At 40.3% G+C, this 57,671-nt stretch carries 48 protein-coding genes and 1 riboswitch (1 of these 49 running past the window's edge); of the genes, 30 read left to right on the top strand and 18 right to left on the bottom strand.

The features are described from left to right. The 15 genes from Q0O89_RS03825 to Q0O89_RS03755 form a co-directional block, all read left to right on the top strand. Nucleotides 1-282, top strand: the final stretch of a protein-coding gene (locus tag Q0O89_RS03825) for a VENN motif pre-toxin domain-containing protein (protein WP_293730389.1). It extends 1,635 nt beyond the left edge of the window; the window shows 282 of its 1,917 coding nt (coding positions 1,636-1,917); the start codon falls outside the window, past its left edge; the stop codon is at nt 280-282. Nucleotide 283: 1 nt separating this feature from the next. Then, nucleotides 284-712 carry a hypothetical protein gene (locus Q0O89_RS03820; protein WP_135711127.1) on the top strand — a complete coding sequence of 143 codons (429 nt, stop codon included), beginning with the start codon at nt 284-286 and terminating at the stop codon, nt 710-712. A gap of 296 nt (nt 713-1,008) precedes the next feature. Then, on the top strand, nt 1,009-1,323 hold the full coding sequence (locus tag Q0O89_RS03815; protein ID WP_135711126.1) for a DUF6572 domain-containing protein: 315 nt from the start codon (nt 1,009-1,011) through the stop codon (nt 1,321-1,323). Nucleotides 1,324-1,462: 139 nt separating this feature from the next. Beyond that, complete coding sequence (locus Q0O89_RS03810) at nt 1,463-6,826, top strand: hemagglutinin repeat-containing protein (RefSeq protein WP_293730388.1); 5,364 nt, start codon at nt 1,463-1,465, stop codon at nt 6,824-6,826. 2 nt (nt 6,827-6,828) lie between these two features. Then, nucleotides 6,829-7,185 (top strand): hypothetical protein, encoded by a 357-nt coding sequence (locus Q0O89_RS03805; RefSeq protein ID WP_293730387.1) that lies wholly within the window; start codon nt 6,829-6,831, stop codon nt 7,183-7,185. Nucleotides 7,186-7,227: 42 nt separating this feature from the next. Next, the gene (locus tag Q0O89_RS03800) at nt 7,228-9,255 is read left to right on the top strand and encodes an EndoU domain-containing protein (RefSeq protein ID WP_293730386.1); all 2,028 of its coding nucleotides are present in this window, start codon (nt 7,228-7,230) and stop codon (nt 9,253-9,255) included. Nucleotides 9,256-9,272: 17 nt separating this feature from the next. Next, the gene (locus Q0O89_RS03795) at nt 9,273-9,671 is read left to right on the top strand and encodes a hypothetical protein (protein WP_293730385.1); all 399 of its coding nucleotides are present in this window, start codon (nt 9,273-9,275) and stop codon (nt 9,669-9,671) included. 250 nt (nt 9,672-9,921) lie between these two features. Further along, nucleotides 9,922-10,113 carry a hypothetical protein gene (locus tag Q0O89_RS03790; RefSeq protein ID WP_293730384.1) on the top strand — a complete coding sequence of 64 codons (192 nt, stop codon included), beginning with the start codon at nt 9,922-9,924 and terminating at the stop codon, nt 10,111-10,113. Nucleotides 10,114-10,159: 46 nt separating this feature from the next. Next, nucleotides 10,160-10,528 carry a hypothetical protein gene (locus Q0O89_RS03785; protein ID WP_293730383.1) on the top strand — a complete coding sequence of 123 codons (369 nt, stop codon included), beginning with the start codon at nt 10,160-10,162 and terminating at the stop codon, nt 10,526-10,528. Nucleotide 10,529: 1 nt separating this feature from the next. Then, nucleotides 10,530-11,174 (top strand): hypothetical protein, encoded by a 645-nt coding sequence (locus Q0O89_RS03780; protein ID WP_293730382.1) that lies wholly within the window; start codon nt 10,530-10,532, stop codon nt 11,172-11,174. Between the two features lie 145 nt (nt 11,175-11,319). Beyond that, nucleotides 11,320-13,317: a VENN motif pre-toxin domain-containing protein gene (locus Q0O89_RS03775; RefSeq protein ID WP_293730381.1), complete on the top strand. Its 1,998-nt coding sequence runs from the start codon at nt 11,320-11,322 to the stop codon at nt 13,315-13,317. Further along, on the top strand, nt 13,289-13,894 hold the full coding sequence (locus tag Q0O89_RS03770) for a hypothetical protein (protein WP_293730380.1): 606 nt from the start codon (nt 13,289-13,291) through the stop codon (nt 13,892-13,894). Before Q0O89_RS03775 ends, Q0O89_RS03770 begins: the two co-directional genes overlap by 29 nt. A 137-nt stretch (nt 13,895-14,031) precedes the next feature. After that, nucleotides 14,032-16,401, top strand: a complete 2,370-nt coding sequence (locus tag Q0O89_RS03765; RefSeq protein WP_293730379.1) for a VENN motif pre-toxin domain-containing protein — start codon at nt 14,032-14,034, stop codon at nt 16,399-16,401. Then, on the top strand, nt 16,392-16,673 hold the full coding sequence (locus Q0O89_RS03760; protein ID WP_293730378.1) for a barstar family protein: 282 nt from the start codon (nt 16,392-16,394) through the stop codon (nt 16,671-16,673). Before Q0O89_RS03765 ends, Q0O89_RS03760 begins: the two co-directional genes overlap by 10 nt. Nucleotides 16,674-16,715: 42 nt before the next feature. Beyond that, nucleotides 16,716-16,850: a hypothetical protein gene (locus Q0O89_RS03755; protein WP_293730377.1), complete on the top strand. Its 135-nt coding sequence runs from the start codon at nt 16,716-16,718 to the stop codon at nt 16,848-16,850. A gap of 121 nt (nt 16,851-16,971) precedes the next feature. Here the strand turns inward: Q0O89_RS03755 and Q0O89_RS03750 are convergent, their stop codons facing one another. From Q0O89_RS03750 to hemC, 7 genes are all read right to left on the bottom strand, one after another. Then, on the bottom strand, nt 16,972-18,723 hold the full coding sequence (locus Q0O89_RS03750; RefSeq protein ID WP_293730376.1) for a ShlB/FhaC/HecB family hemolysin secretion/activation protein: 1,752 nt from the start codon (nt 18,721-18,723) through the stop codon (nt 16,972-16,974). 159 nt (nt 18,724-18,882) lie between these two features. Continuing rightward, a complete protein-coding gene (locus tag Q0O89_RS03745; protein ID WP_293730375.1) occupies nt 18,883-19,602 on the bottom strand; it encodes a tRNA1(Val) (adenine(37)-N6)-methyltransferase in 720 nt (239 codons plus the stop codon). A 76-nt stretch (nt 19,603-19,678) separates the two neighbouring features. Further along, entirely contained in the window at nt 19,679-21,028 is a 1,350-nt protein-coding gene (gene gdhA / locus Q0O89_RS03740) for an NADP-specific glutamate dehydrogenase (RefSeq protein ID WP_293730374.1), read from the bottom strand. 287 nt (nt 21,029-21,315) lie between these two features. Further along, on the bottom strand, nt 21,316-22,560 hold the full coding sequence (locus Q0O89_RS03735; RefSeq protein ID WP_293730373.1) for a heme biosynthesis protein HemY: 1,245 nt from the start codon (nt 22,558-22,560) through the stop codon (nt 21,316-21,318). Nucleotides 22,561-22,570: 10 nt separating this feature from the next. Beyond that, entirely contained in the window at nt 22,571-23,896 is a 1,326-nt protein-coding gene (locus Q0O89_RS03730) for a uroporphyrinogen-III C-methyltransferase (protein ID WP_293730372.1), read from the bottom strand. Between the two features lie 14 nt (nt 23,897-23,910). Next, nucleotides 23,911-24,666, bottom strand: coding sequence for a uroporphyrinogen-III synthase (locus tag Q0O89_RS03725; protein ID WP_293730371.1), 756 nt, complete (start codon nt 24,664-24,666; stop codon nt 23,911-23,913). Between the two features lie 3 nt (nt 24,667-24,669). Next, nucleotides 24,670-25,596, bottom strand: a complete 927-nt coding sequence (gene hemC, locus Q0O89_RS03720; protein ID WP_293730370.1) for a hydroxymethylbilane synthase — start codon at nt 25,594-25,596, stop codon at nt 24,670-24,672. A gap of 159 nt (nt 25,597-25,755) precedes the next feature. Here hemC and Q0O89_RS03715 point away from each other — a divergent pair, with 159 nt between their 5' ends. The 7 genes from Q0O89_RS03715 (at nt 25,756) to Q0O89_RS03685 (ending at nt 37,819) form a co-directional block, all read left to right on the top strand. Then, nucleotides 25,756-28,302, top strand: a complete 2,547-nt coding sequence (locus Q0O89_RS03715) for a class I adenylate cyclase (protein ID WP_293730369.1) — start codon at nt 25,756-25,758, stop codon at nt 28,300-28,302. 16 nt (nt 28,303-28,318) lie between these two features. Then, nucleotides 28,319-28,948, top strand: a complete 630-nt coding sequence (locus Q0O89_RS03710; RefSeq protein ID WP_293730368.1) for a response regulator — start codon at nt 28,319-28,321, stop codon at nt 28,946-28,948. 73 nt (nt 28,949-29,021) lie between these two features. Next, nucleotides 29,022-30,986, top strand: coding sequence for a BamA/TamA family outer membrane protein (locus Q0O89_RS03705; RefSeq protein WP_293730367.1), 1,965 nt, complete (start codon nt 29,022-29,024; stop codon nt 30,984-30,986). 9 nt (nt 30,987-30,995) lie between these two features. Beyond that, complete coding sequence (locus Q0O89_RS03700; protein WP_293730366.1) at nt 30,996-34,859, top strand: translocation/assembly module TamB domain-containing protein; 3,864 nt, start codon at nt 30,996-30,998, stop codon at nt 34,857-34,859. A gap of 13 nt (nt 34,860-34,872) precedes the next feature. After that, nucleotides 34,873-36,414, top strand: a complete 1,542-nt coding sequence (gene ppx / locus Q0O89_RS03695) for an exopolyphosphatase (protein WP_293730365.1) — start codon at nt 34,873-34,875, stop codon at nt 36,412-36,414. 211 nt (nt 36,415-36,625) lie between these two features. Continuing rightward, complete coding sequence (locus Q0O89_RS03690) at nt 36,626-37,090, top strand: hypothetical protein (protein WP_293730364.1); 465 nt, start codon at nt 36,626-36,628, stop codon at nt 37,088-37,090. A 72-nt stretch (nt 37,091-37,162) separates the two neighbouring features. Continuing rightward, nucleotides 37,163-37,819, top strand: a complete 657-nt coding sequence (locus tag Q0O89_RS03685; protein WP_293730363.1) for a hypothetical protein — start codon at nt 37,163-37,165, stop codon at nt 37,817-37,819. A 125-nt stretch (nt 37,820-37,944) separates the two neighbouring features. Here the strand turns inward: Q0O89_RS03685 and polA are convergent, their stop codons facing one another. Beyond that, on the bottom strand, nt 37,945-40,809 hold the full coding sequence (gene polA, locus Q0O89_RS03680) for a DNA polymerase I (protein WP_293730362.1): 2,865 nt from the start codon (nt 40,807-40,809) through the stop codon (nt 37,945-37,947). A 162-nt stretch (nt 40,810-40,971) separates the two neighbouring features. Then, nucleotides 40,972-41,064, top strand: a riboswitch (TPP riboswitch). Between the two features lie 162 nt (nt 41,065-41,226). On the opposite strand from polA, the gene thiM reads away from it, so the two are divergent. Genes thiM through thiE form a run of 3 tightly spaced genes read left to right on the top strand, consistent with a single transcriptional unit; the run spans nt 41,227 to nt 43,528 of the window. Then, entirely contained in the window at nt 41,227-42,036 is an 810-nt protein-coding gene (thiM, locus tag Q0O89_RS03675; protein ID WP_293730361.1) for a hydroxyethylthiazole kinase, read from the top strand. 10 nt (nt 42,037-42,046) lie between these two features. Then, entirely contained in the window at nt 42,047-42,850 is an 804-nt protein-coding gene (gene thiD, locus Q0O89_RS03670) for a bifunctional hydroxymethylpyrimidine kinase/phosphomethylpyrimidine kinase (RefSeq protein ID WP_293730360.1), read from the top strand. A 9-nt stretch (nt 42,851-42,859) separates the two neighbouring features. After that, complete coding sequence (gene thiE, locus Q0O89_RS03665; protein WP_293730359.1) at nt 42,860-43,528, top strand: thiamine phosphate synthase; 669 nt, start codon at nt 42,860-42,862, stop codon at nt 43,526-43,528. A 108-nt stretch (nt 43,529-43,636) separates the two neighbouring features. On the opposite strand, the gene Q0O89_RS03660 is transcribed toward thiE, so the two are convergent. Further along, nucleotides 43,637-45,427: an ABC transporter ATP-binding protein/permease gene (locus Q0O89_RS03660; protein ID WP_293730358.1), complete on the bottom strand. Its 1,791-nt coding sequence runs from the start codon at nt 45,425-45,427 to the stop codon at nt 43,637-43,639. Nucleotides 45,428-45,592: 165 nt separating this feature from the next. Between Q0O89_RS03660 and Q0O89_RS03655 the strand changes: the two genes are divergently transcribed. Both Q0O89_RS03655 and srmB read left to right on the top strand, forming a co-directional pair. Next, nucleotides 45,593-47,257, top strand: a complete 1,665-nt coding sequence (locus Q0O89_RS03655) for a putative transporter (protein ID WP_293730357.1) — start codon at nt 45,593-45,595, stop codon at nt 47,255-47,257. A 260-nt stretch (nt 47,258-47,517) separates the two neighbouring features. After that, nucleotides 47,518-48,843 (top strand): ATP-dependent RNA helicase SrmB, encoded by a 1,326-nt coding sequence (srmB, locus tag Q0O89_RS03650; protein ID WP_293730393.1) that lies wholly within the window; start codon nt 47,518-47,520, stop codon nt 48,841-48,843. A 56-nt stretch (nt 48,844-48,899) separates the two neighbouring features. Here the strand turns inward: srmB and Q0O89_RS03645 are convergent, their stop codons facing one another. Next, nucleotides 48,900-49,175 carry a hypothetical protein gene (locus Q0O89_RS03645; RefSeq protein WP_293730356.1) on the bottom strand — a complete coding sequence of 92 codons (276 nt, stop codon included), beginning with the start codon at nt 49,173-49,175 and terminating at the stop codon, nt 48,900-48,902. Nucleotides 49,176-49,265: 90 nt separating this feature from the next. Here Q0O89_RS03645 and Q0O89_RS03640 point away from each other — a divergent pair, with 90 nt between their 5' ends. Continuing rightward, the gene (locus tag Q0O89_RS03640) at nt 49,266-49,514 is read left to right on the top strand and encodes a helix-turn-helix transcriptional regulator (protein WP_293730355.1); all 249 of its coding nucleotides are present in this window, start codon (nt 49,266-49,268) and stop codon (nt 49,512-49,514) included. A 35-nt stretch (nt 49,515-49,549) separates the two neighbouring features. Here Q0O89_RS03640 and purB read toward each other — a convergent pair whose 3' ends face one another. The 3 genes from purB to tsaA form a co-directional block, all read right to left on the bottom strand. Then, nucleotides 49,550-50,917: an adenylosuccinate lyase gene (gene purB / locus Q0O89_RS03635; protein ID WP_273402538.1), complete on the bottom strand. Its 1,368-nt coding sequence runs from the start codon at nt 50,915-50,917 to the stop codon at nt 49,550-49,552. Nucleotides 50,918-50,932: 15 nt separating this feature from the next. Continuing rightward, on the bottom strand, nt 50,933-51,547 hold the full coding sequence (hflD, locus tag Q0O89_RS03630; protein WP_135709074.1) for a high frequency lysogenization protein HflD: 615 nt from the start codon (nt 51,545-51,547) through the stop codon (nt 50,933-50,935). Nucleotides 51,548-51,608: 61 nt separating this feature from the next. Beyond that, nucleotides 51,609-52,319 carry a tRNA (N6-threonylcarbamoyladenosine(37)-N6)-methyltransferase TrmO gene (tsaA, locus tag Q0O89_RS03625; RefSeq protein ID WP_293730354.1) on the bottom strand — a complete coding sequence of 237 codons (711 nt, stop codon included), beginning with the start codon at nt 52,317-52,319 and terminating at the stop codon, nt 51,609-51,611. 80 nt (nt 52,320-52,399) lie between these two features. Between tsaA and Q0O89_RS03620 the strand changes: the two genes are divergently transcribed. After that, entirely contained in the window at nt 52,400-53,305 is a 906-nt protein-coding gene (locus Q0O89_RS03620; protein ID WP_273318261.1) for a 1,4-dihydroxy-2-naphthoate polyprenyltransferase, read from the top strand. Between the two features lie 132 nt (nt 53,306-53,437). Beyond that, on the top strand, nt 53,438-53,938 hold the full coding sequence (rraA, locus tag Q0O89_RS03615; protein WP_293730353.1) for a ribonuclease E activity regulator RraA: 501 nt from the start codon (nt 53,438-53,440) through the stop codon (nt 53,936-53,938). 74 nt (nt 53,939-54,012) lie between these two features. On the opposite strand, the gene Q0O89_RS03610 is transcribed toward rraA, so the two are convergent. The 5 genes from Q0O89_RS03610 to rpsP all read right to left on the bottom strand — a co-directional run. Next, on the bottom strand, nt 54,013-55,389 hold the full coding sequence (locus Q0O89_RS03610; protein WP_293730352.1) for a GntP family permease: 1,377 nt from the start codon (nt 55,387-55,389) through the stop codon (nt 54,013-54,015). A gap of 305 nt (nt 55,390-55,694) precedes the next feature. Continuing rightward, the gene (gene rplS, locus Q0O89_RS03605; RefSeq protein ID WP_115637077.1) at nt 55,695-56,045 is read right to left on the bottom strand and encodes a 50S ribosomal protein L19; all 351 of its coding nucleotides are present in this window, start codon (nt 56,043-56,045) and stop codon (nt 55,695-55,697) included. 36 nt (nt 56,046-56,081) lie between these two features. Next, nucleotides 56,082-56,819: a tRNA (guanosine(37)-N1)-methyltransferase TrmD gene (gene trmD / locus Q0O89_RS03600; protein ID WP_273316525.1), complete on the bottom strand. Its 738-nt coding sequence runs from the start codon at nt 56,817-56,819 to the stop codon at nt 56,082-56,084. 49 nt (nt 56,820-56,868) lie between these two features. Continuing rightward, the gene (gene rimM, locus Q0O89_RS03595; RefSeq protein WP_273316519.1) at nt 56,869-57,396 is read right to left on the bottom strand and encodes a ribosome maturation factor RimM; all 528 of its coding nucleotides are present in this window, start codon (nt 57,394-57,396) and stop codon (nt 56,869-56,871) included. Nucleotides 57,397-57,429: 33 nt separating this feature from the next. After that, nucleotides 57,430-57,671, bottom strand: a 242-nt coding sequence (rpsP, locus tag Q0O89_RS03590; protein ID WP_293730351.1) for a 30S ribosomal protein S16, incomplete at its 5' end; no start/stop codon positions are given.

Genomic DNA, 57,671 nt, shown 5'->3' with positions numbered 1-57,671 from the left:
TTATCTGATTCTGCAAATAGTTATTTTAAAGGCGCAAATAAATCAACCGGTAAGCAACCAGATTTAAGTTGGTCAGGAACAAAAGTTTGGTCTGATTTAACCACTCCTAATCAGTGGGGAGCACATATAAGAAAATATGAGCAACATTATGGTTATGGTATTCCTATATTATATAAGCCTAATGTTGGCGTAATCAATACTCAAAAATTACCAGTGGGAGCGGGCTCTTTAAATGGAGGGGCAGAACTTTATAAAATAGCTACAGATAAGCAGGAGCAATAATATGGGCTATCATGTATCTATTGTAAATAACTCAGATAAACCTAGCTCTGATAAGATATTATCTGATTTTGAACAAGTTGCAAACAAAATGACAAGTTTAGGATTCTCCGTAGATTATGAAAAAAGAATTTTTTATAAAGATAAGTATGAATTCTTTATATCTTATGATGATAATAGCTTATGGCTCTCTAATCCTGATGAAATTTCATTAAAAGTTTTAATAGAAATTGCTGAATTATTTAACGATGAAAGTATAGTTATGGGAGATAATGGTGAAATATATAGACATTTATCTGATATATATGTAAGTAAACTTATACATCAAGAACAAACTGAATCAATAATAAAAAGATTTATCCTTTTTTTATATTATAGAATTTGGTTTGTTATACCTATATTGCTAGCTATTATAAAAGTGTTATTTTTATAGCCCGAAATGAAAAATAAATTATATGTTTTTATTTTTGTTTTTTTATTATTTTTTCTTTGTTTAAGCATTGTATTTACTATGTTTATAGTTAGCTTGAATTTGTTTTTTTACTATTTTGGCAACTTACCAATGGAATAAATACCCAGGGGCTGATCTTTATCTTAGATCTGCCGTTGCCTCATTGATAATATCGATTTATTATTTTTGGTTTATTTCAAAATATAAATAATTTGGAGGTGTTCCACAAAGTATACTGTTTATAATTTGATCTTGTTAGAAACTAGAGAGAAAATAAAATGAGTATTTTAGATAAAAACAGCATTGACATTATAAACATCGAGGGTAACCAGTGTTTTTTAATTATTACTGACCATTTAGAATGGAATGATGAACATCTCTATTTTCTCAAAGATAAACTAAATCTATATCTTTATTATTTGGAAAGTGGAGAAGTGTATTTAAATACTTCAGAAGCAAAAGAGAAAGAGATGGTAATAAAACTAATATGTAAATTCAAACCAAGAAAGTATGATATGATTATCTTGAATAATATTAAAGATGCTCTAAAAAACCAAAATGTGGATTTTATATATGAGATAGCGATTAAGTAGGAAGTGTTCCATAATGTATGCTGCTTATAATTTTACCTTGTTAGAAGCCTTGAAAATACAAGCTAATACAGGCCTTTTCATCATAACAATTGTTCACAGCATACAATGTAGAACACAGGTGTAATACAAGCGGTTATTTATGATTAAAATTTTGCAAATTCTAACGGTAAATTTACCGCTTGTATTCGATACAAGCGGCGTTTCGCTTGCTCGCCCACTGATACGCATTGCGCTGAACGAACAACAAGAAGTGCGCAGTATTCAGCCGAATTTAGCGATTCTGCAGAATGTGTGGTATCGGGTCAATGCAAATCCAACCAACCGTGTACTTGTTGAAACCGACCCTGCTTTTACCAACCAAAAACGTTGGCTCAGCTCCGATTATATGTACAACGCCCTACGCCATGACCACGAAAACGTGCATAAACGTTTAGGTGATGGCTATTATGAACAGCGTTTGGTGCGAGAGCAAATCAACCGCTTAACGGGCAGAAACTTTGTGGGCGACTACACGGATTTTGACAGCCAATATCGTGGCTTGATGGATGCCGGTATCACCTTTGCACAAAAATTTAATTTACGCCCCGGCGTTTCTCTGTCACCAAGTCAAGTGGCAAGCCTAACTTCTGATATTGTTTGGCTGGAAGAAGAAACCGTGACCCTAGAAGATGGTAGCCAACAAAAGGTGCTGGTGCCCAAAGTGTATGCAGTCATCAAAGAGGGGGATTTACAGGCTAACGGTGCGTTGATTTCGGCTCAAAACCTTGACTTAAAAACCCAAGAACTCATCAACCAAGGCACGATTGCCGGACGTGATGTGGCGTTGTTTAATGCCAACCGTCTTTCCAACAGTGGCAATCTTTCCGCCAAAATATTCAGCGCCAACATCAACGGCGATATGAACAACACCGGCAACATTACCGCCGAAAATGCCCTATTGCTCAATGTCACAGGCAATTTGACCCACCAAAGCACCTTACGCACCGATGACGTCAATCTTAATGGGTATGCTTACAAAGACACCCATCTTGACCGCAAAGGCTTGCTACATGTCAAAGGTGAAAATGGCACGTTACAAATTGCCGCCGGGAATCTCACCATTGCCGGTGCAGACATCATCAATGATGGCTCAGGCGTCACTTACTTGAATGCCCAAAATGCTTTAAATTTAACCGCACTTTCTACGGCACACAGTGAAAACCTAGGCAGTGGCGACCATTATCGCCACGAAAGCCAACAAGGCATCGAAATCAGCCGCGTACAAGGCAAAGGCGATGTGGTGCTAAGTGGTCAAAACATTTACAGCGAAGCGGCGCAGTTGGAAGCGAAGCAACGTTTAGCTTTGTTAGCGGAAAATGATGTGGTATTGGGGACGGCGAGTACGTTGAGAGATTTTGAAGAATATCATAAGACGAAAAGCGGTCATAAAGTCACAGGTAAGAAAACCAAAATTTCTTACACACATGCCTCTGAAAATATACAACAAGGCTCGGCATTAGCGGCTGAAAATATTCTTGTTCAATCCTCGCAAGGTAATGTGACTCTGGAAGGCAGCCAGCTATTAGCGGAGAAAAATATTCAGGTATCAGGTGAAAATGTATCGATAACAACGGCGCAAAATACTTATCATCGCAGTGATTTTGAGGAGACCCAAAAATCTGGTTTTACAGCATCACTGACAGACACAACAGCCAGTGTGGGTTATGAAAAGAGCAAGATAAAAAATACAACAGAGACGACAAACACCCAAGTATTGAGCAGTGCGTTGATAGCTTTAAATGGCAATGTTTCACTGATTGCGCAAGACCGTCTTCACCTTGAAGCCGCTCAACTTTCTTCGGGGCAAGATATGAGCTTACAGGGTAAATCGGTAGATATTTTAGCGGCAACAGAAAGTGCAGATATTCATCAAGAAAGTTATGCCAAATCGTCCGGGTTGGGGATGAAAACCTTGTATAACCCATTTAAAGAGGCGAAAAATAATTACAAAGCCAATGCACAAAAAGAGATTAGCTTCAAATCTTGGGTCAATAATAGTGGGCAATCCGGGCAAGCATCAAGTAATGCGATTATTCGTTTTACACAAGGTATCGCTACCTATGCGCACTCGACCAAAACCCAGGCGAAATCTCACTCGCATACGGAAACAGCGGTTAGCAGCGAACTGCGTGCCGGTGGTAATTTAACCCTCCTTGCCACAGATAACGATATTACCACACAAGGCGCATTACTGACGGCAGAAGGAAACGCTACGCTGCTCGCGAAAGAAAATATTCGCCTTGGCGTTGCCATACACACCCAAGCACAAAGTGCGGCGAAAAAAACTCAAGGTTTGCAATGGGATGGTACGCAGACAATTGATAATAAAGTCGGCGTTCACCACAACCGCGAAAACGGCCAAAACAGCCTGATTCAAGACCAAGGCACGACGTTATCGATAGGCGGTTCAACACAGCTTGCGACCCAATCCGGCGATATTGCGTTAAAAGGCACGACTTTAGCCGGTCAAGGGGATGTGCAAATTAACGCCGCCAGAAACCTTACGATTTCGACTGCGAATACATTAATGAGTCAATCGGAAAACAGCAAACTGCAATCTGTTGGTGGGATTGATATTTCGCCAACGGAGAAGTTTTACGGTTATCATCGTGAGTTACGTGATTTTTACGGCAATCAGAAAACCCACCAAGGCAGCCAAGTAACGAGCCTTGAGGGTAATGTAACGCTGACCGCCGGTAAAGATTTTCATCAGACCAGCAGCGAGATTTTATCCACCCAGAACACCTCGATTCAAGCACAAGAGGTGCTGATTGATGCGGCGCAAGACACGATGTCTAGCCGTGAACATAATAGCGATTTAAAAGTGGGAACCTTTGCCCGAGTGAAATCGCCATTGTTGGATTTGTTGAACTTGGTGGACACCGCTGTCAATACAGCCGATAACGCCAGTGACCGTACGAAGGCAGCCAATATGCTAGGGCTGGCAGCGAAAGGCTATACGGTGGGAAGCACGATTTACAATGCCACAAAAGGCCATATTGACGGCACCTTGCTTCGTGCGGAAGCCGGTTTTGGTGTGGCACACAGCCGTAGCAACAACCTTATCAAAGAAGCCCAAAGCCAAGGCAATACGATTAATGGCAAAAACGTAACCATTGAAGCGACCGCCGGTAATCTTACGGCAATCAATACAAGCATCACCGGTAACGATAAAAATGCTGAACGACTTGCAGGCAGCAAAATCAATCTACAAGCAAAAAATAACCTCAACTTGCTTGCAGGTGAAAGCACACAGTACCAACAAGGCAAACAAACTAATGCCGGCGTGGAAGTTGGCACAGCATTTAGTATCGGTGCCAAAACCGGTTGGTCAATTTATGCGAATGTAGGCTATGGCAACAGCAAGCAAAAGGTCGATAACCTCACACACAATAATACCTACATCGACAGCGAAACCGTTAATCTCCAAAGCGGTAAAGAGACGAACCTAATAGGTGCCGGTGTAACAGCGAAGACCATTAACCTCCATAGTGGCGGTAATCTTTATATTGAAAGCCTACAAGACCGCGAATACCAAAAACAAAGTAGTCAAAGCGCCGGCTTACAGCTTGAGTTGGGTTTAGGCAGCGCGTGGAGCTTTAGTCTGAGTGGCTCAAGTGCCAAAGGTACTGCACGCAGAAACCAAGTGAATGAACAGTCTGGGCTTTACGCCGAAGACGGCGGTTATCATATTAACGCCGACAATATACATTTAAAAGGCGGTGTGATTGCTTCAACTAGCGCAGAAAACAGCGAATTAAGCACAAATCGCTTCACTTTTGAAGATATTCAAAACGACAGTCATAGCCAAGCGACAAGCTTGTCAGGCTCTGTAGGAATGAGCCGTAGTAGCGATACGCTTTATGACAAAAACGGTAAGGTAATCAGCAATCCAACCCGTGCGCAATATGCGGACAAAACGCTTAAGCGTGAAAAAGGCGAAACCGGCCTAACCGGCGGCATTGGCATTCCGCTGCATGAAAGCCAATCGGACAGCAGCCTCACTAAAGCCACGCTCACGGAAGGGAAAATCACCTTAAACAAAGACAGCCAACCGACCCAAACCACGGCGAAAGCGTTGGGGATTAATACCGAAATTAAAAACGCGAATGAACAGGTTGAAAACACCTTAAATCTTGACCGCACTTTACAAGAGCAAACCGCGGTGCAAACGGCGGTGGCAAACCTACAAGAAGCGGCGAAAACCTACGTTGACAACAAACGTCAAGAGGCGCAGGCAGAATTTGACAAAGTTAAACAGCAACATAACAAAGACAGCGAGACGTACAAAACCGCTGAAGCGGCTGTCAAAGCCTGGGAAATTGGTGGCAAAAATAAACAAAATATTGATACCGTTACCGCCGTTGTCAGCACGGTACTTGCCGGTTCGCCTGCTGAACAAATTGCCGTTGCCGCGCTTTCGCCAACGTTGAACAACCAAATTCATGCACTCACGAAAGACGACAACAGCAAAGTGACCAACATTTTAGCGCACGCGGTACTCGGTGCCATTGAAGCCAAAGCGGCCGGTGTGAATGGAGCAAGTGGCGCGGTTGCGGCAGCCGGTGCCGAAATCATCGCCCACACCCTGGCGGAACAGCTTTACGGCGTAGATGGCAAAACCAAGACAATAGACGGCCTAACCCAGGAGGAAAAACAAAATATCCTCACATTAAGCCAACTCGGCAGTGCTATTGCTGGAGGAATGACCGCAGATAGCGGTTACGCGGCTGGAGTGAGTGGTGAGATTGGGAAACGGGCGGTGGAGAATAATAAAGTCAGTCAAACTCAAGCTGGTACAATAGAGGGCTTTGTTAATTCTTTTAATATGACCCGTACACGAATGGGGTTGCTCACAGGTAAAGATGCTGAAAATGCATTATTTAGACTAAATGATCTTGATTTAGATTTAATGCCAGCAACAACAGGACCTTTAAATCATTTAAAAGATAGATATATTTATACTGAAAATGGTGGGTGGATTGATATGGTGCATTTCTTGTTTTATGCTGGGGAAGCATATTCACAAAAAGTACAGTTGAAAAATAAGATTGAATATTATAAATCTAACCCTGCTTTAACTAGCCCAATTTATGGATATAACCCCATATTAAATTACTTAAATGCTGATGAAAATGAAATAAATATATATGCAATTAATAATGCGATTCAAAAAGGGTATATTCAAGAGAGATTTGATAGCTTAATTGCTAAACACTCTGCATACTCATATGAAGATTTACCATCTGATCGATTTGGAGCTGAGTTTGGTGTTAGATATTTCAATCCTAGTTCAATGAAAACATTTGGGGAGCAGTTAAAAGGCTATTTTGTAAATGAACTAAAAGCCACAAATCCACAGATTGCACCTAATTATTCACAATTACCCAAAAATGATGATGGTACTCATTCAGGTATCTATAATAAAACAACACAACCAATATTTATTAATAAAGGTAAATAATTATGAAAAAACTTATTTTTATTACCTTGCTTGTTTTACTAAGTTGTTTTTTTTATTTATTAGATGGAGTGTGTATAAAAAATAGAGTTAATGACATTCATAATAATATTGATCTATTTGTTATTAAAAATAATTTCATCCCAAAAAGATTAGATGAGGTTAGTGATATTTTCAAGAGTTCCACGCCAAATAATCCTGAGTCATACTGTGAATTTTTTGACTCTAAAATAAAAGGATATGGATATTGTTTTTATTCCTCAATAAATAAAGAGTACATTGTTTTAATAAGAGGTTTTTTTCGCTCCGTTACTTACGATAGTAAAAATAGGAAAATAGTAAATGACAGTGGCTTAAATTAATTTATATAGTCTAGATTGAATGTTGGAGGTGTTGCACAAAATATGCTGTTTAATGTGCATTTAAAAGGCGGCGTGATTGCTTCAACCAATGCACAAAACAGCGAATTAGCCACAAACACATTCACTTTTGAAGATATTCAAAACGACAGTCATAGCCAAGCGACAAGCTTGTCAGGCTCTGTAGGAATGAGCCGTAGTAGCGATACGCTTTATGACAAAAACGGTAAGGTAATCAGCAATCCAACCCGTGCGCAATATGCGGACAAAACGCTTAAGCGTGAAAAAGGCGAAACCGGCCTAACCGGCGGCATTGGCATTCCGCTGCATGAAAGCCAATCGGACAGCAGCCTCACTAAAGCCACGCTCACGGAAGGGAAAATCACCTTAAACAAAGACAGCCAACCGACCCAAACCACGGCGAAAGCGTTGGGGATTAATACCGAAATTAAAAACGCGAATGAACAGGTTGAAAACACCTTAAATCTTGACCGCACTTTACAAGAGCAAACCGCGGTGCAAACGGCGGTGGCAAACCTACAAGAAGCGGCGAAAACCTACGTTGACAACAAACGTCAAGAGGCGCAGGCAGAATTTGACAAAGTTAAACAGCAACATAACAAAGACAGCGAGACGTACAAAACCGCTGAAGCGGCTGTCAAAGCCTGGGAAATTGGTGGCAAAAATAAACAAAATATTGATACCGTTACCGCCGTTGTCAGCACGGTACTTGCCGGTTCGCCTGCTGAACAAATTGCCGTTGCCGCGCTTTCGCCAACGTTGAACAACCAAATTCATGCACTCACGAAAGACGACAACAGCAAAGTGACCAACATTTTAGCGCACGCGGTACTCGGTGCCATTGAAGCCAAAGCGGCCGGTGTGAATGGAGCAAGTGGCGCGGTTGCGGCAGCCGGTGCCGAAATCATCGCCCACACCCTGGCGGAACAGCTTTACGGCGTAGACGGCAAAACCAAGACAATAGACGACCTAACCCAGGAGGAAAAACAAAATATTCTCACATTAAGCCAAATTGGCAGTGCTATCGCCGGCGGAATGACCGCAGATAGCGGTTACGCGGCCGGAGTGAGCGGCGAGATTGGGAAACGGGCGGTGGAACATAATGACTTTTATGATGTTCCAATGGGCGCAATGACTGACTTCGAAATGGTTGAGAACATCGCCAAAATCTATTTTGATGGCGATGAAGAAAAAGCGACGAAATTCTTGATGGCATTTAGAAAAGCTGAAGGGGAGGGCGTCATTGATAATGTTATCGGTTCAGTTGAAAGTCTCATTCATATTGATGAAACGGTAAAAAGCATTGGTTATGTTATAGCGCATCCAAACGAAACCATTGAAAACATTAAGCTCTCAGCAGAAGAATGGGGTAATTTGCTGAGTTATGCGATGGAAAATGATCCAACTCTCGCCGGCGAAATGTTGGGGTATATAAAAGGCTCTGCCACAGCTATACCCGGTACAGATCTTGTTTTAGGCGGTACCATTGCCAAAACGGCTCAAAAAGTGATTAAACTTGCGAAACAATCGGGAGCAGCCTTTACATCTAAAATAGATGATGTGGGTAATTTAGGCGTAAATAACCCGAAATATGATAAAGCGTTAAATGAAACGATTAATAATAGGGCTAATGAGCATTATATTAATGAACAGGCAAGTAAAAGAGTTTCTAGTGTAACGGCTCCTATTGATTTTGATGGGCATATATTGAATGTTGAAATTAATAAGAGAGGGCAACTAACTGGTGGACATAGTATTGCAGATGGTAATGTAACCGTGATATCTAAAGGAGAGCAAAATGCTTTAGGCGTTTACCAAGCAAAAATCAGTGCTGTAGATCCTCAAACAGGGAAAATATTAACTAAGAATTCGACAATGTTCCCAGATACTTGGAGTGCTAGTAGAATTAAAGTTGAAGTAGATGCAGCATATAAAAATAAAGTTATTGTCACAAGAAATGGAAAGCATATGTGGGAAGGAAAAACACCTAGTGGTGTAAAAGTAACTGGGTATTTAGAGCCTAATACTACGGTGTATCCATTAATGAAATAATAAATTGGAGAATTTATATGAAACTAATATTTTCTTGGTATATATCAGATGAGTTTAATGATGATATTTTTAGACCTGATTGTAATATTTCTGAACCTTATAGTTCTTTGGGGGCATTCCTGAATGATGATGGTGGATTAGGGATTGAATATCTAAAAAAATGGCTATCAGATGGTATTACTGAAATTGATTGTATTAAGAGAGGTATCAAAGATAGGTTTGATATGTGGGGGCAATATTGGGGTGCAGATATAACAAAAAGGGTAGTTACTATTTATTGGGGATATGATGATAATGAATTAGAAACTATAGTAGATTTCTTAACATTCGATCTAATTATAAGAAAATGGTATGAGTTTATTTGTCAATATCCTCAAAATGGAGATGTTCCAAAATTTACACTACTTATAGATTAGAATATAAAGTTAAAAATTGAGTTTTAACAGCTGAATAATGGATAATAAACTGAAAGTTAGATTTTTTGGCATAAAGACTTTAAAGAACCGTGGTGTTCTCTTTATAGAGGAGATGAACAGATAAGATCTAATTTACCAGGATTTCTTGGTAATGATGAAGGTTTAGGAATTGAGCATCTAAAAAAAGTGGCTCCAAAATGGTTTAGCTAAAATTGAAAGAATAAAATCTGGAGAAATCTCGGATTTCGATATGTGGGGGCAATCTATGGGGGCTGAAATTTCCTTGGAGAAAGTCATTGTATATTATGGAGATGACTATTTTCCTGAAGAAAGAATAGGATTTAATGCTTTTTGTGATATTTTGACTAAGTGGCTAGATTTTATTTCGTTACCTGAAGATTTAAGTAACGATGTAACCTTTTATGTAGATATGGATATTTAAGATGTTTGTTTTATAAGGTGTACTGATTCGGAGGGCTAGCCAAAATGTGTTAGATCGTTATGCAACGGTTTATAACATTATGGTTGATGATCACCATATCGGTGAGCTTGGGGTTTGGGTGCATAATGATAAGTGTTGTGAATTAAACCCAAATGTAACAGATATAAAATCATCTGTTACAAATAATGGGCGAATCCATATGGATGGAAATTCCCTAAAACAAAAGGTAAATTCTATTGGTTACAATAAAGAGGAGCTTTTAGAAGTAAAAACTATTCTAGAAAATAGCATCAAGGTAAGAAAGGCAGAGAAAACTAAATTTAGAGGAGGGTTGGATTCTGGTCACAAAGAAAGGATTAGAATTGAACAAGATTCTCTTGATAAAGTGAATAGAATGTTAAAGGAGCTAGAATAGAATGATAAATTATAAACAAATAGTAGAGCAAATATTAGATGATACACTAGAGTATAATTCTGAAGATTGGGGAATAGCTGTTAATGATCTATTAGGTATTGAAAATTTAGATGATAAATGTGCTATAGAAATATTAACATCATTATCTGATTCTGATAAATATTCAGCAATAATATCAACAGCATTTTTAATTGGTAATATTTCCTCTAAATTTATATTAAGGAATAGGATAAAAATAAAGAATATAATAAAAAGAAACCTTTTAAAAAAATGCATTAGAGCAAATCTTGATTTTATTCCAGTGTTTGCATTATTGTTAAATGAATATGATGATTATATGCTTTATTACTCTCTAATTAAATCATCGGATGAATCAGAAAGTTCAGTAGCAATTAGTAATTTGTTATATATGTCAAATGATAAGTTGTTATTTTTCAACCAGATTTCTGAATTTGACTTTAATCTCTTTATAGAAGCTAGAAAAGTTAGTAAAGATATTTATGCTTTATCAACTTATGGGAAACCTAATTTCTATAAAAAATTATTTATAACTAGTCTTTATAAATGGGAAAGAGATAAAAGGTATTTATTTTCCATAACAGATGGAGAGTATGAATTATTTGAGTACATATACATATATATGTAAGTTCAATAAAAATGAGTAGGTGTTCAATAAAGAGTGCTGTTTATAATTTGACCTCATTTCAAACCTTGAAAATACAGCTTTCTTCATCATAAAAATTATTCACAGCATACAATGTAGAACACAGGGGTAATGCAAGCGGTTGTTTATGATTAAATTTTTGCAAATTCTAGCGGTAAATTTACCGCTTGTATTAGATACAAGTGGTGTTTTGCTTAGCCGCGACCACTGCAGTGATTTAAATTTAGGCAGCGCGTGGAGCTTTAGTCTGAGTGGCTCAAGTGCCAAAGGTACTGCACGCAGAAACCAAGTGAATGAACAGTCTGGGCTTTACGCCGAAGACGGCGGTTATCATATTAACGCCGACAATATACATTTAAAAGGCGGTGTGATTGCTTCAACTAGCGCAGAAAACAGCGAATTAAGCACAAATCGCTTCACTTTTGAAGATATTCAAAACGACAGTCATAGCCAAGCGACAAGCTTGTCAGGCTCTGTAGGAATGAGCCGTAGTAGCGATACGCTTTATGACAAAAACGGTAAGGTAATCAGCAATCCAACCCGTGCGCAATATGCGGACAAAACGCTTAAGCGTGAAAAAGGCGAAACCGGCCTAACCGGCGGCATTGGCATTCCGCTGCATGAAAGCCAATCGGACAGCAGCCTCACTAAAGCCACGCTCACGGAAGGGAAAATCACCTTAAACAAAGACAGCCAACCGACCCAAACCACGGCGAAAGCGTTGGGGATTAATACCGAAATTAAAAACGCGAATGAACAGGTTGAAAACACCTTAAATCTTGACCGCACTTTACAAGAGCAAACCGCGGTGCAAACGGCGGTGGCAAACCTACAAGAAGCGGCGAAAACCTACGTTGACAACAAACGTCAAGAGGCGCAGGCAGAATTTGACAAAGTTAAACAGCAACATAACAAAGACAGCGAGACGTACAAAACCGCTGAAGCGGCTGTCAAAGCCTGGGAAATTGGTGGCAAAAATAAACAAAATATTGATACCGTTACCGCCGTTGTCAGCACGGTACTTGCCGGTTCGCCTGCTGAACAAATTGCCGTTGCCGCGCTTTCGCCAACGTTGAACAACCAAATTCATGCACTCACGAAAGACGACAACAGCAAAGTGACCAACATTTTAGCGCACGCGGTACTCGGTGCCATTGAAGCCAAAGCGGCCGGTGTGAATGGAGCAAGTGGCGCGGTTGCGGCAGCCGGTGCCGAAATCATCGCCCACACCCTGGCGGAACAGCTTTACGGCGTAGACGGCAAAACCAAGACAATAGACGACCTAACCCAGGAGGAAAAACAAAATATTCTCACATTAAGCCAAATTGGCAGTGCTATCGCCGGCGGAATGACCGCAGATAGCGGTTACGCGGCCGGAGTGAGTGGCGAGATTGGGAAACGGGCGGTGGAGAATAATACCCTGGCTCTTGTAGCTAGGGGGTGTTATATGCTGCCTAGTTGTCGTAAAGCTATAGCTAAAGAAGTTGTAGAATTAGCCCTTAAAACAGGCGTATCGTCAATAGTTGCTGCACACATAGTAGAGAATCTTTCTAGTGATGAGTTAGAACATCTTATTACACTTATGTTGATGGGGAATGATGTTGTTACAGAGAAATTCATCACTCAATTAAGTCAAAAATATGCTTCTAGTATAGCGATAGATCCAGACGATATACCTAAATTAGAAGGAGCACCGATAAAACCTAATGAGCCATTAATATTGCCATACCCAGTAGAAGAAAATAAAGATTCGACTATTGTTGATGTCAAACCAGATGTTGTAGATACAAGCGTGATATCTGGTAGTGAAATCAATGTTGGTAATTGGGAAGATAATGTTGTTACTAGAGAATCTGTTGATTACTCTGATAAACCAAAGAAAAAGGTTAATAATTCTGAGATTGGAGATATAGTTCGAACGCCAGATTCACATCCTGAAGATTTTATTTCAAAGGGGAAAAATAAAATTAATAAAAACACAGGGGAAATTTGGCAAAAGAGCGATTCAGAACATACAGATAAATTTGGTGAATGGAAAGTTGGTTTAAATGGACATTCGCCAACACCAACACGAAAAATAACGATAGGACGTAGTGATGGAAAAATTATCAAAATCGATAAATAATAGCATTATGCTAGATAAAATAAATTTCAAAGGATTTAGAAGTAGTCAGTTTTGGGTCGGATACTTTTCTGCCCGAAAAATCAAAATTCCAGAGAGTATAGATGTCGCAATAGAGCTTTTTGAGCAATATTTTAAGAGGTCATTAGATGATTTCTTTTCTATTAACTGTATGGCTTATGATGATGATGCTTATTCAGATCCAGAAGCGCTAATATATATTGATGAATATAATTTTGCTAAAAAAACTGGCTTTTTAAAACCATATAATGGAAAACTTAAAAAATATCTTGATAATGATGATAAATACGAATACATACCAGCAAATTTTTTATCTATAAATTTTGATTCAGAAAATTTTTTGCTTTACAGTAAAATTATAATGGCTTTTACCTTTGGAAAGGTAGTTGGACAAGTATGTTTCTTTATAAATCCAAAGTTAAATATGGCGGTATACCCACATGATGATAGTGGTTTTGGTGTAATTTCTTTATCTGAAGATAAATCAGAAGCAATTAAGTTTCTGAATTTTTGTTCTTTAAGAAAAGATATTAATGTTTACATTGATTCAGATGTATAGCTTAGAGGAGGTGTTCCACAAAGTATGCTATTTATAATTTTGATCTTGTTAGAAACCTTGAGAATACAGGTTTCTTCATCATAAGAATTTTTCACAGCATACAATGCAGAATACAGGGAGAATACAAGCGGTTATTTATGATTAAGGTTTTGCAAATTCTAGCGGTAAATTTACTGCTTGTATTCGATACAAGTGGCGTTTCGCTTATTCAAAGTGGCAAGGATACTAACCTCATCGGTGCCGGTGTAACGGCGAAGACCATTAACCTCCATAGTGGCGGTAATCTTTATATTGAAAGCCTACAAGACCGCGAATACCAAAAACAAAGTAGTCAAAGCGCCGGCTTACAGCTTGAGTTGGGTTTAGGCAGCGCGTGGAGCTTTAGTCTGAGTGGCTCAAGTGCCAAAGGTACTGCACGCAGAAACCAAGTGAATGAACAGTCTGGGCTTTACGCCGAAGACGGCGGTTATCATATTAACGCCGACAATATACATTTAAAAGGCGGTGTGATTGCTTCAACTAGCGCAGAAAACAGCGAATTAAGCACAAATCGCTTCACTTTTGAAGATATTCAAAACGACAGTCATAGCCAAGCGACAAGCTTGTCAGGCTCTGTAGGAATGAGCCGTAGTAGCGATACGCTTTATGACAAAAACGGTAAGGTAATCAGCAATCCAACCCGTGCGCAATATGCGGACAAAACGCTTAAGCGTGAAAAAGGCGAAACCGGCCTAACCGGCGGCATTGGCATTCCGCTGCATGAAAGCCAATCGGACAGCAGCCTCACTAAAGCCACGCTCACGGAAGGGAAAATCACCTTAAACAAAGACAGCCAACCGACCCAAACCACGGCGAAAGCGTTGGGGATTAATACCGAAATTAAAAACGCGAATGAACAGGTTGAAAACACCTTAAATCTTGACCGCACTTTACAAGAGCAAACCGCGGTGCAAACGGCGGTGGCAAACCTACAAGAAGCGGCGAAAACCTACGTTGACAACAAACGTCAAGAGGCGCAGGCAGAATTTGACAAAGTTAAACAGCAACATAACAAAGACAGCGAGACGTACAAAACCGCTGAAGCGGCTGTCAAAGCCTGGGAAATTGGTGGCAAAAATAAACAAAATATTGATACCGTTACCGCCGTTGTCAGCACGGTACTTGCCGGTTCGCCTGCTGAACAAATTGCCGTTGCCGCGCTTTCGCCAACGTTGAACAACCAAATTCATGCACTCACGAAAGACGACAACAGCAAAGTGACCAACATTTTAGCGCACGCGGTACTCGGTGCCATTGAAGCCAAAGCGGCCGGTGTGAATGGGGCTACTGGGGCGGTTGCAGGTTCTGTCAGTGAATTAACTGCACAAATTATTGCCGAAAAATATTACGGTAAAAAAGGCGATGAATTAACCGAAAATGAACGCCAAACACTTTCCCAATTAAGTCAAATTGCAGCAGGAATTGCAGGTGGATTAGCCGGAGATTCCACAATAAATACAGCTATAGGAAGTGAAATCGGAAAAAGAGTCGTAGAAAATAACTACCTCTATCGTCAAGAAGCGGAGGAACTTCTCAAACTACGCTTAGCATTACAGCTAACAACAGATACTGAAGAAAAAGAGAAAATTCAAACTCGAATCAATGAGTTAGAAAAACTCGACCGAGATCGCCAAGAGCATATTAAAACGGTTTGCCCTGATTTTGGTAAATCTTCATCCGCTTGTTCCGCTGCGATCGCCGATGCCGAAAAAGCCAAAGCGAGTTATAACGGCTGGACAGATCAATATCAACCGGTTAGCTACAATAGCAAAGACAATCGCCCATATTCTGTGGTCTTTACGCGAGATTATGGTCGGGTAAATGAGGCTTTGGTGGGGAAAGATGAACTCACACGCCAAAAAGAAGAGTTAGCCTTAGATTTAGCTAAGTCAGGACAAATGTCCAAAGAGGACGCTTACCGTATTCTTGATAACAGCATGACCCTAAGTGATACGCTGATGGCATTAGGTGGAATCAAAACGGTTTCAAATGAGAAGCCATTGGCATTTTTAACAGGCAAATATAAGTTGCCTGTTATGGGGAAAACGCAGGGGTATGAGTACGGTGATGTTAGGATTTCTAGTGGGGCAGAGAATGTTGCGTTGTATCCTAAATTAAAATTAGATTTACAAGCAGAACAAAATGCTGCTCTAGTCATTGATAGTTTGAAAAAAACTGGAAAATTACCTGATGAGTATGTAACTAAGGATATAGCTAAAGAATTATATAATTGGTCAAGTGGCAAACCTTTCAAACAAGGGCAAATTGGTGGGGATATTTTTAGAAACGAAAGTAACTTATTACCTAGTAAAGATGGAAGAGTTTGGTATGAGGCTGATATTGGTATTAGTAACAATATAGGTAGAAATAAACAACCAGGAACGAGATTATTATATTCAAGTGACGGTTTATTATTTATTACTACAGATCATTATAAAACATTTAAAGAGGTTGGAAGATGGAAATAATAATTGAAGGAAAGGAAATTTTTTCTCCAGATGATTTTTATAAGCAATTATCCAAGCAAGTTCCAGAGTTAGGAGAATATTTTGGAAATAACTTGGATGCCCTTTGGGATTATATAGATATTTTTGATGGTAAAACTATTATATGGAAAGATTTTTTGATGTCTGAAAAAAATATCGGATCATATGTTTATAAAATAATAAATATATACGAAGCAAGAAATGAAGAGTTAAAAAAAAGAAATATGGGTAAAATAAATGTAATGCTATTGTGATTTACTGGATATACAAATCCAATCAATAGGAGTAAAAGAATAATGGATAGAGTATCTTATAAAGAATTAAAACAATGGTTTTTTGATGATGCATATTTATGGTGTCAAAGGAAATTTAAAAATGGGAAAATAGATAAATGGATTGGAAATGAAACTGAGTGGGGAGGAGCATTATAAACGTTTGGGTAATGGGTATTATGAGCAATGTTAGGGGCATGAGCCAATTAGGCTAAAGCCCCCTCTGATTAAGGTGCCGATTTTTTTACAACTTTGGGTTTATTAGGAAAATAAGATTTATTTAAAACGAATATCCCACATTAAATGCCGTATAAAGGTTAGACGTTCTAAATCCATCGGGTTTGCTGATTGGTTTGGATAATGAAACATCGTAGTACAAACCTTTTAATCCACCACGTATACCTAATACACTACCCACAAGAGTATTGCCTAATTGTTCGTGGATAGTGCGGCCTGAGACACGACCGGCGTCAATGCCTGCATAAATCCATTGATTTGAGCCAAAAATATTCCAGCTTAACTCATTACGTGTTAACCAACCTCGTTCGCCTGTTAAAGTTAACTCACCGTCAAAACCACGTACTGTATAACGTCCGCCAAGGCTAAAACGGTCTTGCATAATCAATGGCGTTTTGTTCCATTGCGCCGACCATTCCGTAGAAAAACGAAATGCTTGTTTACCGACAGAGAATGGTTGTAAATAACTTAATGTTGCGGTCATAATCACAGGGCGCGATGTCCCCTCGTGCCAGAGTTCTTCTGGTGCAGGTATTGCTCCACGTGCGCCTGTGCCGTGTTTATAATTAAACCCTAAGTTTATAATCGCTCGATTGATATATTCTCTGTGATTGATACCCGCTTCCCAGCCTGCCATTCGGCGGCGTTGTACTTCAATTTCCGCTTCATCAATATAGTTTTCCGATTGGCGTGACCACAGCGAGCCATAAATTGAGGTTTTGCGCGAACTATCACGATAGAGCATGTAAGATAAGGTTAATTTATCTGTGGTACTTTCACCTGAGTAAATATAATTGGTGAACGCACCTGCCAACTCTTGGTGATAATGATTTTGGCTGTGGCTAAAACGTAAATCCCAATAGCCAAAAGGAATGCTGTAATAAAGATTCCAGTTTTTACTAGCACGTTGCCCTTTGTCATCAGTGTGGCGTTTAATGCTATGCGTAAAGCCGGCGTAAAATAAATCGTTTGCAGAAAAAAGGTTATCCCAAGAAAGGGTTGCAGAGCCTTGTAATTTTCCAGTAGATTTGGAGCCACTGTTATCTAACCCTAGAGTTAAACGAAAAGGAAAATTCTGCGCATAGGTGACCAATAAATCACTATCACCTAGCTCTGCATCTTTGGCTTGGCTCGGTTGGATTTCAATATTAGCGTCTGCAGTGGGAGAGCGTTTAAGATTTTCTAAGCTTTGTTCAATATCACGCAAATTTAATAATTCGCCAGAATCAAAAGTCAATCCTGTCCAACTGTGTAAACGTGTGAAACGTGGCGTATTGCCCACGTCAGAGACAATAATATTTTTAATTTTGCCTGGGATCACCATTAAGACCAGTTCGCCTTGGCTAAGATTTTGCTCAGGTACAATAACACGTGTGGTGACATAGCCTTTTTCTACAATTCGATTTTGTACTTGCGAAACAAGCGCATTAATGCCTTTTGCCCCAATACAACGAGGGAGTCGTAGATCTAACGATCGTGCAGTTTTAGTCAGTTCAAGTTGAAATTGAGAGGGGGAATATTGGTTGTCTGCAGAATAATCGAGAAGAGAAATTTTATAAATATCAAAGCAAGTTTTTTCATCGCTAGGTAACTTTTCTTTGCTGTCTTGTGCTACCTCTAAACGTACATCAGGCTTGGATTGTAATTGAGCCGCACGTTGTGCATTTTGCTGTTGTTGGCGTTGTTGTTGCTGAGCGTCAATTTGGTTTAAGTTAGGAGCAGCAACACCATAATTAGAAAGCATAATACCTAAAATACTTGAAAATAGATAACGATAGGTTAACTTTGCTTTCATTTTGCTTCCTTTGTTTTCTCAGATAATGGACTGAATTATACATAATCTTTACTGAATGGACTAGGGTCTGTTTATCTTTCAATAAAAAGCTGCGTTTTACGCCTAGCCGATGGCTTTTTTAGGCGACAACGCAGCTTTTTATTGAAAGATAAACAGACCCTAAAAATTAAGATAAAAATCCTTCGTCAACGCTTTAAATTCGGCGGTATATTGATTTTTCTCGTCATAAATGGTCAAAATTGAATGTGCGCACTTTTGTGGTTTTGCTTGAAAGGTCAATAAGATACGTTGTGGTTGTTTTCCGATCTTCGTCACAATATCACAACGTTTGACGCAATAAAGTGCGGTGGATTTAATAAGCACTTCGCCGGCAACAAAAGGTAATACAAAATGAATTTGTCCATTTTCAGTGAGACATTGTTTGGCAATATTCAACCAATCTAAATGGCTTTGCGATATGATATAACGAGCGGTATTGCGTTGTTCCGTTCGGCAATTTATGCTGGGTTCAAAATAAGGTGGGTTTGCCACAATCACATCAAAACGCCATGAATTTTCACCGCACTTTTGGGCAAAATTGACAATATCTTGTTGCACAATCTGTACACGTGTCGCCCAGGGAGAGCAGGCGACATTTTCACGAGCTTGCGCCACCGCCTCAACATCTATTTCTACGCCCAAAATTTGAGTATTATGATGGGTACGTTGTGCCAACATTAAGGCAATCAATCCTGTACCGGTACCAAGATCCAATATATGTCGAGCTTGAGTTAGCTCCGCCCAAGCACCTAATAAAATGCCATCTGTACCCACTTTCATTGCACAGCGATCATGATTGATATGAAATTGTTTAAAGGTAAAGCCCTGAGATTTACTCATAATAAGTTGTTGAATATAAAACCGCACTTTGTACGAGATAAACAAAGTGCGGTTTAATTTTATCGAGTTTTAGCGATTAGTAAACACCTTGCGCTAACATTGCATCAGCCACTTTAACGAAGCCTGCAATGTTTGCCCCTACCACGTAGTTGATATTTTCTTGACCTTCTACTTGACCGTATTTTTTACAGTTCGCATGAATGTTCAACATAATGTCATGAAGTTTTTGATCCACCACTTCTGCTGTCCAGTATTCACGTTGTGAACCTTGTGCCATTTCTAAACCAGAAGTCGCTACACCACCGGCATTAGCCGCTTTACCCGGTCCAAATAACACATTAGCCGCTAAGAAAGCATCTGTCGCTTCAATCGTCGTTGGCATATTCGCTCCCTCAGCCACTAATTGTACACCATTAGCAATCAAGGTTTTCGCCGCCTCTAAATCTAATTCATTTTGTGTTGCACAAGGTAAGGCAATATCTACTTTTACGCCCCAAGGTTTTTGACCTTCTACATATTGTAAACCAAATTGCTCTGCATAATCTTTTACACGACCGCGTTTAACATTTTTGATTTCTAATAATGCGGCTAATTTTTCCGGCGTGAAACCGGCTTCGTCATACACATAACCTGAACTGTCTGAACAAGTCACCACTTTTGCACCTAATTGTAACGCTTTTTCAATGGCATATTGTGCAACGTTACCTGAACCGGACACAGAAACGGTTTTACCTGCGAAAGATTGACCTTTTTCAGCTAACATAGCCTGTGCAAAATAGACTAAACCGTAACCCGTTGCTTCAGGACGAATTAAGCTACCGCCAAAGGACAATCCACGACCTGTAAATACACAAGCCGCTTGGTTAGAAAGTTTTTTCATGTAACCGGCTAAATAACCAACTTCACGGCCACCAACACCAATATCACCAGCCGGAACGTCTGTATCCGGACCAACATGACGATATAACTCGGCAATTAATGCTTGGCAGAAACGCATCACTTCACCGTCAGATTTGCCTTTAGGATCAAAGTCTGAACCACCTTTACCGCCGCCCATTGGCAATGTAGTCAATGAATTTTTAAAGATTTGCTCAAAGCCTAAGAATTTTAAGATTGAGAGGTTTACAGAAGGATGGAAACGCATCCCCCCTTTGTAAGGACCGATTGCACTGTTAAATTGTACGCGGAATGCACGGTTTACCTGTGTTTGACCTTTATCATCTGTCCAAGCCACACGAAATTGAATCGCACGTTCCGGTTCCACTAAACGCTCTAATAAAGCTTGTGAACGGTATTGAGGATTTTTTTCTAAGAACGGCCAAATGGAAGTGAAAACTTCACGAACAGCTTGTAAGAATTCAGGTTGGTTGCCATCACGTTGTGCAACTAGGGCTAAAAATTCTTCTAATGATGAAACTTGAGACATAATGTGTTCCTTTTGTTAATGTTTGCTATTGTTATAATCTAGACCTAATCCAAATTGATTTGGTTCAATAGCAATATGCCTGAAAACATCAATAAAATGCAAGTATTTTTATTAAATATTTTGCAAATTACAGTTTTAAGTGAATTATCATCATTAAATTGCCGCTCTTATTATATATTTTCTAAACCAGGCACCATTTTAATCAGGGGAATTAAATAATTTATATTATCTATAAAAAAAGGGGAAATATTCATCTCCCCCTAAATTACTCTATGTTTTTTCAATGCCTAAAGTGCGGTGGCTTGTTCAACCGTTTCATCCGCCTCTTTAATCGCCATAGCTGATTTTAGCATTTCATCACGAATCTGTTTTGCAGTGACCAGATCACCAATTTGTTCAAACACATAGGCCGCCATAGTGGCATCATATTGTTTCATATCAGATTTATTTTCCAATACTTTTCTAAACGCATTGCTGGCTTTCACAAAATCACCATGACGAACATGCAGGTAACCCAAAGCACGGTTAATACAGCATTCAGCCTCTTCTAACGAAGAGTTTGCACGTTTCTCTAGTAACTTAATTAATTTAGTGCTATCCATAGGTTGTAAACGTGTAATTTGCCCATACAATGCACCACTTAACTCTTTATTACCTTCCACTTTTTTGAAAGTTTCTAAAGTTAACTCATAAGCATTTTCATGATCATTACAATCAATTAAACGCTGAATTAAGCCAACGCGGACATAATTGTCATTACGGCGTTTGCGAGATTGTTCGTGCCACCAAGTCAATAAACCATCGGCCCCCTCTTCATTCATTTTTTCATCCAGCAAACCGTCTTCCATTTCACGCACTAAGGCGGTGTATTCCGTATCAGGATACAATCCTTCCACTTGTTCGATAATGGCATCTAACGCAACAAAGGCTTTTGACTTTTTATAAATGTCAACGGCAAGCTTCAATACTTCTGCATTTTTCGGTGCTAACTCTAATAAACTATCTACTGAACTACGTGCCGCAGGTAATTTATTTTGTTGCAATAAAATACGTGTACGCGCTAATTCTACTAACAAATTATCTGAACCGGCTAATTCTGTTGCTTCCATTAAATATTTATTGGCAGCAAATTCATCACCACGTTGTTGTGCCGCTTCAGCTGCTTTAATAAAATTCAAAATAGGCTCATCGGAATGTTTTGCGTTCTTACCAATGAGTTTTTCAGCTTTGGAATAATCGCCCTCATTCATGCGCATCAAACCCTCAAGGGTCTGTTTTTGCGCTTTCAAACGTTTACGACGACTAAACCAACTGTAAGTATTATTGCTTAACCGCAAGAAACGCGTCACTAGCCATTCAATACCGTAAACAATTGCCATACAAACAACAAACAACACTACCAAACTGACAATCGACAGTTCATAGTTATTCGCTTGAGTTTGAATTAAAACATACCCTTGCTTACCTGCAAGATAAGGACCTGCAATCAATCCCCCAAGCAGTACAAGCATTAAAAATAAAGCTCTAAACATGTTGCCGTCCTTATTGTTGTTCTTTACTTGTATCTACTGAGTTTACTGCATCAGTATTGGGCGTTTCAGCTGTAGGCGTTACCACGGAATTTTCTTCTGCTTTTATTTCTTTTTCCGCTACAGCATTCGCTTCGGTTAACCCTTTATCTGCTGAAATTTCAACCTTTTGAACTTCAAGCACAGGTTTGTTCAAGATTTTATCTAATGCTGTTAAGCTAGAAAGTTGAGTGGGTACATCAATGTAAATAGATTGCTCCGCTAATTCATCTACAGATTTTAAAAATGCCGTAGCAACCTCTGTGTTGGTATCAAAATAACTACGAACCCAAGCCGCTACCGTCTCAAGAGATTGTTTATATAATTCATTTTGTTGGCGTGGCACAGCCATAATGGCAATTTGCAAGCGCAAACGAATATTTTCACGCAAATAAATATCTTGATTTGGTGCAAGTAAGGCTTGAGACGCATTGTCTGTACGCGGTGTAATGCGAATAAAATGGTTCATAAATGAGGTAGCTGTTTTCTCTAAATTCGTTTTCCAATCAGCGACATCATCAGAAATTTTCTCGCTTTCTTTTGTCGTTTGATCGCCAAAATTCACATTTAACGCCACAAGCTCATCAACACTATTCGCTAATTGCGATAAATTTTGCATTAAAGCATTTTGGTCAACGCGATTTAAGGATAACAACTGTTTCAAATCGTTATTAATTGCTGCACGAACAGTTTTCGCTGCAGGTTCGGACACTTTCGTTAAAACTTCATCTGAAATTTTTAACAATGAAATGGCGGTTTCAACGTCATTGTCCAACACCAATTTACGTAACGCATTGGTTAATAAGAAATCTGCTTCCGATAACAACCAATCATTCGGTTGCGCTGCGGCTCCTTGTCCTATTTTAGCCATTTCAGTTTGTAGCCCATTCAGCACTTTTTCTTTATCTAACAGACTAAGCTCAAGGGATGACAGTTTTTTGTCCGTTTCCTCTAACTGTGAAGTAAGCGTTGAAATCTGTGCGCTATCTTCTTTGAGATGTGGTACTGTTTCTTTCGGTTGTGCCAATACCGTCCCCATTTTACTTTCAAGTTCTGCAATTTTTTGGTTAATTTTGCCCACCTCTTGCTGACCAAAATAATAACCTGCACCACCAATACCTAAAGCAACCAATAAGGATAAAAATGCAAATCCCGATCCGCCTTTTTTCACTACAACAGTTTCTGTTTTAACCGCTTCGGCTTTCGCTGTTTCAGCTGGGGTATCCGCTGTTTTTTCAATTTGTTCATCACTCACGACAGCCTCTACTGCGTCAGTTTGAATATCCTTTTTCTTGCTCATTATCTTGTCCTTTTTTAAGGTTTAGTTTGAACTAATGTCTGTGCTAAACTTGCATTATCCGCACGCGGTGAAATTAAAATCTGCTCTAATTTCCAACCGCACTTTATCGCCAAATTCGCAATTCGGCGGCTGACTGTTACAAGCCGGCAACTTTTTAACCAATCATGTTCTTCTCTTGGTACAAAGTCAATGAGTGCCGTTAATATTTCAGCACTCGTGACCACTATTGTCGAAACACCGGCGCGTTTACATAAATCAGTTTGCTCAACACGAGCATATTCGATGGGAACACGTTGATAACATTCGATAATATCCACGTTCGCACCGCGTAGAACGGCTTGTTCAGGAAATAATTCACGACCGCCATTGCCACGTAAAATCAACACGGTCTTACCCTCTAATTGTTGTAATTCAGGTAAGTTTAGCAACCCTTCGCTATTTTCCTGACCAAAAGGATAAATTACCGCTTGCTCTGCTCTGCTCGCAAAATATTCCGCGCTACTTTGTCCTACAGCAAAGTATTGTACATCATCTCGCCAATAAAAACCGATACTTTTCAAGGTTTCCGCTGAAAATTTCACGGCATTTTTGGACACTGCAAATATAATATCGCCCGCTTTTAACTGACTGACTTTATTGGGTAGCTCATTTAATTCTCGACCAGCGATAATATTAAATAAAGGTAGATGAATCGCCGCAATACCTGCCTTATTCAATCTCTCCACCAATTCGTTACCCTTTTCATCAGGGCGAGTGACTAACACGGCCATAAGCTATCCGTTATAAACTTCTGCTAAGATCTTATCGGCACCCTGCACTAATAACTGCTCGGCAATTTGCACACCTAAAACTTCCGCATTTTCTACCGCACTTTCTCCTTCAGCACGAATAATCTGCGAACCATCTAACGCCCCCACTAAAGCACGTAAATGTAACTTATCCCCTTTTAACTCAGCAAAACCACCAATCGGTACTTGGCAACCACCTTGTAAACGGTTATTCATCGCACGTTCAGCCAAGACACAAGCCGTGGTTTCCTTATCCGCAAGGGGGGCCAAAATCCGCTGTACTCGCTCATCATTCAAGCGACATTCAATCCCAACAGCCCCTTGACCTACCGCCGGCAATGACGTATTCGTATCAATAAACGAAGTAATTCGCTCAGGCAAACCTAAACGGATTAAACCGGCTGACGCTAAAATAATTGCATCATAATCACCATTATCCAGCTTACTTAAACGCGTTCCCACATTGCCACGTAAGGATTGAATCATTAAATCAGGACGCAAGGCTTTCAATTGACATTGACGACGTAAACTCGAGGTTCCCACCCTTGCTCCACAAGGTAATTCATCTAACGATGAGAATTGGTTAGACACAAACGCATCGCGTGGGTCTTCACGTTTGCAAATCACGCTGAGTCCCAATCCTTCCGGGAATTGCATCGGGACATCTTTCATGGAGTGTACGGCAATATCTGCCTCACCATTTAACAGGGCGGCCTCCAACTCCTTGACAAATAGCCCTTTTCCTCCAATTTTAGCCAGTGGCGTGTCCAAAATAACATCGCCTTTCGTCACCATGGTCACCAATTCAATATGTAATTCAGGATAAAGCACTTGTAAACGTGCTTTAACAAAATTAGCTTGCCATAACGCTAATGGGCTCTGGCGCGTGGCGATTTTTAGAATATTTTGCATAAATAATTGATATAGCTATTGATAAACCTAAGTATCCTATCACAAATTTAATAAAAACTGCCAAAAATAAACCGCACTTCCCTTGATTTGGGTCAATTGCTTTCCATATTTCAACATGATAGATTAAAGTCTGTTTATCTTTCAACAATAGGTAGCCCTTTGACATACGATATTGAATTTGCGCGAAAACAAGTCGCTGACTTAGAACGTTACCGCACCATCCGAGCCTTATCTGGCGCGACAGAAGAGTTTCAGCACGTTTTTCAACTGATTCCCTTGTTGTTACATTGTAATCATCCTATGTTACCGGGTTTTATCGAAAATGCGCCTTTCGGTATTTTTGATTTTAAATTAACGGATTATCAACAAGACTACCTACAAAATGACTATCCTAATGAGAATATTTCGGCAATACTCCCCAATATTAATCACGCCTTTTTAGCCATTAACGGTATTTATATCATGGGAAGTATCGCTTCTGTGGCACAAACTACCTCTTCAGATTTAGATATTTGGGTTTGTCATCGCGAAGATTTAAGTGCAACTGAATTAACTAAATTAGAACAAAAAGCTACCGCACTTCAGCATTGGGCGAAACAATTTGAAATTGATCTGAACCTATTTTTAATGGATGAAATGCGCTTTCGCGATTTTCGTTATTCCGAATCTATGACCGCAGAAAATAGCGGATCGGCGCAATATATGTTGCTGCTTGATGAATTCTATCGTTCAGCCATTCGTCTTGCCGGAAAACCTTTATTATGGCTGCACTTACTTATCGAAGATGAAACCCTTTATGAACAAGAAGTCGAAAAACTCATCCAAAACAAAACCATTAATCCGCAAGAATGGGTTGATTTTGGCGGTCTGGGAAAATTTTCAGCCAATGAATATTTTGGCGCAAGCCTATGGCAGCTTTACAAAGGCATTGATGCTCCCTACAAAGCGATTATCAAGATTTTATTGTTAGAGGCCTATTCATGGGAATATCCGCATACAAATTTAATTGCCTCTGATTTTAAACGTCATCTATTAAAGGACCATACAAAAGATCAATTGTTTGACCCTTATTTGGAAATGCTTGAGCGCGTAACCTCTTACTTAACTCAACATAAAGATTTTCAACGTTTAGATTTTGTCCGACGCTGTTTTTATATTAAAGCCACAGAAGATTTATGGTATTACAAAGGTAAAAATTGGCGTTTTGATTTGCTCGAAGATTTGACACACCAATGGGGTTGGGAACCAGTAAAAATTAACGATTTAAATATGCGCCCATTTTGGAAAATTCGTCAAGTTAAACAATCTTATAACATTGTGGTAAAAATGCTCATGTTGAGCTATCGCAATCTGATTCATTTTGCTCGCAAGCACAATGTTAATGCGCTAATTATGCCGCAAGACATTAGTATTCTAACGCGTAAAATTTATACTGTGTTTGAGGAGTTGCCCGGTAAAGTTATGCTGATTAATCCGCAATTTTCCAGCAATTTAGCCGAAGATCATATAACGTTCATTCATATTCCGGCCCCAACAAAATGCCATAAGGCCGGTTGGTATTTAGTGAATCAGCCGCCTAATATTACGGCCTTTTCTCAAATGCGCCATATTGAATACAATCCCAACTTACATAAATTGGTCGCTTGGGCTTATTTCAATGGATTACTTGTTGCGAATACACAAATTTATATTTACAGCGAACAGGTAGGACTTACCGAATTACGCGAATTTATTGCCGATCTCGCCAATACATTTCCGGTACGAGTACCGCCACCAACAAACGAGGAATTACATCATCCATGTGAAATTCGTCAGCTAATGGTTGCCGTCAATTTAGTTGCAGACCCGACTGCTGAACTGGACACAACGAAGCTGGAAATTCATCAAAGTGACTTATTTAGTTATGGTATCAATGAACAAAGCCTTGTCGGCAGTATTGACTTAATTTATCGCAATGTATGGAACGAAATTCGCACCTTGCATTTTGAAGGAGCCAATGCAATTTTGCTTGCGTTAAAAGTGCTGTCTAACAAAATCCACCGTGGCTCAACCAGTCCCGAAGCGATTCACGTATTTAGTTACAGTGAAAAATATCGTCATACCTTAGCCAGCGCGGTATCCGCTCTCATCAACAAATGTATCAGCATTCAAGTTGGCACCGAATCACCGTCAAAAATTCACAATTTGTTGCGTGTAGCCGGAAAAAACTGGAAATTCTTTTTTGAAGAACGAGGTATCAGCTTACAGGAAATACCACATGTCAGTAGTATTTCCCATTATCGCGATCTGGATAATCAACTTCATCAAAAATTGGTTGAAAATGAACCGCACTTTAAACGTTCCTATGGAAAACAAATTCGCAAAGCCAATAAATCGCAATATCCGGCAGAGCTTGATGCCTTTGCTACCGAAGGTTTCTTACAATTTTTCTTTGAGGACATTTCAGAGGATTTATTTAATGTTTACATTTTAGATGAGCAAAATCGTATTGAAATTTATCGCCATTGTGATGGTTCACAAGAACAAAAAATTCGAGAAATCAATCAGATTTATGCCAATGCAAATGCGGATGGAAACAATCCTTACGGCATAGTTCAACGGGATTTTAATTACCCACAATTTTATCGTTTAATTCGTGATAATGAGCAAACTAAAATCCTGCCATTTCAACGATTTACACAAACAACAGATAAACCCATTTTGTAATAATAGGAAATTAATTATGACCGATAAAATTAAAGTATTACTTATTGATGATCACCCACTCATGCGCAGAGGGATCAAACAATTAGTTGAATTAGATACCCACTTTGAAGTGATTGGAGATGTGGGAAATGGCAATGATGGTATTAGCTTAGCATTAAAAGAAGAGCCTGACCTCATTATTCTTGATCTCAATATGAAAGGCTTATCAGGTTTAGATACGTTAAAAGCATTACGAGCTGAAGGTGTTGATGCACGTATTGTGATTTTAACTGTCTCTGATGCGAAAAATGATATTTTTGCCCTGATTGATGCGGGTGCAGATGGCTACTTATTAAAAGATACCGAGCCTGAAGTCTTACTTTCTCAATTAAAACTCATTGCGAATGGCGAAGTAGTATTAAGCGAAAGTATAAGAAACCTATTGCTTGAACGCCATTCTTCTCAAAATCCACTCGATTCTTTAACTGAGCGTGAAATGGGTGTGTTGCAATTAATTGCGACAGGACTGTCGAATAAACAAATTGCAGGTAAATTATTTATTTCCGAAGAAACCGTCAAAGTCCATATCCGCAATTTATTACGCAAACTTAACGTTCATTCTCGTGTTGCCGCCACGGTGTTGTATTTGGAACAAAAAGGATCTTAAAAATTCTCTCAATCTAGGGGCGGTTTTCTGTGATAAAATGCCCGAAATTTAGGGTTATTATTGAGTAAGATTAATGAAATCATTAACGCGCTTTTTAACATTTTCAACAGCTCTGACAATCTTGGGGAGTTATTCGCCTTTTGCTACGGCAAATACAACGAATGAAACAAATACTGCAGAAAACCATGTTGCGAAAAATTCGACTGCCGAAGAACCCCCATCTTTGCCCCAAAAAGCCGTTGAAACATTGAAAAATACTGCTCAGACTCTCTATAACAGCATAGATACGGTGGATGAAACTGTTGAAAGTGCGGTCAATAAAATCACGACTTTGGGTAAAGCCTCACCGCAAGATATAACACCTGAACCTCAAGTGAATATCCGCGTCAAAGGCATTACACAAAGCAAACTCAATAATAATGTCAATCTCTACTTAAGCACGATAGATCCCGATGAATTTGATGGGTCCGAACGTAATCAACGTCTAGTAAAAGAAAATATCGACAAAGCTCTGCGCGTATTTGGTTATTACGATAGCCAAGTAACCTTTGAGCTTCAGCCGACACGCCCGAAACCCACCTTAGTAGCGACAGTTAACCTTGGTAAACCCGTAAAAATTGAAAGTACCGATATTGAAATTACGGGCGAAGCAGCCAAAGATCCTGAGTTCCAAAAACTCAGTAAATTGGTTCCTGAACAAGGGATGATTCTTGAGCACGAAACCTATGATGAATACAAAGATGCCTTAGAAAAATTAGCTCAACAGCGCGGTTATTTTGATGCACAATTTTTGGTTCATCAATTGCAAGTCATGCCCTCAACCTATCAAGGTTGGTGGCATTTGGTTTTTAACAGCGGCGAACGTTATCGTTACGGCAACATCCACTTCCAACACGCGCAAATTCGCGATGATTATCTGCGTAATATTCTAAAAATTAAATCCGGTGATCCCTATTTAATTCAAAATATTTCTGAGATGACCAGCGATTATTCGTCTTCCGGCTGGTTTCAATCAGTGATGGTTAAACCCGTATTAAACAACACAAGCAAATTAGTCGATTTAGATGTATTGATGTATCCCAAAAAGAAAAACAGCATGGAACTGGGGGCAGGTTATTCCACAGATTCTGGTGTACATGGAAGAATCGGTTGGATACGCCCTTGGATAAACAGCCGAGGACACAGCGTTCGTTCAGATTTGTATTTATCCGCGCCCAAACAAACCTTTGAAGCAACCTATAAAATGCCACTGCTTAAAAACCCGCTGAATTATTACTATGAATACGCGCTCGGTTTTGAAAAAGAAAATGATAGCAGTACAGATACTCAATCTACCGCCTCTACCGCGGCAGCATTACGTTATTGGAATAACCCAACAGGTTGGCAATATTCTGCCGGCGTACGTTTGCGCTACGACAAATTTACGCAAGCAGATTTTAACGAAAACACTTGGCTGCTTTATCCAACAGCGACCGTCACGCGTTCACGTATGCGTGGTGGCTCATTCCCTGATCGTGCAGACACACTCAGTTTTACTGTCGATATTGGACGTAAATTTTTCACTTCAGATGTCGATTTCTATCGTTTCCGCGCCAGCGGCGGTTGGGTCAAACGCCTTGCCAACAATCACCGTCTTCTGACTCGCGGTGAATTCGGCTATTTGCATACCAGTGAATTCAACCGAATACCACCGGCGTTACGCTTCTTTGCCGGCGGTGATCGCAGTGTACGCGGTTACGGCTATAAAAAAATCGCCCCAAAAGATAAAAATGGAAAATTATTAGGTGCATCGCGTTTAGCTTCAGCAACAGTAGAATATCAATATCAAATGATAGACGACTGGTGGCTTGCAACCTTTTTTGATACGGGAATGGCAGCAAATCAATTTAAAACCAATGAATTGCGTTACGGTGCTGGCATGGGCGTACGCTGGGCGTCACCTGTAGGTGCGATTAAATTCGATCTTGCCACGCCTATTCGCGATAAAGACAAGAGTAAAAATATCCAATTTTACATTGGCTTAGGAACAGAACTTTAGGGTAATAACGTGAACGTAAACAATAAAAGCCAACCCTTGGAAACAGAAAAAAGCGCGAGAGAAAAAAGTGCGGTTGAAAAAAATGCGATAGAAGATGCTGCTATTTCATCGGATACCCATCCTGCGCCCCCACAAAAAAAACGCCGATTTTTTCGCCGCACTTTGACAATAATCACACTATTCCTTACATTCATCCTAGTTAGCCTTGCTGCTATTTTAGGTACTGAAAAAGGTACAAAATGGGCGTTGGAACTGGCGGATTACTCATCTGAAAACTTGAGCTTTGGGCAAATTCAGGGCAGCCTACAAAACGGATTAAGCCTACAAAATGTCAAATTTATCCACGATGGGATGGAAATCAATTTGACGAAAATTCAAGCGCAAATTGATTTTAATTGTTTATTACAAGCTGAAATTTGTCTGAAAAATCTGACTCTTCAACAAGCTCAAATAAAGTCTGAACAACAACAGATCAGCCTTAACCACGTTCAAAGTGCGGTGAATTTTAGTTACGTTCATGGTTTAACGCTTGCGCCTACGTTAGTTAAGGGAATTCATATTGAAAAACATTGGACACAAGCTCAATTTGAACAATGGCAACAGGATCTCGAACAACAGAAACTTGAAGCAGAAAAGCATGCCAAACCGATTGATTGGGCCGCCATTGAGCAAGCACTTACCCCCGCAATTTTAGGAAATATTGCTGAAATTCCTACCCCTTTTGATCTGCATCTAGCGGATTTGCAGATCCAAGATGTCGCTTATCGCTTCTTTGTAGGAGATAAACTACAGCAAAAAACAACCTTATCCAGTGCGCAGATACAGGCAACCCTAAGGGATCATCTTTTTTCCTTGGAGACTTTCCACCTAAATAGCTCACTTGGAAAGGTTGAGGGCAAAGGCAATATTCAACTGAATGGCGATATGCCTGTTGCGTTACAGTTTAATACCACAATTGAACCAATTAAATCCGACGATAATAGTGAATTGCTCTGGGCGAAAACACAAGGAAACGTTGCCATTTCCGGATCGCTGAAAAAAAACACCGCACTTTCAATTAAAATGCGCGGTGAAGTGAATGCTGAATTAACAGGAGAAGTATTCTTAAACGAAGAAAAATTACCGTGGCAATTGAAATTAACCAGTCAGCGCGCCCAATATACGTTTATCAAAGATGATCCGCTCAAAGTCAGCAATCTTAATGCGGATATTAGCGGTAATCTATTGGATTATCGCATCATGCTACAAGGCGAAGCTGAGGGAATGTGGGTTCCGCAACGGAGTAAAGTGGATTTGGTCGCACAAGGAAAGATCTACGAAGTCGATGTTGAAAAGCTCCATATTGAGGCATTAAAAGGCAGTGTTGATATAACAGGGAAAGTCAACTGGATTGATGGGGCAGAATGGCAAACTGCAGGTGAGCTTTATCAGGCTCATGTCGGCGAATATTTTTATACCAAAGGCTTTCCAGCGGTGCTTTCCGGCAAATTTATTTCTAATGGTTCAGCAAATTCAAAATTTTGGCAAGTAGAACAACCTATGCTGGATTTACACGGTACCATTAGTAATCACCCCTTTACTTTAAAAGGGAAAGTGAATACAAGCCAAAAGGAAATATTGAACGTATCTAATTTGTTACTTGTTTATGGCGAAAATAAAATTTCTGCCAATGGCATACTCAATGAGAAATCAAATTTTGAACTAAATATTAATGCCCCGAATTTACAAGGTTTATTGCCAAACTTATCTGCAGCATTGAAAGGCAAATTACTGATTTCAGGGGAAATTAGCAAACCGAATTTAGATTTAGATTTCGTGGGAAATCACATTCATTTCCTAGATTTTCGTCTGGGTAAAATAAACGCCTCGGGCAAAATTACCTCAGAAACACAAACTCAAGGTCATCTCAATGTGGCGTTGCAAGATTTACGCTACGGCGAAAATATTCAATTCGACACCGCGTCATTAAACGTGAGTGGCAATGAAAAAAATCATACAATACAATTACGTTCGCAAGGTAAACCTGTGGCGGCGAATATTGATTTTGCAGGAAATTTTGACCGCACTTCGCAACAGTGGAACGGTGTGATAAACCCAATAGCGGCAAATTCTCCGCTAGGAGAGCTAAAAAGCAATCGATTTAATCTGTCTTATGACAACAAAACTGAAACTGCAACGATTTCTGCCCATTGTTGGAATAACCCGGATATTGAACTTTGCTTTCCTCAAGCCTTTTATGTTGGTAAAAACGGCGAAATTGCCTTTAATTTAAAAAGATTCGATCTCAATCTAGCCAATAAATTAACGGAAAATGAATGGGGTAAAGGATATTTAAGTAGCCAAGGTAAATTAGCTTGGACAGCGGATAAGCCATTAAAATTAGAGATGAAAATCAATGGTGATCATCTTCAAGTGGCACAAAAATTGGATTATCGCCCCCTCACTCTTGATGTTTCCAAGTTATCTTTTGATATACAAATTGCGGATAACAATCTTAATGCTAAGGGAATGATACAATTACAAAATCGAGGCAATATTAATACAGAAGTCAATATTGCCGATTTAGCACAGCGTCGCAAACTGAGTGGTTCATTTAAGACATTTGGGCTAAATCTCAATTTATTCAAGCCGTGGCTAGGTAATGGTGAAAGTCTCTCGGGCGATATTCATACTGACTTGAATTTTAGTGGCGATCTTAATGCACCACTGTTACAGGGCGCGTTTCACATCCGTAATATCAACGCCACGATGAAAATCTTGCCTTTCGATATTCGTTCCGGTGAATTAGGTTTAGGTTTTAATGGTTCACACTCAACGCTAACCGGGCATATTATCACCGAAGAGAGTCGATTAGATTTGGATGGCGATATGAGCTGGCATGATATTCAGGATTGGCGAAGCCGTATACATGCCAAAGCAAGAGAGTTTTATTTGAACATTCCTAACATCGCAAAACTTAAAATTAGTCCGAATGTAGAAATAAAAGCCACCCCCTCATCACTGGACTTAACCGGAGCAGTAGATATTCCTTGGGGACGCATTGCTATCGAAAGTTTGCCTGAAAGTGCGGTTTCTGTGAGCAGTGATGAAGTGATTTTAGATAAAAAAACCAAACGGACGATGTTGCCTTTGCCCGCAGAAAGCAAAGACGGTTTGGCGATTAAATCGGATTTAACGATTACTATCGGGGACGATGTGAGCGTCAATGCCTATGGACTTAACAGCCATTTACAAGGGCGTTTAATGGTCAAACAGGAAAAAGGCAAACTCGGCTTATATGGCGGCATTGACTTAAAACAGGGACGCTACGCCTCTTTTGGACAGGATCTCTTAATTCGTAAAGGGCAAGTGACGTTTTCCGGTATTCCGTCACAGCCAATGCTGAACATTGAAGCCATTCGTAATCCTGAAGCCATGGAAGATAGCAAGGTGCTGGCTGGGGTGAAAGTGATTGGCTTAGCGGAAAGCCCTGATGTTACCGTTTTTTCAGAGCCTAGCTTGCCGCAGGATCAAGCCTTATCTTATCTGTTAACAGGGCGTTCCCTTGAAAACAGCGGTGAAGCAGGATCTGGCGGTTCAGTGGGGGCTGCCTTACTGGGCATGGGATTAGCCAAAAGCGGTAAAGCCGTGGGCAAAATTGGTGAAGTCTTTGGAATATCCAATTTAAACCTTGGCACCGCAGGCGTTGGGGACAGCTCAAAAGTGGTTGTCAGCGGCAATCTCACCAAAGATTTACAAATTAAATACGGCGTAGGATTATTTGATGGTTTAGCCGAAATTACCCTACGCTATCGCTTGTTACCACAGCTATTCTTGCAATCCGTATCAAGCACCAACCAAACATTTGATGTCATTTATCAATTTGAATTTTAGGATTTTGATGATTATGAATAACGAAAATTTAATTCAAAAAGCCACCGCACTTTCGATTCAAAATGAACCCACGGTGCGCGAAATTGCGGCAATTGATTTAGGCTCTAACAGCTTCCATATGATCGTGGCACGCATTGTTAACGGCTCCATTCAAATTTTGTCTCGTTTGAAGCAAAAGGTACAACTGGCAAAGGGCTTGGATGAAAACAATGTACTGGATCAAGACGCTATTACACGCGGCGTTAACTGTCTCGCCCTATTTGGCGAGCGTTTGCAGGGCTTTAAAGCGGAAAATGTCAGCGTAGTCGGCACTTATACGCTACGAAGTGCGGTGAATAATGACGAATTTTTACGTCAAGCACAGGCGGTTTTTCCTTACCCGATTAATATCATTGCAGGGGAAACCGAAGCGAAAATGATCTACGCCGGCGTTTCACATACCCAACCTGAAAGCGGTCGAAAATTTGTGATTGATATTGGGGGAGGTTCAACGGAAATGATTATTGGCGATAATTTTGAGCCAATTATCGCTAATAGCCGTAATATGGGCTGTGTGAGTTTCGCTAAACAATTTTTCCCTCATGGTGAAATTTCACCACAACATTTTGAAGAGGCCTATCAAACCGCATTGAGCCGTATAACTGACCTTGCATCAGTATATAAAGATTTAGGCTGGGAATATGTTCTCGGATCTTCAGGCACAATTAAAACCGTTCATCAAGTCATTGCCGCCACCCTTGACCCCGATGGCATTATTACGGCAGGTCGCTTAGATTTTCTGATTGAACGTACGTTAAAATTCAGCCATTTTGATGCCCTCAAAATACCCGGTTTAAATGATGAACGCGCCGATGTTTTTGTACCGGGACTGGCCATTTTAAGTGCTGTTTTTGATACATTTAATATTGCTCAAATGCGTTATTCTGATGGCGCATTACGCGAAGGCGTGATGTATGATTTAGATAAAAACTTTCAAGTAATGAATATTCGCCAGCGAACCGCTGAAGGCTTGGCTGAGCAATTTAATATTGATCGCGCGCAAGCGGAACGGGTGTGTAAAAGTGCGGTACGTTTGGCACAACAAATTCATGACTGGCAAGCCGATGAATTTGAAGAAGAAATGGAAGAGATCCTACTTTGGGCGGCTTTGTTGCATGAAGTCGGGATTGTCATTAACCATAAAAACGTACAACGCCACTCTGCCTATATTTTATCCAATATGGAATTACCGGGCTTTGACAAAGAACAACAACGCCTATTAGCTACCCTAGTGCGCCATCATATTAACCCATTCAATATGGACGAAGTTGGGCAATTTGCACGTTACACACCGCAAGATGTACAAACCTTAATTCGAGTATTACGCCTTGCGGTGCTGTTAAATAAATCTCGCCAAGCAACAGAAGTGTGCGAACAAATCACACTCAAAACTGACCGCACTTTATGGCAACTACACTTTGACAATCAATATCTTGCCCACAATCCATTGGTTCTCAATGACTTACGCGCGGAACAAAAAATGCTGATTGAAATTGGGTTGGATTTGGATTTTTAGTTTTTTACATGCGAATATTCAGTTACACAAAATGTGCAGTTCGACATATTCAATGTTCATTTTGTGTAACTATAACAAGGCTAAAATTCCCTTAATCTATTTATTTATAAAGAAAAATATCTCGTTCCGCTTGACATCCCCCCCCCCCCCCCCGAATTACAATTCAACAATTAAATCCTTTCACTTCAAGACACAAATAAGAAGGCAGTCTATGAAAAAACTTCTAGCTACATTATTTTTCATTTCAACAACGGTAAATGCCCAAACCTCATTTTATGAATGGTTAAGTAATCATCCTGACATTCCGAAAGAAGAAGTAGATAGTCACTATTCTGAATATTGTAATCAGGCATACAAAGATTTAGATGGCATTTATCAACTTGCTAAAATGACAAAAACGCCCGAAGCATTTAGTAAACAGCTTCATAGTACAGAATTTAAAATGAATATGGTTGCGTCATTTATGCACTCTTTAAAAATGAGCGCAGAAGAAGCTAAACAAGCAACAAAGATGGTACTTCGCATGGCTGATGAAGCTAAGTCGCTGATTTTTACTTATAATGGCGTATTATTACCAAAAGCACAGTTCAAACAACTCTGGGATTATCAATGTATGAATGGGTTACAAGATAAAATTTTGTTTGAATATGTCGATACGGAAGATCAAGGGTTATAAAGCCGTCATTTCAGCGTCGTACAACAAACACATCATTTTACCCCAAATAAATTGAGAGCTAGGAAGTTAAAGATGAAAAAACTTTTCTCTACATTACTTTTTGTTACAACAATAGCTAATGCTGAAACAGTGAGTATGTTTGGACAACAAGTTGAAGTTGATATGTCCAATGCAACTCCACAAGAACGTATGATGCTTGATGTTTTACAGCAGAGCGAACAACAATTAAAAGATCAGCTTGGCGCAATTACGGGTAATCCTAATTCTTACAACGAGTTAATGGAGGCTGGCCGCCAAAGTAAACAGCAACAATTAGAAAGTTACCGACAAGAACTAAATAGCCCCGAATTTAAAAAGACACTCAAAGAGCTAAGGAGTTATTGCGACAACTTAAGCCTCGCATTATCGGATATGCGTAACGATTTTGAAGAAGCAAAGCGTAAGGACAAAGAGCGAGGACAAACCTACGATATTCAAGACGGTTATGCCTATTATATAAGCGAACTTGCCGCTGATAACTCAACTAAATCCAAGGCTCGATATGCATTTATTGAGCAATATGCGCAAAACAAAAATATTTTAGAATATTATTTATATAATATTAATGAAGTTAAGAAATCCTGCCATCAGGGACTAACCTCTATTTCAACAAAACCTGAATTATGGTTGAATGAACGAGCGAAAGTTCAGGCATTTCTTGAACAGCTAGGGATCTATTCATTAATGTAATCATCTACCGTAGAGTGACTCTTCCATTCAATCCCAATGGAGCTAGGTTTAACAAGCCATTAGGCTTTTAGAACAAGGACAGGCATAAAGCCTGTCCTTATAATATGAGTGAAGCTTATCCTAAATTAATGCGCCTCATCCCAATTTTGTCCCACGCCGACATCCACAATCAATGGCACGGCTAATTGAGCGGCGTTTTCCATTTTTTCTTTGATCAATTGACGATAAAACTCGATTTTTTCTGACCGCACTTCAAACACTAATTCATCGTGAACCTGCATAATCATTTTAATCTCATCGTTATCGCCAATTTCTTGGTCAATGGCAAGCATGGCTAATTTAATAATATCTGCTGCGGTGCCTTGCATTGGGGCGTTAATTGCCACACGTTCAGCTCCCTTACGGCGCATTGCGTTGCTTGAGTTAATTTCAGGCAAATACAAACGGCGACCAAACAGCGTTTCCACATAACCTTGTGCTTTGGCTTTGGCTTGAATATCCGTCATAAAGGTTTGTACATTGGGATAACGCTCAAAATATAAATTCATATATTTGGTCGCATCAGCACGAGAAATCCCCAATTGACGAGATAAACCAAAGGCTGACATACCATAAATTAAACCAAAATTAATCGCTTTAGCACTGCGGCGTTGTTCGCTAGTGACTTCATCTAAAGGCAAGCCAAAAATTTCTGCCGCAGTAGCGCGGTGAATATCTTTGCCTTCGGCAAAGGCTGTGGTTAATCCTTTGTCTCCTGACAAATGCGCCATAATCCGCAATTCAATTTGCGAATAGTCTGCCGCAAGAATTTGATAGCCTTCGCGTGCCACAAAAGCTTGACGAATACGACGACCTGCTTCATTGCGGATAGGGATATTCTGTAAATTCGGATCGCTAGAAGACAAACGTCCTGTCGCGGTGACGGCTTGATGATAAGACGTGTGCACGCGTCCTGTTTTCGGATTAATCATTTGCGGCAGTTTGTCTGTGTAAGTGGATTTTAATTTTGCCAATCCACGATGTTCCACCAGCAATTTAGGCAATTCATGCTCTAACGCCAATTCCTCCAACACTTCTTCTTTGGTTGATGGATCACCTTTCGGTGTTTTTTGTAATACAGGCAAATTTAATTTGTTGAACAAAATCTCTTGCAGTTGTTTGGGTGACGCTAAATTGAATTTTTCCCCTGCTAATTCATAGGCTTGCATTTCAAGGGCAGTTAATCTTTGACTAATTTCTTCTGACTGAGCCAATAATGCTTTAGCATCAATTAACACGCCATTGCGTTCCACGCGAGAAAGTACATTCACTAACGGTAATTCCATGTCGCGGAATAATTTCACTAATTCGGGCGTTTTTTCTAATTCCACCCAAAGAGTTTGGTGTAACTTCATGGTCACATCTGCATCTTCCGCCGCATATTCCGCTGCTTTCGCTAGCTCAATTTGATCAAAGGTCAGCTGATTTTTGCCTTTGCCAGCCAGTTCTTCAAATTCAATGGTTTTATGCCCAAGATAACGCTCGGACAAATCATCCATATTATGGCGACCTGTGCTGTTTAATACGTAGCTTTCCAGCATGGTATCAAAAGCAACGCCTTGCAACACAATGCCGTTATTGGCAAAAACGGTTAAATCATATTTAATATTTTGCCCGATTTTCTGAATGTCCGGATTTTCCAATAAGGGTTTTAAACGCGTCAAGGTTTCGGTTTTATTCAATTGATTTGGACACAATTCCCAACGCAGCTCACCTGTTTCAGGCTCGGCAAAAAGATCGCCCTGTTCTACAGTTGATAAGGCGGCTACTTGGTGTTGATGTGCCAACGGAATATAGCAAGCCTTGCCGTTTTCTAACGCGAAAGAAATACCCACCAATTCGGCCTGCATCGAATCAAGGGCGTTAGTTTCCGTATCCACGGCCACTAATTTGGCTTGTTCAATCGCCTTAATCCAGCTTTCTAATTGGGCTACAGTGGTGAGGCTTTCATACAAAGTGCGGTCAATTTTAACCTGATTTTTCACCGCACTTTCCGTAGGTTGAGACGGCGTTGCCTGATAATGATTAACCTTAATGGCTTGTTCCGTTGGCTTGGTCACTGAGCTTTCCCCTGTCAATACTTCATTCAGCCAACGTTTAAATTCATAACGTCCAAACTGTGCCGCCAGTTCATCATTATTCGCGCTGCCAATGGTGAGATCTTCTGGTTGCACCTCAAGATCCACATCGGTTTTAATGGTTGCCAACACATAAGACAAGTCGGCGTCTGCTTTCGCTGCAGCTAATTTTTCACCTAATTTCTTCGCCCCACGAATAGGTAAATCAGCGACTTTATCTAAATTCGCATAAATCTCTGCCATAGAACCAATCCCTTGCAGCAAACCTAAGGCGGTTTTCTCGCCCACACCGGCCACACCGGGGATGTTATCCGCGCTATCGCCCATTAACGCGAGATAATCAATGATCAACTCAGGAGGAATACCATATTTTTCCACGACACCATCACGATCTAGCAAGGTATTATTCATGGTGTTGATCAGCATAATATTCTCATCCACCAACTGTGCCATATCTTTGTCGCCCGTGGAGATCAACACTTTCTTCCCTTGTTTTGATGCTTGAACCGCTAATGTGCCAATCACATCATCCGCTTCTACCCCTTCCACTGAAAGTAACGGAATACCCAATGCGCGGATAATATTATGCAACGGCTGAATTTGCGCGCGTAAATCATCGGGCATAGGTGGACGGTGGGATTTATATTGCTCAAACATTTCATCACGGAAAGTCTTCCCTTTGGCATCAAAAACCACGGCAATATGGCTTGGTTGCACTTGCGCAATCAAACTTTTGAGCATATTCAACACGCCATACATTGCCCCTGTGGGTTCGCCTTGTGAATTCGTTAAAGGCGGAAAAGCATGAAAAGCGCGGTATAAATAAGAAGAACCGTCAACAAGAACAAGAGGATTGGGTGCGATCTGAGCCATAATATTTCTCGGGTTATCAATAAAAAGTGCGGACGATTATAGCGTAATTTTAGAAACAAATAAAAAAACGTCGATTTAACTCAATCCACATCTATGCCGATATATTTTATTTAGCTTAAGCTAGATTGATATTTGGGTTTTATCCATTTATACTCACAGAAGACATTTAAGTCGGGGTGCTGCTTGATGCGGCTGAGAAATACCCGTGAACCTGATACAGTTAATACTGGCGTAGGAAACTTATGAATATCATTCTTCTCTTTGATACACACGCAAGCTGCCTAAATATTTAGGTAGTTTGCGTGTGTTTTTGTTTTCTTATTGTTTCTTATCACGTTTTAACTCATTCAAAATAACGGTGTATTCTCACGTTTTCAGGCAGTTTATAAAATGAATTTACGTAGGAGAATATTTTTAATGAATCCCAAAATCATTTTTTTAGATGTTGTTCGTGAACATAATCCGTTAATTCACAATATTACCAATTTGGTTTCAGCCCATTTTACTGCTAATGGGTTATTAGCATTGGGTGCCTCCCCCATGATGGCAGAAAGTCCTGATGAAATGGCAGAATTAGCTGCCATTAGTGGCGCAGTTGTCCTGAATTTAGGCACACCATCTGATGAGAAAGTCTCTGCGATGTTAGCAGCAGGCATCGCGGCAAATCAAGCTGGCGTACCGGTAGTGCTTGACCCTGTGGCTGTTGGTGCAAGCCATTTGCGTCAAAAAACAGTAGCCACATTAACTCAAAATATTCAGTTTAGTGCTATTCGTGGTAATGCAGGGGAATTGGCATATTTAGCGGATGTGCAATGGACTTCCAAAGGTGTAGATGTAGGGCAAGGTTCAGGCAATTTAGCTGAAATCGCTCAGAAAGTCGCACAAAAATTTAACACAATAGCGGTTTTAAGTGGAGAGCATGATTTTGTTGCCAACGATAAACAGATAATAAAACTATCTAATGGTGTGGCATTATTCCCTAAAGTCACGGCCACTGGCTGTTTATTAAGTGCAATTGTAGGTGCATTTTTGGCGGTTGCTCCACGTGAATTTGCTTTTCAAGCAGCTTATGAAGCATGCACAGTATATGCTGTAGCAGGAGAATTAGCAGCTATCGGATTACAAGCCACACAATCAGGTACATTTGCAGTACGGTTATTGGATGCATTAGCTACAATTGATGCCACTCAAACCGAACAGTTAATGAAAGCAGAATGGATTATCTAGGAGAAAAACCATGACTATACCCCAAGTTTTAACTATTGCAGGCTCGGATAGTGGCGGTGGCGCAGGTATTCAAGCAGATTTAAAAACCTTTCAAATGCGTGGTGTATTTGGCACCAGTGTGGTAACAGCGGTAACAGCTCAAAATACATTAGGTGTACATCATATTCATATGATTCCATTAGATAATATTGCAGCACAAATTGAAGCAGTAGCAACTGACTTTACTATTTCGGCATATAAAATTGGGATGCTGGGTACTGCAGATGTGATTGAATGTGTGGCACATTCGATCAAAAAACATCATTTAGGAACATTCGTCTTAGACCCTGTAATGATCGCTAAAGGCGGAGAATTATTGTTGCAGAATCATGCTATCACCGCCTTAAAACGCGAATTGCTGCCTTTAGCGGATATCATCACCCCCAATTTGCCCGAAGTGACTGCATTAACAGGGGTTCAAGTAAACAATGATACTGATGCTCAATACGCCGCACAATTATTGCATGAAATGGGCGTGAAAACAGTCGTCATTAAAGGCGGGCATTTAGAGAATTCCAACAGCGCGGTGTGCCGAGATTGGGTCTTTTCAGGCAATGAAATGCACATATTGGATACACCTAGATTTGCCACACCTCATACTCATGGCACCGGTTGCACATTTTCAGCCTGTATTGCAGCAGAATTAGCAAAAGGTATAGACACATTGTCAGCCATTCGCATTGCCAAGCAAGCTATCAGTGCTGCCATCTCGCAACCCATTGGCGTAGGCAATGGTTGTGGCGCGGTTAATCATTGGGCAATGTCGGCTAATTAAGGAAATCAAATGTTTCAACGAGAATTATTATCTGTTTATTTCGTGGCAGGTACGCAAGATTGTTTGCATTTATCAACGGGAACGCCTGAACAAAAATTATTGTCTGCATTGGAAACGGCTTTGCAAGCAGGCATAACCTGTTACCAATTTCGTGAAAAAGGTGAATTGGCGTTGCAAGACAAACAAGCACAATGGCAGTTGGCGCGTGATTGCCAAGCGTTATGTCGGCAATATGGCGTACCATTTGTTCTTAACAATGATGTAGAAATGGCAGTAAAATTGGGAGCTGATGGTGTCCATATTGGGCAAAAAGATATGGCAGCACTAGAAGCCATTAAATTAATCCAAGGTAAGTTATTTTTAGGTATTTCTAATAGTACGCTCTATGAATTGCAAAATAGTTTAAAGCTACCTGATATTGATTATTGGGCAGTAGGGGCGATTTTTAACACGGCATCTAAACCCGATGCGATGCAAAATGTGGGGATTGATTTGATTCGCCAAGCTAAACAACTTGCTCCCAATAAACCTTTAGTCGCTATTGGCGGTATTTCGGTTGATAATGTTGCCAATATTTGGACTGCGGGCGCAGATGGAGTTGCGGTTATATCCGCAATTACACGATCCGATAATGTGATGCAAACAGTGCAAAATTTGCACCCGCCTTTACGCACATAGAGAAAAAAGCCGTCTGAACGCTTGTTTAGACGGCTTTACCATATTGAGATAACTGAATTCTAAATTAGTACATTCACCCAAACATCAAGAATCACTTCATCCAATTTATCAAGATGTTAACAAGTCCCAACTTTGTTTCTCTGGATTAATCACAAGTTGTTGTTGATGGTGTCTTTGTAATGTTGAACGATGTCCTACACTAATAATAGTCGTGTTTGGTAGTTTTTCTCGTAACAAGCGATACATTGCATCTTCCAAACCTTCGTCCATACTTGCCGTGGCTTCGTCTAAAAAGGCAACCGCTGGCTTGTGCATTAACAGGCGTGCAAAGGATAAACGTTGTTGTTCGCCTAGGGATAACACGCGCGTCCAATCATTTTCTTGTTCTAATTTATCCGCTAAATGTCCAAGTTGAACTTGTTGCATAATTTCAGCGGCTTGATTTAAATCGACATTTTCGGGCGCAACAGTTGGATAATAAAGGGCGTCAATTAAGCGACCTTGTGGTAAATACGGTTTTTGCGATAAAAATAATGCCTGATGTAATGGGTAAGATACCGAGCCTTCAGAGAAAGACCACAAACCGGCAAGGGTACGTAATAAGGTTGTTTTTCCTGCCCCTGATGGGCCTTTAATCAACACGGTTGCGCCTTGCGGTAGCGTTAAACTTAAATTTTTGATTAACACCTCTCCCGTTGGCTTTTTCACAAAAAGTTCATCAAAAATCACCGCACTTTCACTGTTTTTAATCACCACGTTGGACGTGCCTGTTGCCTGTGTAATTGCCGTATGGAAACCTGTTAAACGATCAAGCACAGCACGATAGCCTGTAAAATCATCGTAAGCGTTACGGAAGTAGGAAAGTGCTGATTGAACGCGCCCGAAAGATTGTGCGGTTTGAATCAAATCTCCCAGTTGAATTTGGTTACTGAAATAACGACCGGCTTGAATAATAAAAGGAAAAATAACAGAAATTTGGGTCATCATGACGTTAAAACCAGAGAGTTTTAAGGTCATATACACCATTTTCCACACATTATCGATCACCTGCTTAAATTGTTTAAATAACACCGATTTTTCCATTTTTTCACCACGGAAAAAAGCGATGCTTTCCGCATATTCTTTCACTCGGATCAAGGAATAACGATAGTTCGCGTTTAAACGTTCGTTGGCAAAATTTAAATGAATTAATGGGCGACCGATTTTAAAAGCGATGACACTGGTAACAAGTACGTAAATAAACACTAAATAGACCATAGCATGCGGAATCGTCACCCCTGAAATAGTCATGGGCCCTGATAAATTCCAAAGAATTTGTGTAAATGCCACAATGGATACGGCGGATGAAATCACACCTGTGGCGAAACTTAATGAAGATGACACAAAAGATTGCACATCTTGTTGAATACGTTGATCGGGGTTATCTAATTGATTATAAACATATTGTGACTTGTAATAGGCTTGATTTTGCGTCCATTTTTCTACCATTTGTTCATTTAACCAAGTCCGCCATTGGATAGTAAAATATTGAGTTAAATAATAGGTGAGCAAAATGTTACCAATATGTACCGCCGCCAAGACAGAAAATACCGCCATTTGAATCCAAAATACATTGGCATCCATTTTCTGCAAGGCATCGTACATGGCTTTGTACCATTCGGAAAACAAAATATCCAAACGCACGGAGACCAAATTAAAAAAGACGATGACTACAAAGAATGTCAGTGGTTTTAGACTGCGTTTAGGGGAAAGATAGCCGCGCGCTAATAACCAAAATTGATGCCCCCAACGGGTGGTTTTAACCAACGCCCATACCGTAAAAGAGAAAAATAGCGCGGTAATGCTCATCGCTTTTACAATCCAAAATAGGGACGTTAATAATTCTTGAGAATAATTCATAAAATTTGCAAATCCGTTAAAAAATAAGCGATTATTTTTCAGCAAAACCTAATCAAGTGCAAGAAAAATGTGACGAAGATTACACTTTTTGATCTTAGTTATTGGCTGTTTTAGCGAGATAGCTATAATGTTGGAATGAATTTTTATCACCCAAGGTAGGTAGTTATGTCAGATGTGGCAATAACAATGAGCTTACTCGCACTCGTGGCTGTTGTCGGGTTGTGGATTGGCCATTGGAAAATTAAAGGCGTAGGTCTTGGTATTGGCGGTGTGTTATTTGGTGGAATTTTAGTCTCTCATTTTACCAATCAATATGGTTTAAAATTAGACACACACACCCTTCACTTTATTCAAGAATTCGGTTTAATTCTCTTCGTTTATACCATCGGTATTCAAGTGGGGCCCGGTTTCTTCTCATCTTTGCGGAAATCAGGCTTAAAATTTAATGGCTTTGCGGTTTTAGTGGTCTTACTTGGCTCGGTGATTGTCGCCTTGCTACATAAATTTGCCGATGTGCCATTAGATGTTATTTTAGGCATTTATTCAGGGGCGGTCACCAACACGCCATCCCTTGGTGCCGGTCAACAAATTCTCGCAGAATTAGGGATGACTAACATCACTGAAACCATGGGGATGTCTTATGCTATCGCCTATCCTTTCGGGATCTGCGGTATTTTATTATCAATGTGGCTTGTACGTTTGTTCTTCCGTGTCAAAATTGATGAAGAAGCCATACAATTTGATCGAGAAACCGGGAAAGACAAAGAAAGCCTAAAAAAAATGAACATTAAGGTCAACAATCCTAATTTAGATGGATTGGCACTTAAAGAAATTTTAGGTTTTGACGGTGCAAAAGACGTGGTTTGTACACGCTTAAAACGCGGTGAAGAAATCTGTGTACCGCAAGCGGATACGGAAATTCATCTCAATGACTTATTACATTTAGTGGGTGATCCCAAAAGTTTGCGCAAAATGCAATTGATTGTCGGCACAGAAATTGAAGTGGAAAAAAGCCAATTCCACACAGGGACAATTCGCTCTGAACGCGTGGTCGTCACCAATGAAAATGTATTAGGCAAAAAAATCCGCACATTAGCCATTCACCAAAAATACGGCATTATGATTTCACGCCTAAACCGTGCTGGGGTTGAACTCGTACCAACGGCAAATTCCACCTTACAATTTGGTGACGTGCTTCATATCGTGGGTAACGCCGATATGATGGACAGTGCCATTGCCGTTCTTGGCAATGCACAATCTAAATTACAACAAGTACAAATGCTACCTGTGTTTATCGGTATTGGTTTGGGTGTTTTGCTCGGCTCCTTGCCCATTCATGTTCCCGGTTTCCCTGTGGCATTAAAATTAGGTTTAGCGGGCGGGCCTTTAGTGGTTGCCTTAATTTTGGCGCGGATTGGCTCTATCGGGAAACTCTATTGGTTTATGCCACCTAGCGCCAACCTTGCCTTACGTGAAATCGGCATTGTGCTGTTTTTGTCCGTTGTGGGCTTAAAATCAGGTGGTAACTTTGTGGATACCTTAGTCAACGGCAGCGGTATAGAATGGATGGGTTATGGCGCATTAATTACCTTTATTCCCTTAATGACCGTGGGTATATTGGCGCGTTTATATGCCAATATGAATTACCTCAGCATCTGCGGTTTACTCGCTGGCTCCATGACGGATCCCCCTGCGCTTGCCTTTGCCAATTCCATTAAAGAAGAAAGCGGTGCATCCGCACTTTCCTATGCCACCGTTTATCCTTTAGTGATGTTCTTGCGGATCATTTCACCACAGTTGCTGGCTATTTTGCTGTGGACAATGGCGTGATTTAGACAGACGGTATTATGTAGTACTTGCACAAAACTGAAATGGCGGTTGGTGAGCTTGTCGAACCATAAGACATTTCAGTGACTGCCCAAGACTTACGTTTCGACAAGCTCAACGACCGTCTTGGGCAACGGCTACATAACATCGAAAAACGTGCACAAAACCTTCCCAAAATCAACCGCACTTTTTCGCCCACGACAGGCGGAAAGTGCGGTATAATTTCGCCTAATTTTACACAGTCTATTAATATCGAGAACTTTATGTCACAACCTACTTTCGACGATTTTGATTTATCGCCCGAATTACTAAAAGCCTTGGCGAAAAAAGGTTATAACCGCCCAACAGCAATTCAATTAGAAGCCATTCCTGCCGCAATGGAAGAACAGGATGTATTAGGCTCTGCGCCAACAGGAACAGGAAAAACTGCCGCATTTCTCATTCCGGCGATTCAGCATTTGTTAGATTACCCTCGCCGCAAGCCTGGTGCGCCGCGCATTTTAATCTTAACCCCTACTCGCGAACTGGCTATGCAAGTCGCTGAGCAAGCAGAAGAATTGGCGCAATTTACCAAACTCAGCATTGCCACCATTACAGGCGGCGTTGCCTATCAAAATCACGGCGAAGTATTCAATAAAAATCAAGATATTGTGGTCGCCACCCCGGGACGCTTATTGCAATATATCAAAGAAGAAAACTTTGACTGCCGTGCAGTAGAAATGCTGATTTTTGATGAAGCAGACAGAATGTTACAAATGGGATTTGGGCAAGATGCCGAAAAAATCTCAGCAGAAACACGTTGGCGCAAACAAACGCTCTTATTTTCCGCCACGCTTGAGGGGGAATTGTTAACGGATTTTGCTGAACGTATTTTAAATGAACCGGTAAAAGTGGATGCAGAACCAAGTCGCCGCGAACGCAAAAAAATTAATCAATGGTATTATCATGCAGACAGCGTTGAACATAAAATTAAACTGGTCGCGCGTTTTGTGACACAAGAGAACGTAAGCAAAGGGATTTTATTTGTTCGCCGCCGCGAAGATGTGCGAGAAATTTCAGAAACCTTGCGTAAACGCGGTATTCGCTCAACCTATCTCGAGGGTGAAATGGCGCAAACCCAACGAAATAACGCCATTGATAAATTAAAAAATGGTGTCGTCACTATTTTAGTTGCAACAGATGTGGCTGCTCGCGGTATCGATATTGATGATGTTAGCCATGTCATGAATTTCGATTTACCTTACAGTGCAGACACTTATTTACATCGCATCGGACGCACCGCGCGTGCAGGTAAAAAAGGGACAGCTGTTTCGTTTGTCGAAGGTCACGATTATCGTTTACTTGGCAAGATCAAACGCTATACTGAAGAAGCACTCAAACCCCGTATTATTGAAGGGCTAGAACCGCGCACCAGTCCACCCAAAGATGGCGAAATCAAAACGGTGTCGAAAAAAGCTAAAGCGCGTAAAAAAGAGAAATTAGCGGAAAAGAAAAAAGCAGAACAAAAGAAAAAAATCAAATTGCGCCACAAAGACACAAAAAACATCGGTAAACGTCGTAAACCCAAAGCAGAACAGGGAAATGGTTAATTTGGTTGATACAACAAGCCCCATGCAAATCATGGGGCTTTCTTTTGGGGAATTTATTATAAACCCGAAGCCGCAGCCCCAAATCCTAATGCGGCAAGTAATAAAGGCGATGTAAACAAGCCGATAAGGGTTAACACCCAAGCAAGAATATTCACGCCAATTCCTTTGATATTTTTATTTTTTACCGCAATAACAGTGCCGAAAATAGCGACAATCGCGGCCAATGGAACAAAGATAGTACCAAAGAATAAAATACCGACTATGGCTAACACGCAAGCAATAATACCAGCCATTACGCCTGCACCTGTATTTTTTTGAACGTCTGTTGTCATATTATCTTCCTTATAATATTAGTTAAGAATGTTTTAGTATTTTTGCACCTAAAACAGGTGCAATTATATATTGAACCTAAAATGGGTGCAATGAAAACATTAAGAGCATCCATTCATTCTGCAGAACAGCAGGCGTTACGTCATTTATTTATTACGCAACGACAACATTTAGGCTTATCTCAACGCGCATTGGCGGAGAGAATGGGAGTGGTTTACTCTGTGATTGGAAAAATTGAAACCGGCGACCGCCGTTTAGATATAGTTGAATTTATTGAGTACTGCCACGCCTTAGAATTAGATCCTAAAGCAGTGATTTCACAATTAGAAGACTTAATGTAAATAAGGGACATACACCGGTATGCCCCTTTTTTGTTCTACAGTTTTTCCACTAATTTCACCGCATCACCAATATAGGTTGCCGGGGTTAATTGTTGAAGACGCGCTTTTTCTTCTGCCGGAATATCCAGTTTTTCCACAAATTCACGCATCGCTTGTTCGTCCACACGTTTACCGCGCGTTAACTCTTTGAGTTTTTCGTATGGTTTTTCAATACCATAACGGCGCATAACGGTTTGGATTGGTTCAGCCAACACTTCCCAGTTTTGGTTTAATTCATCGCGTAAGTGCTGTTCGTTGACTTCTAACTTGCTGATCCCTTTGCGCGTTGCCGCATAAGCAATTAAACAATAACCTAAACCGACACCTAAGTTACGCAATACCGTTGAGTCCGTTAAGTCACGTTGCCAACGCGAAATCGGTAATTTTTGACCTAAGTGTGTCATTACTGCGTTAGCCACGCCTAAGTTACCCTCGGAGTTTTCAAAGTCGATTGGGTTCACTTTATGCGGCATGGTCGATGAACCGATTTCACCCGCGATAGTACGTTGTTTAAAGTGGTTCAATGCAATGTAACCCCATAAGTCACGGTCGAAATCGATGATAATAGTGTTGAAACGTACCACACAATCGAAAAACTCCGCAATATAATCGTGCGGTTCAATTTGGGTAGTGTACGGGTTCCAAGTAATGCCTAATGATGTCACAAATTCTTCGCTAAATTTATGCCAATCAATGTTTGGATAAGCACTTAAATGGGCGTTATAGTTCCCTACTGCGCCATTGATTTTACCCAATACCTCAATATTTTGTAGTTGCTTGAATTGACGGCGTAAGCGATAAACCACATTTGCCATTTCTTTCCCCACTGTAGAAGGCGACGCAGGCTGACCGTGGGTACGCGATAACAATGGAATGTCTTTATATTCATTAGCAAGGCGAGTAATTTCATCAATCAAACTTTGCCATTCCGGTGTAAGCACTTCTTCACGTGCAGTTTTTAACATTAAGGCATGGGAAAGGTTGTTAATATCTTCCGATGTGCAAGCAAAGTGGATGAATTCTGATACGGCTTCTAACTCCGGAAGTGCGGTGGATTTTTCTTTTAAAAAGTATTCCACGGCTTTTACATCGTGGTTTGTGGTGCGTTCAATTTCTTTAATACGTTGAGCATCTTCAATGCTGAAATTTGCCACAATTTGATTTAAGTAATCGTTAGCTTGTGCCGATAATGCAGGTACTTCTTGGATTTCTGCCGTAGCGGCTAATTTTTGTAACCAACGCACTTCCACTGTCACACGGAATTTTAATAAACCGAATTCGCTAAAAATACCACGAAGTGCGGTGGCTTTATCTTGATAACGTCCATCGATTGGGGAAATTGCTGTTAACGCATTGAGTTGCATAGGAATTTACTCCGATTAAAGTGAATTGTAGATAGCTTGTGCCGCATTAAAAATCTTACGGCGAGAAAAAAGAATTTGCCATTTTGAACCGCCCACTTGTTGCCATAACAGAGCAGAACGAATGCCGGCAAGTAAACACGCGCGAATACGATTTTGAATTTTCTCTTGGCTCAAATATAAGGGCTTACCTTGCACTAAAAGCCGCTTACCTAAAGGGCTAATAATGTCAGTGTAAATGGTGGCAATAATATTGAGCATTTCATCATCAAATAACTGATGAAATTCTAACTGTGTGGGTAAATATTGAATACGACGCGCTAATTCTGCTTTGGCATCAGCATTTTTCGCTAATTTACCTGATAAAGCTAATAAGCCTAACCAATAACGAGCTAACTCAACATTTTCGCCATTTAGCTGTTCTAATAAGCTTTTTAACCCTAACTTTAAATTTGCCGTATCATTACCATAAACATCTAACACGCTAGTTGGCGATGTTTTTAATAAACTATTCATTGATGTGTCAAAAGCGTTTTTGTCTGCTTGACCGCTATGGGCGAATTGCTGCACTAAATGAGCAGCTTGACATACGCCTGCAAGTGATAATGCAATGTTATGGTAATCGTTTGCCATATTCTATTTATCTGGTTTCAAAGTGCGGTGGATTTTAGCATAGTTTTAGCAAAATTGGCACTTAAACTCGTTCAATATCGATCACGCAAACCGTGTTTTCATCGACAAATTGAAAACGCACATTAAATTCGTACAAATTCACACCATAAATCCTCTCATTATATTGCCCTTGCTGATACGCCGGGCGAGGATCCTGTTGTAAGACTTCCGTGATAAACCGCTGAAAGTGCGGTCGCAATTTTACCTGTTTTTGCACCGCACTTTGCGCCGCCTCAGAAAAAATCACGTTCAAATGGGTCTGTGGTTTTTCTTGTGCAAAACCTGATTGTGCATGGGGTTCACTATCGGCATAAGCAACATAAGGCTTAATATCAAAAATCGGCGTGCCATCCACTAAATCTACGGAGCCTAAATGCAGTAACACCTTGCCATCACGACATTCAATTTGTTTTAGTGCGACTTTGGATAATCCCAAAGGATTGGGGCGATGAGTTGCGCGCGAGGCAAAAACACCAATACGCTGATTGCCCCCTAAACGTGGTGGACGCACCGTTGGTTGCCATTTCCCGGTGAGGATTTTATCAAACTGGAAAATCAGCCAAATATGGGAAAATTGTTCCAAACCGCGCACTGCTTCAGGGGTATTGTATGGTGGCAATAATTCCACTATACCGGTACCATCTTGCACTAAATTCGCTTGACGCGGCACAGAGAATTTTTCCTTGTACGGAGTATGAATAATTGCCACAGGCGTTAAAGTCAGATCAGACATTGTTTTCGTTCTATGTTAAAATTCGTGACCTTATCATACCTGAAACCGCAGACAAGTGCGGTCAATTTTTGAAGAAATTTATGGCAAATCCAACATTAAAAACCTGGTTCGAAACAGCTCGACCAAAAACCTTACCCCTTGCTGTGGCAATTATTCTTACGGGTTCAGCTCTTGCTCAATGGCGTGATCAATTTCATTTAGGTATAACCTTACTTTGCTTACTCACCGCCACCTTGCTACAAATCGTCTCTAACTTTGCTAATGATTACGGTGATCATCAAAAAGGTTCAGACACCTCAGAACGTATCGGGCCTTTGCGCGGTATTCAACAAGGTAAGCTTACTGCCACTCAACTTCGTAATGGGCTTATTGCCGTCATTGTTGCTAGCTTTATTTCCGGTGCCTCACTCATTGCCTTGGCGTATGAAAGCATCAATGATTTAATCGCGTTTGCTGTGCTTGGCATTCTTGCCATTGTGGCAGCAATTACCTATACCGTAGGCAAAAAACCTTATGGCTATTTAGGCTTAGGCGATATTTCTGTTTTTCTCTTTTTCGGCTTATTAGCCGTATGTGGCACCTATTATTTACAAGCTCATAGCCTGAGTGCCGATATTTTTCTACCGGCGGCAGCCTGTGGTTTTCTTTCCACCGCAGTTTTAAATATCAATAACCTACGAGATATTGAACAAGATAAAAAAGCCGGAAAAAACACCTTAATCGTGCGCATTGGTGCGGAAAATGGACGCAAATATCATTGTGTTTTATTGGCAAGTGCGGTGATTTGTTATGGTATTTTTGCCTTACAGCACAAACCTTTGCTGCTGGCTATCATTGCTCTGATTGCACTATTACTCGCAAAACACGCACGTTTTGTATATATCAATAAAGAGCCAATAGCATTACGCCCAATGCTAGGAAAAATGTCAATGTTAGCATTAATTAGCACGGTTCTATTTAGTTTAGGCTTGCTAATTCTGCCGTAACAGGCATATACTAGGTAAATAATAAGGCATTTTAAATCGCTGAATTTTGATGGAATGTATTCTCTTGGACAGGGATAAACCCTGTCCCTACGAAGTTCGGTGAAATAGAAATAATTTCAAAAGGATATTCCTATGCGTATTGATACTTCTGAACTCTGTGATATTTATCTCGACCAAGTTGATGTGGTTGAACCGATCTTTTCCAGCTTTGGCGGTAATAATAGCTTTTGTGGCAAAGTTACTACGGTAAAATGTTTTGAAAATAATGGATTAATTGAAGAAATCCTGAGCGAAGATGGTGCGGGTCGAGTTTTAGTGGTGGACGGTGGTGGTGCCGTACGCCGCGCATTAATTGATGCAGATTTAGCACAGCTTGCCGCAGATAATCATTGGGAAGGTATCGTGGTTTTTGGTGCAGTACGCCAAATCGCAGACTTAGAGCATATTGATATTGGTATCCAAGCTCTCGCACCAATTCCTGTTGGCGCCGATGAATCAACTCAAGGGGAAAGTGATGTCCCTGTGAATTTTGGTGGTGTGACTTTCTTCCCTGAAGATTATATTTATGCCGATCTAACTGGGATCATTCTTTCACAAGAAGAATTGGACTTAAACGAATTAAATGAAGAATAATTCAATATAATCACATTAAAGCGCGGTCAATTTTAACCGCGCTTTATGCTAATAAGAGCCTCCCCCCTATCTGGTTACAATAAAATCAACGACAACACATACACCGTCATCATTCCCACAGCCCCCATGATAAATGTCATGGCTGTTTGAGTGCGATAACCTTGTTGTGGCGTCATTTTACCGAAGTTAGTCACCACCCAGAAGTAACTGTCGTTCGCATGAGACACACACATGGCACCTGCCGCAATCGCCATGACCACAAGAGCCGCTGCTATTTCGGTGGTGAAACCAAGCACAGCCATTAAACTATCACCACTCGTGTACATCCCCATAATTGATGCAGTGGTAATGATAGCCACTGTGGAGCTACCTTGTGCTGTTTTCAAAATGGCAGAAATTAAGAATGGGAAGAAAATACCCGCCATACTAATCACTTGGGCATTTTGTTTAATGAATTCTACAAAACCTGCCACAGTAATGACTTTACCTAACACGCCACCTGCTGCGGTAATAAATAAGATTGGACCGACAATTTTTAAGGTTTCATTGGTTAAATCATTAAATTCACTTATTCTATTGGTGCTGACTAAAAGAAAAACAGCAAAGATCACACCGATTGCCAAAGCAATAATTGGGTTACCTAAAAACTGAATTAATGTACCAATTGTGCCGCCTAATCCCATGATTTTCCCGATAGAACCTAATGCCATAAAAATAATTGGCATCAAAATTGGCGCAAGGCTCAAGAAGCCACTTGGCAATTTACCGTAATGTTGAATCAACTCTTCGTAGCTTTGAGAAATAACGGCATCCGCACTAGATTCATCTAATTGCACGCGTTTTCCGATATATTTTGCGAAAATATACACCGCGCTTAATACAGGAATAGAAACGACTGCGCCCATTAAAATGACCAACAAGAGATTATTGCCCACACCAACTGCACCTGCTGCGGCAATAGGGCCGGGTGTAGGGGGAATAAATACGTGTGAAGCATATAAACCACCGCTTAATGCCACAGCCATTCCCACGGGATTGGCTGCAATTTTACGGCGTAACGCTTCGCGAATAGGATTTAATACCACAAAACCACTATCACAGAATACTGGAATACCTACAACCCAGCCCATGATCAACATGGCGAGTTCAGGGCGTTTTTTACCCACAAAATTCACCACCATATCCGCTAATTTCAGCGCAGCCCCTGTTTTTTCCAGCACCGTCCCAATAATGGCGCCAAAGATAATGACGATACCAATGCTTTTAAATGTTCCACTAAAACCATCACCAATCATCGCAGGAATTTTAGCGAGATCGATACCCGCCACTAAAGCGAGTACAAGAGAAATGGTCATTAAAGCAAGGAAAGGATGGACTTTGAGTTTTGAAATCATCCAAATCATAATGATAATGGCAATCACAAAGCTAATAATTAAAGCAATACCACTCATACTAAACTCCTTTTTGAAATGAATTTAGATGCATATTACCAAAGTTGAAAAAAGAAAAATTAGAAGTGGATCACAACATAAAATAAAAGTGCGGCGAAAATACAAAAGATTTGATTGAAACAAAATTCATCTTGATAAACAACCTAGCACGAGCCGTGCTAGGTTTATTAAGCCCTGCCCTGCTAGGCTGTAATAGAAGAGCCGCAGAGCGGCTCAGATTAAATAACCTTATACGACTCGTATAGGTTTTATCAATAAACAAAAGGCTCGGATTGCTCCGAGCCTTTCGCACGCAAATCCGAAGATTATGCGCCAAGACGTTCTTTGATACGTGCAGATTTACCTGAACGCTCACGTAAGTAGTAAAGTTTCGCTTTACGTACTGCACCTTTACGTTTCACAGAAATGCTGTCGATTGCTGGTGAGTGAGTTTGGAAAACACGCTCAACGCCAGTACCGTTTGATACTTTACGTAAAGTGAATGCAGAGTGCAAACCGCGGTTACGAATTGCGATAACCACGCCTTCGAATGCTTGCAAACGTTTTTTAGAACCTTCAACTACCCATACTTTAACTTCTAATGTGTCACCTGGACGGAAGCTAGGTACGTTTTGTTTTAATTGTTCGTCTTCAAGTTGTTTAATGATGTTGCTCATTTTTAAACCTTTAATAATTAACTAGATTAAACTGAATTAACTGTTAGCGGATTTAATTTCTTTTAACAGTTTCTTTTGTTCGTCAGTCAGAGCTAGTTCTTCCAGTAGCTCAGGGCGTCTTAACCACGTTCGCTCAAGAGATTGCTTTAATCGCCATTTACGAATTTCTTCATGGTTACCGGACATCAGCACTGGCGGCACAGCCAAACCGTCTAACACTTCAGGGCGGGTATAATGTGGGCAGTCTAATAAACCTTCAGCGAAAGAATCTTCTTCTGCTGATGCTTGCTTGCCTAATACCCCTGGGATAAATCTTGCGACTGCATCAATTAACGTCATCGCAGGTAATTCCCCTCCTGTTAGAACGTAATCACCGATTGACCATTCTTCATCAATTTCAGTTTGAATCAATCGTTCATCAATCCCTTCGTAACGTCCACACACTAAAATCATTTTCTCATTTAGTGAAAGCTCTTTTACGCCTGATTGCTCGAGTTTACGTCCTTGCGGCGAAAGATAAATCACTTTCGCATCATCACCTAGTTCTGCTTTGGCATGTAAAATGGCATCACGCAAAGGTTGCACCATCATCAACATACCAGGACCACCACCATAAGGGCGGTCGTCCACAGTTTTGTGCTTATCATGCGTATAATCGCGAGGATTATAACAACGCACATCTAAGAGATGCTGTTTTACAGCTCGTCCTGTTACCCCAAATTCGGTGATTGCTTTAAACATTTCAGGAAACAGGGTGACGATCCCTAACTTCATATTTTTCATTCCAAAATGCTAATACTAAAGCGCAACCGCATACCTGAGATTAGAAACCAGCGTCCCAATCCACTTCAATCGTCTTTGTGGTGAGATCGACTCTTTTAACTACTTGTTCATACAAGAACGGAATTAAACGCTCTTGTTTACCGAAAGCATCTTTTGCATTAGCGCGCACGACCAAGACATCATTTGAACCGGTTTCCATCATTTCACGCACTGTTCCCATTTGGTAACCTTGCAAATTCACCACTTGGCAACCGATTAAATCGTGCCAATAGAAATCGCCCTCGTCCAATTCCGGGAACACTGACAAATCCACACCAATTTCAACATTAGCAAGAGTTTGTGCAGTTTCACGCTCGTTGACATTTTTCAACTTCACGATCAATTCATGATTATGATGTTTCCAGCTTTCAATCTCAGTTGGCTGCCATTGCCCCTTGATTTTCAAAAACCAAGGCTGATAATCGAAAATGCTTTCTTCATATTCTGTTGATGAATAAACACGCAACCAACCACGAATCCCATAAGTTGAGCCTAATTTACCGACTACTTCAATGCGTTGCTGTTCCATGTTTTTCACCTATAAAATCGTTTAGATTAGAAATTACGCTTTTTTAGCTTCTTTTACTAATGCAGAAACGCGATCAGATAAAGATGCGCCTTGACCTACCCAGTGGTTAACGCGATCTAAATCGATACGTAAACGCTCAGCTTGACCGGCTGCTAATGGGTTGAAAAAGCCGATACGTTCGATAAAACGACCGTCACGTGGTGAACGGCTATCTGCTACAACGATTTGATAGAATGGGCGTTTTTTAGCTCCGCCACGAGTTAAACGAATGGTTA

It is taken from the genome of uncultured Actinobacillus sp. (assembly GCF_945915845.1).
Taxonomy (GTDB): domain Bacteria; phylum Pseudomonadota; class Gammaproteobacteria; order Enterobacterales; family Pasteurellaceae; genus Exercitatus.
The sequence above is the reverse complement of the archived record's forward strand: the minus strand, read 5'-3'. Positions and strand labels throughout refer to the sequence as shown.

Coding starts and splice junctions, on each gene's coding strand:
- Q0O89_RS03820 (WP_135711127.1), top strand. CDS start 284: ATGGGCTATCATGTATCTATTGTAAATAACTCAGATAAACCTAGCTCT.
- Q0O89_RS03815 (WP_135711126.1), top strand. CDS start 1,009: ATGAGTATTTTAGATAAAAACAGCATTGACATTATAAACATCGAGGGT.
- Q0O89_RS03810 (WP_293730388.1), top strand. CDS start 1,463: ATGATTAAAATTTTGCAAATTCTAACGGTAAATTTACCGCTTGTATTC.
- Q0O89_RS03805 (WP_293730387.1), top strand. CDS start 6,829: ATGAAAAAACTTATTTTTATTACCTTGCTTGTTTTACTAAGTTGTTTT.
- Q0O89_RS03800 (WP_293730386.1), top strand. CDS start 7,228: ATGCTGTTTAATGTGCATTTAAAAGGCGGCGTGATTGCTTCAACCAAT.
- Q0O89_RS03795 (WP_293730385.1), top strand. CDS start 9,273: ATGAAACTAATATTTTCTTGGTATATATCAGATGAGTTTAATGATGAT.
- Q0O89_RS03790 (WP_293730384.1), top strand. CDS start 9,922: ATGTGGGGGCAATCTATGGGGGCTGAAATTTCCTTGGAGAAAGTCATT.
- Q0O89_RS03780 (WP_293730382.1), top strand. CDS start 10,530: ATGATAAATTATAAACAAATAGTAGAGCAAATATTAGATGATACACTA.
- Q0O89_RS03775 (WP_293730381.1), top strand. CDS start 11,320: ATGATTAAATTTTTGCAAATTCTAGCGGTAAATTTACCGCTTGTATTA.
- Q0O89_RS03770 (WP_293730380.1), top strand. CDS start 13,289: ATGGAAAAATTATCAAAATCGATAAATAATAGCATTATGCTAGATAAA.
- Q0O89_RS03765 (WP_293730379.1), top strand. CDS start 14,032: ATGATTAAGGTTTTGCAAATTCTAGCGGTAAATTTACTGCTTGTATTC.
- Q0O89_RS03760 (WP_293730378.1), top strand. CDS start 16,392: ATGGAAATAATAATTGAAGGAAAGGAAATTTTTTCTCCAGATGATTTT.
- Q0O89_RS03755 (WP_293730377.1), top strand. CDS start 16,716: ATGGATAGAGTATCTTATAAAGAATTAAAACAATGGTTTTTTGATGAT.
- Q0O89_RS03750 (WP_293730376.1), bottom strand. CDS start 18,723: ATGAAAGCAAAGTTAACCTATCGTTATCTATTTTCAAGTATTTTAGGT.
- Q0O89_RS03745 (WP_293730375.1), bottom strand. CDS start 19,602: ATGAGTAAATCTCAGGGCTTTACCTTTAAACAATTTCATATCAATCAT.
- gdhA (WP_293730374.1), bottom strand. CDS start 21,028: ATGTCTCAAGTTTCATCATTAGAAGAATTTTTAGCCCTAGTTGCACAA.
- Q0O89_RS03735 (WP_293730373.1), bottom strand. CDS start 22,560: ATGTTTAGAGCTTTATTTTTAATGCTTGTACTGCTTGGGGGATTGATT.
- Q0O89_RS03730 (WP_293730372.1), bottom strand. CDS start 23,896: ATGAGCAAGAAAAAGGATATTCAAACTGACGCAGTAGAGGCTGTCGTG.
- Q0O89_RS03725 (WP_293730371.1), bottom strand. CDS start 24,666: ATGGCCGTGTTAGTCACTCGCCCTGATGAAAAGGGTAACGAATTGGTG.
- hemC (WP_293730370.1), bottom strand. CDS start 25,596: ATGCAAAATATTCTAAAAATCGCCACGCGCCAGAGCCCATTAGCGTTA.
- Q0O89_RS03710 (WP_293730368.1), top strand. CDS start 28,319: ATGACCGATAAAATTAAAGTATTACTTATTGATGATCACCCACTCATG.
- Q0O89_RS03705 (WP_293730367.1), top strand. CDS start 29,022: ATGAAATCATTAACGCGCTTTTTAACATTTTCAACAGCTCTGACAATC.
- ppx (WP_293730365.1), top strand. CDS start 34,873: ATGAATAACGAAAATTTAATTCAAAAAGCCACCGCACTTTCGATTCAA.
- Q0O89_RS03690 (WP_293730364.1), top strand. CDS start 36,626: ATGAAAAAACTTCTAGCTACATTATTTTTCATTTCAACAACGGTAAAT.
- Q0O89_RS03685 (WP_293730363.1), top strand. CDS start 37,163: ATGAAAAAACTTTTCTCTACATTACTTTTTGTTACAACAATAGCTAAT.
- polA (WP_293730362.1), bottom strand. CDS start 40,809: ATGGCTCAGATCGCACCCAATCCTCTTGTTCTTGTTGACGGTTCTTCT.
- thiM (WP_293730361.1), top strand. CDS start 41,227: ATGAATCCCAAAATCATTTTTTTAGATGTTGTTCGTGAACATAATCCG.
- thiD (WP_293730360.1), top strand. CDS start 42,047: ATGACTATACCCCAAGTTTTAACTATTGCAGGCTCGGATAGTGGCGGT.
- thiE (WP_293730359.1), top strand. CDS start 42,860: ATGTTTCAACGAGAATTATTATCTGTTTATTTCGTGGCAGGTACGCAA.
- Q0O89_RS03660 (WP_293730358.1), bottom strand. CDS start 45,427: ATGAATTATTCTCAAGAATTATTAACGTCCCTATTTTGGATTGTAAAA.
- Q0O89_RS03655 (WP_293730357.1), top strand. CDS start 45,593: ATGTCAGATGTGGCAATAACAATGAGCTTACTCGCACTCGTGGCTGTT.
- srmB (WP_293730393.1), top strand. CDS start 47,518: ATGTCACAACCTACTTTCGACGATTTTGATTTATCGCCCGAATTACTA.
- Q0O89_RS03645 (WP_293730356.1), bottom strand. CDS start 49,175: ATGACAACAGACGTTCAAAAAAATACAGGTGCAGGCGTAATGGCTGGT.
- Q0O89_RS03640 (WP_293730355.1), top strand. CDS start 49,266: ATGAAAACATTAAGAGCATCCATTCATTCTGCAGAACAGCAGGCGTTA.
- purB (WP_273402538.1), bottom strand. CDS start 50,917: ATGCAACTCAATGCGTTAACAGCAATTTCCCCAATCGATGGACGTTAT.
- hflD (WP_135709074.1), bottom strand. CDS start 51,547: ATGGCAAACGATTACCATAACATTGCATTATCACTTGCAGGCGTATGT.
- tsaA (WP_293730354.1), bottom strand. CDS start 52,319: ATGTCTGATCTGACTTTAACGCCTGTGGCAATTATTCATACTCCGTAC.
- Q0O89_RS03620 (WP_273318261.1), top strand. CDS start 52,400: ATGGCAAATCCAACATTAAAAACCTGGTTCGAAACAGCTCGACCAAAA.
- rraA (WP_293730353.1), top strand. CDS start 53,438: ATGCGTATTGATACTTCTGAACTCTGTGATATTTATCTCGACCAAGTT.
- Q0O89_RS03610 (WP_293730352.1), bottom strand. CDS start 55,389: ATGAGTGGTATTGCTTTAATTATTAGCTTTGTGATTGCCATTATCATT.
- rplS (WP_115637077.1), bottom strand. CDS start 56,045: ATGAGCAACATCATTAAACAACTTGAAGACGAACAATTAAAACAAAAC.
- trmD (WP_273316525.1), bottom strand. CDS start 56,819: ATGAAGTTAGGGATCGTCACCCTGTTTCCTGAAATGTTTAAAGCAATC.
- rimM (WP_273316519.1), bottom strand. CDS start 57,396: ATGGAACAGCAACGCATTGAAGTAGTCGGTAAATTAGGCTCAACTTAT.